This window comes from Acetitomaculum ruminis DSM 5522, assembly GCF_900112085.1.
GTDB classification, from domain to species: Bacteria; Bacillota; Clostridia; order Lachnospirales; family Lachnospiraceae; genus Acetitomaculum; species Acetitomaculum ruminis.
Window position 1 is genome coordinate 1 of record NZ_FOJY01000018.1, and the last position, 57,671, is coordinate 57,671.

Genomic DNA, 57,671 nt, shown 5'->3' on the forward strand with positions numbered 1-57,671 from the left:
AAGTATAAGTACGGGAACCGACATTTCTGGTGCAGAGGATATTATGTAGATACCGTAGGTAAAAATGCAAAAAAGATTGAACAGTATATTCGCAACCAACTAAAAGAAGATTTAGAATATGATCAAATGTCACTAAGTGAATTTATAGATCCGTTTACGGGTCAGCCGGTAAACAAGGGCAAATAAAAAGAGGCTCTTGAGAGCCCGCCAGTAATCGTAGTGCGGCTGGCGGATTTTTCAGAGCCCCTTTAGGGGTAGCTAGTAACAGCGGCTTATAGCCGCAGAGCAAACCACCGGCTGAGCCGGTGGTCATGATTTATGTTCTAAAGCAAAATATTTCATCCGGTAATTTTTTTGACCTGGATGGATATCTGATTTACTCCTGTAAAAAATAAAAAAATTAATTAAAAAAGCCGATAAGATTTTATGAGAGACTTTTATAAAAAATTTATAAGATGAAAAAATTCAGGAGGAAAAAATGAAAATAAGAAAGAGTTTAACCAAATTTTTTATCATGCTTTTTATAGTATTTTGTTTTGGTGGGTTTACAAATGCTAAAGAAAGCTTCGCTGCTAATTTAACATTAAAAACCACTGATATAAAAAACAAAATTTACAAGATTAATACAGTAACTATAAGGGAAAGGGGAAAATTCAAGGCTTCTATTGTTGGGGCAAGACAGTATAAATTTTACAGTGCTGATTCCTCTGTTTTAATAGTTGATGAACTGGGAAATTATAGAGCAAAAAAAGTGGGAAATGTAAAGATTATTGCAAGAGGCTATAATGAAAACGGCCACTTTGTTGACAGGCAGGTTTATTATGTAAATGTATATCCAAAGACAGAGTCGGCTATGTTAAATACAAATGAAGCGACACTTTACACAACAGATGTAGGCTCAGCTTATAACTCTAATCCTTCAAACCGAGTGAAATTTAAAATATCAGGTATCAATTACAATATGAACACAGTACAAAAAAAATTTGATGCTGCAAATTTTTCGGTGATATCAAGTAATCCTAATGTAAAAATTGAATCAAAAAAAGTTGAATCAAGCTGGGGAGAATTAACTTTTAGCGGAGTGGGAAATTCCACAATTAAAATAAATCTATTTGGGAAAAAAATATATTTTAAAATGCATTTATATTATGTGACAATACAAGATACCACAAAAACCGTGGCAACAGGTACTTCTGCATCAATAAGGCTTTATATCGGGAAAAATTCTCAAAAAGCCTTGGAAAACATAGGGTTAAGCCGTGTACGATTTGGCAGTTCAAGAGCATCAGTTGCTACTGTAAACAGAAGTGGAATTGTTAGCACAAAGAAGGCAGGAAATGCTATAATAGCAGTAAAAGTTGGAAATTTAAAATTTGGAGTTGCAGTCAGCGTTACTTCTCAAGTAATGTTACAATGTATTGCAAATGCAAAGGCCATATATTCCGTATCTACCTATTCCCAGGCTCATAGAATGGAAAATGGTTATTATGACTGTTCATCATTGGTTTGGAGAGCTTACCATTTATTAGGCTATAATTTCGGCTCACTATACTGGGCACCTACCGCAGCTGATATTGCAAGGTATCTGGTAAATCATGGAAAGCAGTTACCTGGTATGGTTTTCGGAGATAATATAAGTAATTACAAGCTTCAGGCAGGAGATCTTGCTTTTCCTATTAATTCCGGAAATGGTCGTTTTATGGGGATAAATCACGTGGAAATATTTGAAGGGTATTATTTCAACGGTTTTACAAATAATGGAAAAGGTTATTTGCTAAGTCCACGCTGGGTAACGGCAGCAGGAGTTGACTCGGATGCAATTGTGGCCAGACCATAAGAGTAAAAAAAGGAGAGAAAATGAAACTAAAAAAAAGTTTAACCAGCTTTTTTGTACTGTTTGTATTAACTTTATGTTTATCCACTGTTACAAAAAGCCAGGTTTATGCATCAGAAAAATCATTAATGGAGGATAATAATAACAATGTAGTAACCGTAAAAAGTAAAGGATGTTTTAAAGCTGATATAAAAAAAGCAAGAAAATACCGGTATTATTCCTATAATGAATCTGTGGTGAAGGTTACCGATGAAGGAGCATATGTAGCAAGAAATGTTGGTACGGCTAAGATTTATGTAAGAGGTTTTAATGCTAAAGGCAGTGTGGTGGGAAACCGTAGTTACAATGTGAATGTTGTTCCCGTGACTTCTAAAGCCAGTCTTTCCGTTAGTGAAAAGACCTTATATACAACGGATTTAACTTCTGCTTATGACTCAAACAGTCAAAAAAGGGTAACATTTACAATTAAAAATATGCCTTACAAAATAAATACCGATAATTCTTTTGACGCTTCTAATGTGAGTTTTAAAACGTCAAATTCAAGAATAAAAATAACATCACAAAGCATAGTAAATAACAAGGTAACCCTTACATTTGAGGGCTTGGGAACAGCAAAAGTTTATATAAATATTTTTGGTAAAAAATTAGCATACAAAATGAATATATATTATGCCACAGTAAAAAGCACTTCAGAACTTTTAGCAAGGGGCAGTAAAACAAAACTTAAAGTCTATATTGGAAAAAACAATAAAAAAAATCTTACTGTCGCATCCCCTAACCTGATTAAATGGGGAACCACAAGGGCATCTGTGGCAAAGGTAAGTAAAAATGGAACAGTTAGTGCCATAAAAAACGGAAACGCTATTCTGGTAGCCTACATAGGAAATTTGAAATTTGGAAATATTATAAGTATTACAAGTAAAAATAAAATATCCGCTGTAAAAAAAGCTATTAAAATATATAAATCCTCCAGCTATTCTCAAGCAAGAAGAATGGAAAAAGGATATTATGACTGTAGTTCACTAGTCTGGAGGGCTTATGTGCCTTATGGTTACAATTTTGGAGTAACAGGTAACTGGGCACCTACTGCAGCCGGACTTGCCCAATACCTTGCCAACAAGGGCAAAATGGTAAGTGGACAGGTTTACGGAAATAACATTAGCAATTACAAACTTCAGGCTGGAGATTTGGCTTTTGGAACAGGGGGAGGAAACGGAAGATATCTGGGTATTTATCATGTAGAAATGCTTGCAGGATACAATTTCAATGGATTTGGTAATAATGGAAAAAGTTATAATGTAAGTGTAAAATGGGCAACAAATTCCGGAATTTGGGGAAACTCAGTTGTAGGACGCCCATAAATTTAGGATTTGGCTTTTTTCTTTACAGATAATCAAATCCGTGGCAAAAAAGGGAAGAAGCAATGAAGATGACAGACCGGTATTTAAACAAAATGAAGTGGGATGAACTGATATTTTGGGTACTATTGGTAGCCAGCTTCCTTTGCATTGTCTTTTTTGGTTTCAAAAGTCTCAACAATAATGTCAGGGACAGGGAAATTTTTTTTATTAATGGTTGGGAGAATGAAGAAGGAAAAGAAGTCGATCTTGGTTGCCTGCTGGATCTAAAAAAGAATAAAAACGGTAAAATAGTCATTGAAAAAGCAGTTCCCAATGGAATAGACAATGATGATTCTCTCAATTTCAGGGCAAAAAATTTAATAGCAAATATTTATCTTGACAATGAGCTTGTTTATACTCTTGATTATGGTGAAAATCCTACCGGAAGAGGCTATGGAAGCGCCTTTGTATATATAGGATTAAAACTAAGTGATATTGGAAAGACAATCAGAATGGAGATAGAACCCATATATCAGGATGACAGTTCAATGTTAGATAGGATGGTAATCCAGAAAAAAGAAGCTTATGTAAACAGTTATATTGAAAGTCATTTTCTTTTGTTTTTTATTTCTGTAATCATAATAGTTTTTGGAATTGCGGTTTTGGTAGTAAACAGGGTTTCGAATAAGAAAAACAAGGAAGGTTTGGATTTTCTGGTTGTATTTGCTTTAATAGTGGGAACTTGGTCGGCTATAGATACCTTGATTCCTACAATAATTACCGGTGATGTGGTTTCAATAAAAATAATGGATTATTCCCTGTTATTTTTAATGTGCTATCCAATTATAAAATTTTTGAATCATCTAACGGTATTGAGAAAAAAGATATATCCAAGGTTTGTATCCGTAATGTCAATACTCGTGGCTGCAATCTGTACATTTTTAAGAGTTTTAAATATCATGGACATACATAACAGCATCTTTCTGGTGCATATAGAAATGTTTGTTTCAATAATCATAATATGGAAAATGTTTTATGATGAAATCAGAAATACTAAAAAAACCGGAATAACAAATGATAATTTTGAAGTATTTCCATCTATAGTTATTTTCAGTATATGTGTATTAATAGATGTATCAAAGTATTATATTCTCAATAAAAAAGGTAATAATACAAGTTTTTTTATAAGAATAGGGACAATGATAGTTGTTATTACGATAATGAGAATGATTTTCTACAAGATAGTAAAATATTTAAAACTGGCCGGTGCTACGGAGGACATGGAAAAAATAGCCTATAAGGACACATTGACTTCATTGGGAAATCGTGCTGCATGCAATGAATTTGAAAACCAAATTGAAAATAATTTAAAAAATTCCGCCTGCACTGATGCAATGGTTTGCCAGTTTGACCTAAACAATTTAAAACTTGTAAATGATAATTACGGTCATGATTTTGGAGACAGATATATTCAAAGCGCAGCCGAGGCCATTTCAGCCTCCTTTGGTAAAGACGGAAAGTGTTTTAGAATAGGTGGGGATGAATTTATTGCCTATATTGTAGGTGAAGACCTGGAAAGTCGATACGAAAAATGTTTAAAAGAGTTTTTGGAATTCATTGAAAATTATAATGCCAATTCCCTGAAATATAAAAGAAGAAAGGGAGATTTAATAGATTATCCACTTAGTATTGCCCATGGTGTGGCTTTAGTTTCCCAAACTGTTGATAAAACTCTTACAACTGCCAAAAAAATAGCAGATAAAAGAATGTACAAAAACAAAATAAAAATGAAAGAAAATAATAAAAAATTGCAAGGTGATTTTTAGTGATTATGAAGGATTAATGATAAACTTTTTCATTAATCCTCTTTTTCTTGAGGCTTATATAATACTGTATTATAATCAGATAGTCACGACTAACTGCGACAAATAAGCGAAAGAAAAGGAAGGATACTATGAAAAAAATCAGTTTAATTTCTAAGTCCATACTTTCTATTGCAGTATTGTGTTTGTGCTTTGTATTTGGATTTTCAATTAATTCAAATGCTGCCACAACATATCTTGATGGAGAGTATGAAGGAAGTGGAGTAGGCTATGATAATGGTACTATAACGCTTAAGGTAACTATTAAAGAAGGCAAAATCACTAAAATTGAAACGGTGGATGCCAGCTCCCAGACAAAGTCCTATTATACTGTGGCAGAAGATATTTTTGATTCTATTATTAAAGCCCAGTCTACAAATGTAGATGTTATTACCGGAGCAACAAAAAGCAGTAACGGAATCAAAGAAGCTGTTTTATCTGCCCTGGAAAAGGCTGTTGATAATAGATTTTTTGATTCAGGAAGCGGTACACAAAAAGCTCCTTATGTAATTAAAACAGCAGATCAGTTGGTGGGATTTTCCCAGGCTGTTGATTCAGGAGAAACATTTAAAGGACAGTATATTGTTCTTGGTAGTGATATAGATCTTTCAACTGTTGAAAACTTTAATCCTATTGGTGATGAAAATGCCAGTGTCAATGTTTTTGAAGGAAATTTTGACGGACAAAACAAAACAGTTTCCAATATGAAAATATCTGCATCTGTAGAAAGTGGTGCAGCAGCTTATGGTTTGTTTTCCTATCTTGGAAATGGTAGTGTTGTTAAAAATATAAATGTTAAAGATGCAGATGTAAAACTGGTAAGTACTTCAACCTCAAACTCTGATAGACCAAAGGCCGGTATTATTGCAGGAGCATCTCTTGGAACTACTGAAGCCATTACAATAGTGGATTGTGTAACAACAAGCGGAAAAGTAAGCGTAGAAGGGAAGGCATATACTTACGGTGCAGGTATTGTGGGTACAATTGGGAAAAATACCATAATATCAAATGTTGTAAATAATGCAGACATAGAGGTTTCTTGTGATGGAGCAAACTTTATGGTAGCCGGTATTGTAGGAAATTCCGGAAATAAATCCTTTGTTATTAATGCCATCAACAATGGAAATATCACAGGAAATTCAAAAAATGAAAATAAGGGTACTGCTAATGTCGGCGGTATCGAAGGAATGGCAGCAGGTAATGAATTTAATGTTGTTAATACCGGAAATATAACAGTAAATCAGGCAAACAATAATCAAAAATATGGTCCAGTAAATGCATCAGATTATTCATCTTCTGCCTGCAAATATTTCATTGACAGTCTTGTTATTACAGTTAATGGTAAGATAATGGAAACAGCATCAACAGATGATACTGATACTAAAGTTTTAGCTAAAGATTTTTATACAGAAAGCTTCCAAAAAACTTTAAATAACCTTTATCCTTCTTATAAGGCTTTTAAAGAGGCTGGATACAAGGAATATGCTGATTTAAAATTATGGAAGTTGGAAGATAAATCTCTTATCCCAACCGGTGAAAATTATGTTAATAAAATAATAGATGCTTCAATTTTTGCAGCTGGAGAGGGAACAAAAGAAAATCCGTATCAGATTGCAGATAAAACACAGCTGATTGCTTTTGCAAACTCCTTAGATGATGGAATTGATTATAATGATGCATTTATTAAACTTACAAAAGATATAGATATTTCAGGCATGGAGTGGACTCCGGTGGGAGGAAGCGATTATGTATTTAATGGAACCTTTGATGGGGACAATCATACCATAAGCGGTATGACTATTGGTTCAAAAGATGCAGTAAAAGAACTGGATTCTTCCAATATTTATGTGGGATTTTTTGGTGCCGTAACAGAAAATGCAAGAATAAAAAATCTTTCACTTACAGATGTGTATATGAATTTACACTACAAGGCCACAGCAAGAGTGGGTGGTATTGTTGGTGTTATGTCTAATGATGCACAAAATAGCGACAGAAGTGGCGCTGTTATAGATAATGTATATGTTCAGGGTCAAATGAACCTTACCCAGGACAAGGGAAATCTCTTTCTTGGTGGAATCGTAGGATATATGTATAAAGGTGCTGTTATTAACAGTCATACAGATGTTTCATTATCAGGTGTAGTAAATGATGAAGCTTTAGCAGAGGTAGGAGGTATCGTTGCTCTTACCAACAGAGGACTTATAGCTAACTGTTATTCAACCGGAGACGGATACGGAAGCGGAAATCGTGACGGTGGAAACGAAGGTATGGCAGAGGTAAGTAACATTGCTGCTACAAATGCAGGTTCAGTTGTAGGATGCCTTGGAACAGGAAATATTACAACAAAAGAATTATCCTATTATGCAGGAACAATTTCCGGATGGGTTACAGGCCTTGGAAAGGCATATCAGTCAGTTTACAACAGCTCATCTGTTATGACAATTAATGAAAGTACTGTTTCACCTTTAAATGATGTTGGAACTCTTACAACTTCCGGAACCAGTGATGAAACAGGAGAGTACTTTAACGGAGGGCTTAAAACAGACCTTACAGGAATAGCTTATAATAGGGAAAATTATGCCAAAATTGCTGAAGTGTTAAATGGATATTTTTCCTCCTATGGAATCGATTTGGCAGAATACGGACTTAAAAATACAGATTTAAGAAAATGGATTTCTGATGAAAATGGTGTAAGGCTGTCAAAAGAATATGCAACAATTACCTATAAGAGACCAGATTGTGAATATATTCCTGAAGAAAAAATGGAATATGTTGACGGAACCTACTACGGAAGGGATAAAGATAGAAGCGTAGTAGTTAAAATTACAGTAGAAAATAAAGAAATTAAAAATGAAGAAGTTATTGTAGGAAGCAAGAGCCTTCCAGGATATGAAGAAGCTTTAGAAGAGGCTAAGACAAAGTGTAAAAACGAGGATACCACAGATTATTTCCCAGTGGATCCAACTAAGTTTGCAGGTGGAAAGGGAACAAAAGAAGATTCTTATCTTATTTCAAATGCTGACCAACTTACTTATCTTTCAGCCTCAATTAATTCAGATAATACCTACGAAGGTGTTTACTTTAAACAAACAACAGATATTACCCTTAACAGTGAAAACTTTTTACCTATAGGCTGGTATCGTGAAATACAAAGAAGTACTGAAAAATATTCTGTATTATATCCATTTAGAGGAAACTATGATGGAGGAAACTTCAATATTTATGGTTTGAAACAGGATTCTTCAAAATATGAGTATCCTCTGGCTACAACAGGACTATTTGGATTTACAAGCGGAGATTATGCAAATAATGAAGAACCTGATGCAAACTGGTGTAAAGTATGCATCTCAAATGTAAACATTGTTGATGCGGACATAGATTTAAGCGTTAGATTACAATCTTTTGCAGGGGTATTAGTTGGTCAGGCTCAAAAAGGTATATTTATCAATAATTGCCATACCAGTGGAAATCTTGATGTAACAGTAGAAGAAAATATTGCAAGAGCAGGTGGTATAGCAGGAAATACACTTAGGGGATATGTGATTAATTCTTCATCAGAAGTAAATATAAATTCAAACTCTAAAAAAGGTACAGTTTATGCAGCAGGAATAGTTCCTAGTCTTAACAGAACAGCCATTGTAAATTCCTATGCAAGAGGAAATATAACAGGAGCCGGAGATGCGGCAAACAGAGTATTAATTGGTGGTATAACAGCTCAAAACGGTGGATTTATCTATAATTGCTATGCTGATTGTTCAGTAGTTTCAAAAAGCGTTGCACCGTCAACAGGTGCCGTAACAGGTTCCCTTGCAGGAATCGGTACCGCAAGAGCTACCTATTTCAATACCCAGTCACTTTTACAAAGTGCAGATACAGTAATTTCACCGGCTATTGCTACAGGAACAAATTTTGTAGAAAACGAAGAAACTGTAACAGGAAAAACAGGAGATGAGTTAAAAACCCAGGAATTTGCAGATTTATTAAACAATGGTGCAAAGGATGCTCTTAATCAGTTAAAAGAGATGGAAGCTTATGTAACAAAGAGCGGATTGGGACATAAATTATACTATAACGGTGAGAAGCTTGACACCTGGGTGGTAAGTGAAGGCATAGTAACACTTAAATCCCTGGCTGACAAAGAAGCTGCAAATCATGTATCAGAAATTAAGCTTGATAAAAATTCTGCAACCATTTATGCAGGAAAGACAACAAAAATCAAAGCTTATGCATTACCGGAAACAGCCATTAATAAGGATTTGGCATTTAGCAGCTCAAATAAAAAAATAGCTACCGTTGATGAAAAAGGAATTGTAACTGCCAAGAAAGCCGGAAAAGCTGTTATTACAGTTACATCTCTTGAAAATAATAATATAAAAGCTGAATTTGTTGTAAATGTAAAAGCCAACACCATAAAATTAACAGCAAAGAAAGCAACACTTTATACTGTTAACAAAAAGACTCTTAAACTGGATGCTTGTATCAACGGAAGAAATAATTCTAAACTGGCAAAATGGACAAGTTCAAATAAAAAAATAGCTACAGTTAATAATAATGGACTTGTTACTGCTAAAAAGGCCGGAAAAGTAACAATTACAGCCAAGGCAAACGGAGTAAGCGCAAAATGCGAAATAGTAGTTTTAAAACCAACCTTAAAAGTGGACAAAACCTCTGTTTTACTTAAAAAAGGAAAAACTCTTAAACTTAAGGTAAATGCTACTCCTGCCACAAAAATAACTTATAAATCATCAAATATAAAAATTGCTACCGTATCAGATAAAGGAGTAATTCGTGCTAAAAAAGCCGGAAAGGTAACAATTACAATTAAGGCAAACAATATACTTAAGAAGGTAACTGTAAAAGTTACAAAATAAAAACATACACTCATAAAACACCAGGGGCAGAATCGAAAGAAACTGCTCCTGGTGTTTTTGGTAATGATATTTACACTATTAGAAAAAGAAAGATATTAACAGTTTCCCTAAGCGATTCGATAAATAAGATATGAGTATAGGAAATGCATTTCTTAGAAAAGAGAAAACTTACAAAATATATGGAATTTTCAATATAATAAAAAATACGAAAAAAATAATTTTTGGTATTGACAAGTTGACAAAAAAATAATAGAATGAGCTCATAACATATGAACAGTTGCTCATATGATTAACTGAGAAATCGTTATTGATATTTTAATAATAATAAGAAAGGAAAGTTGAAATATAGTTTCAACAAGGTATTAAGGATGAAAAAGACATACAAAATTGAAGTTGACTGCGCTAACTGTGCTGCAAAAATGGAAGAAGCTGCTAAAAATACAGCAGGAGTTGCTGATGCAAATGTAAACTTTATGACATTAAAAATGAAAGTTGAATTTGAAGACGGAGCAGATGTAGATGCAGTAATGAAAGATGTACTTGCAAACTGCAAGAAAGTTGAAAACGACTGCGAAATCTTTATCTAAAAATTTTTGACTTCATGAGGCAGAACAATTTTTTGTTTTGCCTCTTTACAAGAAATGAAAATCATTGTTTTAACCTGTTGAAGAATTGGTTTTTTAAGGATTCATAAAATAATGATACTCATTCAATAATTAAGCTAAAGCATTTTGTGTCTGCTTAAGAATCCAATAAATAATTTTTGAACGCAGTGTAAGCAATCCCCCGCTTCAAAAGCGTAAGCTTTAAGCGGGGGTATAAGCTTACTAGTGTCAGAAGGGGTTAAAGCCCCTTCTGACAGGTGGCACAAAGTGCCACTGCGTTCATGAGGAAGTAGCGAAGCGGATTTAAGAATGTCCGCTTTACATAAAAGATTTAATTTTAACTATTGACCGAAATAATATGTGTGGGCTTTATATACATTGAAAATAATATTAATAGTGAAAGGATAATAGTATGACTAAAAAACAAAAAATCTTACTTACCAGAATCATTGTAGCAGCTATATTTGTGGTGATTTTAGAATTATTACCTTCAGAAAGTGTTTCATGGTATTTAAAACTGGCAATATACATGATTCCATACCTTACCTGTGGATATGATGTTCTTTACAAAGCAGGTCTGGGAATCAAAAACGGACAGATGTTTGATGAAAACCTTTTGATGTCCGTTGCCACCATCGGTGCCATAGGAGTTGGAATTTACGAAAAATCCGGAGATTTTACAGAGGCAGTTGCCGTTATGCTCCTTTATCAGTTAGGAGAACTTTTCCAGGCTATTGCAGTTGGAAAGAGTCGTAGAAATATCAGTGATCTTATGGATATTCGTCCGGATTATGCAAACCTTGAAGCTGAGGATAAAAGTACACAAAAAGTTGATCCTGATGAAGTTGAAATCGGTTCAATTATCGTAGTAAAACCTGGTGAGAAGGTACCTATAGACGGTGTCGTTGTTGAGGGAACTTCCACAATGAATACTGCAGCTCTTACAGGTGAGAGTATTCCAAGAGATGTTACAGTTGGAGATGATGTACTTAGTGGATTTATTAATCAAAGTGGTGTTTTAAGAGTTAAAACCACTACAGAATTTGATGAATCAACAGCATCTAAGATTTTAGACCTTGTGGAAAATGCTTCCTCAAGAAAATCAAAATCCGAAAACTTCATATATAAATTTGCTAAATATTATACACCAATAGTATTTTATGCAGCTATTGCCCTTATTGTTTTACCTTCTTTATTCCAGTATTTTGTATTACACATGACACCGGAATTATATATCTGGATTTACAGAGCATGTACATTTTTAGTAATTTCTTGTCCATGTGCGGTAGTAATCAGTATTCCTCTTACATTCTTTGCAGGAATCGGTGGAGCAAGTTCTCAGGGTATTTTGGTTAAAGGTTCTAATTACCTTGAAACTTTATCAGAAGTTAAAACAGTTGTATTTGATAAAACCGGTACTATTACAAAGGGTAATTTTGAAGTAAGCGGTGTTCATCATAATGAAAAGCAGGACAAGGAAATCCTTGAATATGCGGCATTGGCAGAGTGTCATTCATCACATCCTATTAGTCTTTCATTAAAGAAGGCTTTTGGAAAGCATATTGACTCTAATCTTGTAACAGATGTGGAAGAAATCGGTGGAAACGGAATTACAGCTACAGTAAAAGGTAAAAAAGTTGCCGTTGGTAATGATAAATTAATGGATAGACTTGGAATTAAATATATTCCATGTACTCATCCGGGAACAATAGTACATGTTGCTATTAATGATGTTTACGAAGGACATATTCTTATTACTGATGAAGTTAAACCAAATGCTAAAGAAGCAATAAGCTCACTTAAAAACTCAGGGGTTAAAAAGACTGTAATGCTTACAGGAGATGCTAAAAAGATAGCTGAAAAAGTTGCATCAGATGTTGGAGTTGATGAGGTTAAATCCGAATTACTTCCTGCAGATAAAGTAAGCAGGGTTGAGGAACTTTTAAAACAACAGTCAGATAAAGACAGACTTGCCTTTGTTGGTGATGGTATTAATGATGCTCCTGTTCTTACAAGAGCGGATATTGGTATAGCCATGGGAGCTTTAGGTTCAGATGCTGCTATCGAAGCTGCTGATATAGTATTAATGGATGATGATCCTGTTAAAATTTCAAAAGCAATCAGAATCTCAAGAAAATGTATGAGAATTGTTTATGAAAATATCTATTTTGCATTGGGAGTTAAGTTCTTATGTCTTATCTTAGGTGCTTTAGGTATTGCAAACATGTGGATTGCCATTATTTCAGACGTAGGAGTAATGATTCTTTGTGTATTAAATGCAATAAGAGTTTTATTTGCAAAACGCATTTAATATTATTAGAAATGTCAAAAATAAAAGAGATACTTTGGTAAATAATTATTTGAACGCAGTGTAAGCAATCCCCCGCTTCAAAAGCGTAAGCTTTAAGCGGGGATATAAGCTTACTAGTGTCAGAAGGGGTTAAAGCCCATTCTGACAGGTGGCACAAAGTGCCACTGCGTTCATGAGGAAGTAGCGAAGCGGATTTAAGAATGTCCGCTTTACAAGATTCAAATAGGCTTAGTCCCCCGGATTTTAATTCGGGGGTCTTATTATGTTTACAAGAAAAATCAACTTTGCTAAACTAAAATCAGTCAATAAAAAGAAGTGGGGGGATTTATAATGAATGTAGCAGAAACCTTGGAAAAATTGAAAAAAATCGCCTTAAAAGATGAGGAGTTAATGAAAAAGCTTATTTCCACAAGAAAGGCAAAAGATCCCTTACTGGAATTTTGTAAAATCAGTTGCCAAAAGGGTTGTGACTTAAGTGTAATAGACCTTGTTAATGCGGGAGAAGAAGCTTATGCCGCCATGAGAAGAAGTACCAACGGAGGAGGTGAAAACTCGCCACTTCTACACTACGAAGATGATTATTACGAACTTTTTTTAGGAGAGCTGGAGGCTTACTTGTCAAAGGATTAACAATTTGCTATAATGATGTATCATTGAATTAAAGTAATACAGTGAAAGGGACATGAACGCAGTGTAAGCAATCCCCTGCTTCAAAAGCGTAAGCTTTAAGCGGGGGTATAAGCTTACTAGTGTCAGAAGGGGTTAAAGCCCCTTCTGACAGGTGGCACAAAGTGCCACTGCGTTCATGAGGAAGTAGCGAAGCGGATTTAAGAATGTCCGCTTTACAATAAAATGAAAGGAAAAACTGTCAGGAAATGACAGCAGGAGAGAAAATGTACGTAACATGTTTGGATTTAGAGGGAGTTTTAGTTCCGGAAATTTGGATTGAATTTGCAAAAGAAACAGGAATAGAAGAACTTAAGAAAACTACAAGGGACGAGCCGGATTATAACAAACTTATGAATTATAGATTAGATATCTTAAAAGAGCATAAGCTGGGATTAAAGGAAATTCAGGAAACCATCGCAAAAATTGATCCTATGCCGGGGGCAAAGGAGTTTTTAGATGAGCTTAGAAGTTTTTCACAGGTTATTATTTTAAGTGATACTTTCAAAGAATTTGCAGCTCCACTTATGAAAAAACTCGGAATGCCTACTATTTTTTGTAACAGCCTTGAAGTAGCAGAGGACGGATTTATAACAGGATTTAAAATGCGTCAGGAAAATCCAAAATACAATGCAGTAAAGGCGTTACAGTCAATTGGATTTGATACCATTGCCAGCGGTGACAGTTACAATGACTTGGGAATGATTAAAGCAAGTAAAGCAGGATTTTTATTTAAAAGTACTGATAAGATTAAAAATGACAATCCTGATATTCCTGCATATGAGACCTATGATGAGCTTTTAGCAGCCATAAAGAAAAATATGGATTAAAATATTCAGAATATTTCAAAGAAACTTTTATCGGTTTTAGGACGGTAAAGGTTTCTTTTTTTGACAATAATTAATCGCATTATTATAAGTAAAAGCAGTTGACTTGACACCAAAAAAACTTTGTCGCATTATTATTTGGTGAGAAATTTAAATTCTTTAATTAAGCAATGTTTATTTTAATATTTAAAACTTTAAAGGAGTGACAGTTAGTTATGTCAAAAGAGTCCCAGGGAAAATTAAGAATTGATCCCTTAGGCCAGATGCCTATAGCATCTTTACTTGTAAAATTTGCAGTTCCAAGTATTATAGCTATGATTGTCGGGGCAATTTATAATATTGTTGATCAGATATTTATCGGTCAGGCAGTGGGGGAGTTGGGAAACGCAGCTACAAATATTGCCTTCCCTCTTTCTTTAATATGTACCTCCATAGGATTATTGTTTGGAATAGGAGGAGCCTCTTGTTTTAATCTCCACATGGGTAGAAAACAATATGAAAAAGCTCCCTATTTTTTTGGAAATTCTGCGATAATGCTTTTTTCATTGGGAACATTATTGTTTATAGTTACGGAAGTTTTTTTAAAGCCTATGTTAATAGGCTTTGGTTCACCTGATGCAGTACTTCCCTATGCAACCACCTATGTAAGAATAACGGCAATAGGTTTTCCTTTTTTAATTCTTACCACAGGGGGAGGACATTTATTAAGGGCAGACGGAAGCCCTAATATGACTATGTTTTGTTCCTTGTCCGGGGCAATTATAAATACAGTTTTAGATGCTGTTTTTATTTTCGGCTTTGGATGGGGCATGATGGGAGCTGCCCTTGCCACCATAATAGGACAGATTTTTTCAGGAGTACTGGTTATTCATTATATTCTTTTTAGGGTCAATACAGTAAAGCTTTTAAGAAAGCACTATATACCTAATTTTGAGATTTGCGAAGAAATAGCCTCTATTGGGATGGGCTCCTTTTTTAATCAGCTTGCTATGATGGTAGTTCAGATTACCTTGAATAATTCTTTGAAATATTATGGTTCACTTTCTATATATGGTGATTCAATTCCAATAGCCTGTTCGGGAATAGTTATTAAGGTAAATCAGTTATTATTTGCTGTTATTATAGGAATTGCTCAGGGCGCACAACCTTTGGAAAGCTATAATTACGGTGCCCAAAAATATGACAGAGTTAAAAAAACATTTTTTCTTGCCGTAGCTGCAGCAAGTGTAATTTCCATAATATCATTTATACTTTTCCAGTTTTACCCTAAGCAGATACTTATGCTATTCGGAGAGGGGAGTGAGAGATATTACGAATTTGGGACGAGATTTTTCAGAATATACATGTTTGCCGCTTTTATAAATGGTATTCAGCCAATAGTTACTAACCTTTTTACAGCTGTTGGAAAAGCTATAAAGGGGCTTTTTATGTCCCTTATCAGACAGATAATATTTTTACTGCCATTAATAGTAATACTGCCTAAAATATTGGGGATAGACGGCATTTTGTATGCAGGTCCCATAGCGGATACGCTGGCAGCAGTGGTATCTATCTCATTTGCGATATATGAAATAAAAATAATGAAATAAGTAAAGATGCGAGGAACCCTTATAATCACGGGTAAACCTCGCATTTTTTGTGCCTTTTTGAACGCAGTGTAAGCAATCCCCCGCTTCAAAAGCGTAAGCTTTAAGCGGGGGTATAAAGCTTACTAGTGTCAGAAGGGGTTAAAGCCCCTTCTGACAGGTGGCACAAAGTGCCACTGCGTTCATGAGGAAGTAGCGAAGCGGATTCCGAATGTCCGCTTTACCGCAGTGTAAGCAATCCCCCGCTTCAAAAGCGTAAGCTTTAAGCGGGGGTATAAAGCTTACTAGTGTCAGAAGGGGTTAAAGCCCCTTCTGACAGGTGGCACAAAGTGCCACTGCGTTCATGAGGAAGTAGCGAAGCGGATTTAAGAATGTCCGCTTTACAGAAGTTTCTAAGAGCATTGAATAAATTTATCATAGCCATTCCTACAAAAAGTCTAAATGATAAGCACAAAATTAAGACGGAATGTATAAAAGAGAATTTGCTTCGACATCTTGAATAAAAAAAACAGGCATAATTGATATAAAATATCGATATTTTCAATACTTTGAGGATTTTTTAAAAAAATTTGAAATAATCTGCTAAAAATTAACAAATATTGCATTGCTACATTTTGTACTAATATACGGATAATATCTCCGACAGTTTGATAAATTACATTTTTTGGAAAACTAAAATATAATTAACACATGCAAAAAATAAACTTGCATAGGGAGTTTGTAAACAGAAGAATTAACAAAAGGAGAGGCATATGTTAACAAGAAGACAGAATTTATTAGAAACTATTAAAGGTGGAAATCCAGACAGATTTGTAAATCAGTATGATTTTATGAAAATCATTACTGCTAACCCATTTTCAAAATCAAATCCAAATCCAAAATATGGAGAGCATAATGTTGTAAATGCATGGGGAGTAACAAAATCTTGGCCAATCGGTACACCAGGTGCTTTCCCTGTACATACAGATGATAAAATAGTTATTAAAGATATTGATGATTGGAAAACTTATGTAAAAGCTCCAAACGTAGTATTTTCAGATGCAGATTGGGAAGATACAATCAAAGAAGTTGAAGCTATCGACAGAAATGAATATTTCGTAGCTCCTTTCATCGCTCCTGGTATCTTTGAGCAGTGTCATTATCTTATGGAGATTCAGAACTGCCTTATCGCTTTCTATGAAAGCCCAGACGAAATGAAAGACCTCATCAAATACATCGCTGATTGGGAATTACAGTATGCTGAGCAACTTGTAAAATACATCAAACCAGATGCATTATTCCATCATGATGACTGGGGAAGCCAGATTTCTACTTTCCTTGCACCAGCTATGTTTGAAGAGTTCTATCTTGATGCTTATAAAGAAGTTTACGGATATTACAAGAAAAACGGTGTTGAAGTTATTGTTCACCACTCAGATTCATATGCTGCTACATTAGTTCCAGATATGATTGAAATGGGAATTGATATTTGGCAGGGTGTTATGAAGTCAAATGATATCGCTTCACTTATCGATCAGTACGGTGGAAAAATCTCATTCATGGGTGGTATTGATTCAGCTGAAGTTGATTTCGAAGGATGGACAGATGAAATCGTTGCTAAGAAAGTTAGAGAAGCATGTGAAACATTTGGTAAGAGTCATCATTACTTTATCCCATCAGCTTCACAGGGACTTCCAATGAGTACTTATGAAGGTGTTTACGAAGCTCTTACAAGAGAAATCGATAACATGAGTAAGGAAATGTTTTAATTAGTTACTGAGTAATTTTAATTCTTTTAAAATTATATTTACAGTTAGGTCTATTTATAGCATTTCGGGGAAAATTGCTAAAAAACATCAAGCCTCTTCAGGTTTAATTATCTGGAGAGGTGATTGATTGTAAATATAGAGATATTTTTAAAAGAATATCTTATAAATGGGGGAATTTCTTCTATATTTAGAGGAAATGTCACGAAAAAAAGAGAGGAGAATTTATAATGAGTGACAATCAGGAACCTAAGAAGGGAATAAGCGGTGCGCTTAAAATCTTCTACGGTGTTGGAGACTGCGGATTCAACCTCATGTCCAGCATCGAAAGCTACTTTTTCACAGTTTTCTTAACAAACCTTGCACAATTTTCATTGCCTATGGTTACATTTATTACAACCGTAGCAAGTACAATTGATGCATGTCTTTCATGGATTTACGGAGCTGTATTAAACAGTATTAAGCCTATGAAATGGGGACGTTATCGTTCTTGGCTTATTGTTATTCCATGGCTTGTACCATTCCTTTATGCATTCCAGTTCATTAAAGTTGGAGATGGAATGCTTAGCGCAATAATAATCATTATAGCAGCAGTATCCTCCCACGTAGCATGGAACTTTGCTTATGTTGCTAATGTGTCAATGATTTCTGTAGCTGGTAAAACACCTGAAGAAAGATCACAGCTTGCTTCAACAAGAGGTGCATGGTCTAACTTCTCAAAAGTTATTTTCTCATATGTAGGACCAGGTATTGCAGCTATTTGTGCCGGATTTATTGGTGAAGTTAACCAGTATGGTGCATGTGCATTTGTTTTAGGTTGTATTTTTGCTTTATTATATTTTGTACATTTTAAAATGTTTGCAGGATATGAAGAAGTAAATGTTCAGGATGTAGTTGCTGCAAAAGCACCTGCAAAAGATAAAACAGGTGGAATGGACCTTATTAGAGCGCTTCTTCAAAACCCACCACTTATCGCTCTTTTAATTGCTGACCTTGCTAAATTTATGTTTAACTTTGTTCTTATGGGATTTGCAACATATTATTTCACATATGTAGCAAATGATGCAAAAATGTTAACTACATACATTCTTGTAACAAACATTTTCTGCGTAGTTGGAGCATATTTAAGTAAAACATTAAGTAATAAATTTTCAACAAGAACTACTACTATCGGCGTTATGTTTGTACAGGCTGTACTTTTAGTTGTTTCATATTTATTCTATAACAATGCACTTGTTGTTATGGTTCTTATGAGCTTAGCTATGTTTGGATATGGTATTACATATGCTTGTACACCTGCTCTTTACGGAGATACAATTGTTTATGCTGAGTGGAAGACAGGAAAGAATGCAGCAGGATGGATTAGTGGACTTCAAAATGTTCCATTAAAAGTATCTATCATGACTCGTGGTATTATTATTTCATCTTGTCTTGCTATGGGTGCTTTCAGCAAAGATATTGATCCTGCTCAGGCTTCAGATGTATTAAAGAATGCAATCAGCTTAGGATTTATGATTATCCCTGCTGTAGCATTAGCAGTAGCTGTTGTAGCTTTAGTATTTGGATTTAAACTTACAAAGGATAAAGTTAACCAGTATGCAGCTGAAATTGCAGCTAGAAATAACTAAGATCCCCTATAATTAATTATACCTATAAATAATCAGAAAACCCTCGCTTTTTAAGTGGGGGTTTTTTGAACGCAGTGTAAGCAATCCCCCGCTTCAAAAGCGTAAGCTTTAAGCGGGGGTATAAGCTTACTAGTGTCAGAAGGGGTTAAAGCCCCTTCTGACAGGTGGCACAAAGTGCCACTGCGTTCATGAGGAAGTAGCGAAGCGGATTTAAGAATGTCCGCTTTACGTTTAAGATGAAGTAGCAAAGGATATTTAAGAGTGTCCGCTTTACTGAAAAAAGTTATTTAATAATGTAATATTTGATTTTGTAATAGAAAATAAGTGTTTTTGTAATGAACAAATGTCTTTTACACAAAAACACGTGGAAAAATATAGGAATTTTTGTGCAAATATTAAGAGAAAATTAAAACTTATTGAATTAATAATAAAATTATGCTATCCTAATTCACAACTTGGAAATAGAGGAAGAAATCTAATAAACATTATCTGTTATAAATGCAGATATCTCCACACTGTGATACAAGTAGATGTAGTATGATAATTAAACTTAAATAATAAAAAATATACCAATGGCGGCGTAAATACCCGCTATATTTTATATCTAAACACTTTAGCACATAAAAGTGATAATTAGGTAGTGGTTTAAAAGGATAGAGGAAATAAAATGGGAAAAACAGAAACAATTTTAAAGGTTAAGGATTTATGTGTTGAATTTAACACAGTGGAAGGAAAGGTTAATGCAATAAATAACCTGACTTATAGTCTTCACAAAGGGGAGAAGCTTGGAATAGTTGGAGAAAGTGGAAGTGGAAAAAGTGTATCGTCTTTGGGAGTTATGGGGCTGATTCCAAATCCGCCGGGAAAAATTGTTGGTGGAGAGATTATTTACAAGGGAGAAAATCTCATTGATAAAACAGAAAAAGAAATGGAAAAAATAAGAGGAAATGAAATCTCCATGATTTTTCAAGAGCCTATGACCTCTTTAAATCCTATTATAAAATGCGGACAGCAGATTGCAGAATCTTTGATTTTACACAGAGGTATGAAAAAGAAGGAAGCCATGGAAGAGGCTATCAGGATAATGCAGCTTGTAGGAATTGCAAATCCTAAGGCCAGAGCTCATGAATATCCTCATCAGATGTCCGGTGGTATGAGACAAAGAGTGATGATAGCTATTGCTCTGGCATGTCACCCAGATATATTAATAGCTGATGAGCCTACAACAGCTTTAGATGTTACCATTCAGGCTCAGATACTTGATTTGATAAGGAAGATGAATAAGGAGCTTGATACCAGCGTAATATTTATAACTCATGATTTAGGAGTTGTCAGTGAATTATGCGATACGGTAATAGTAATGTACACCGGAAGAATTGTTGAAAAGGCTCCTGCAAAGGAACTTTTTAAAGATCCAAAACATCCTTACACAAAAGGACTATTAAGTGCTATTCCAAGAATAACAAAGGAAAGGGCGGCTCTTTCAACTATAGAGGGTTCTGTACCAAATCCTACTGAGAAAATATCGGGATGTAGTTTTTCACCAAGATGTCCATATGCTACAGACAGGTGTAAAAATGAAGAACCCCCGGTTGTTAAACTGGATGAAAGCAGAAGAGTTAAATGTTTTCAATATGTGGATTAATGGATGTAAGGAGGAAATAAAATGTCTAATCTGCTTTTAAAAGCTGAGAATGTGAAAGTATATTTTAAGGGTAAAAATAAAAAATCCGGAGTGGTTAAAGCCGTTGATGATATAAGTTTTGAAATAATGAAGGGTGAAACTTTTGGAGTGGTAGGAGAAAGCGGTTGCGGAAAAAGTACACTTGGAAGAACGCTTATAAGACTTCAAGATCCCACAGAGGGACATATTTATATGGATGGAAGTGATATTGCCACACTAAACGGAAAAGATTTGAAAAATATGAGAAAAAAAGCCCAGATTATTTTTCAGGATCCGTCAGCTTGTTTAAATCCTAGAAGAACAATAAGACAGATACTTGAAGAGCCATTTGTTATCCATGGAGAGAAGGATAAGGCTTTTGTGAATCAAAGGATAGAAGAACTTATTAAGCTGGTGGGACTTGATACTTATCATCTAAGCAGATATCCCCATGAAATGTCAGGGGGACAAAAGCAAAGAGTGGGTATAGCAAGGGCATTGGCATTAAATCCTTCTCTTATTATCTGTGATGAGGCGGTATCGGCATTAGATGTATCTGTACAGGCTCAGGTATTGAATCTTTTACAGGAGCTTAAAGAAAAGCTTGGACTTACCTATTTTTTTATATCCCACAACTTAAATGTGGTATATCAGGTAAGCGACAGAGTTGGAGTTATGTATCTTGGAAAAATGGTTGAAATAGCGTCCTATGATACCTTATATGAAAAAAGAGCTCATCCTTATACAAAGGCCCTTCTTTCAGCCATACCACAGGTTACTAAAGAAGAAAGAGAAGAAAGGATACACCTTCAGGGAGAGGTTCCAAGTCCATCAAATCCCCCATCAGGCTGTCATTTTCATACAAGATGTACATCCTGTACTCAAAGATGTAAAGATGAGGAACCGAAATTAAGAGAAATTGAACCGGGACATTTTGTAGCGTGTCATTTGTATGACTGATGTCAAGGGTTTGATTATATATTTAAAGTAATTTAAGACAATTATTAGCTGTCATGTAAGGCAACTAAAAAAAGGAGGTACTAAAAAATGAAAAAAAAGATAATGGCGCTTGTTTTGGCAATGGCCATGGTTGTAGGTGCTACAGCCTGTGGTGGAGCCGATAAAGCCGGTAGCACAAAAGCAGGTTCAGATACGACAGCTGTTTCCGAGAGTGCAAACGGAAATACAGTTGTTGTTGCAATCGGAGGAGGATTTGATACATTAGATCCAGGACAGGTATATGAAAAATATCCTCAAATGATTATCAATGCATGTTATGAAAACTTATTTAAGTTTTATTCAAATGATGGTGAAGCAGAGCCTTGCCTTGCAGATACTTATGAATTATCAGAAGATGGTTTAACTCTTACAATAAAACTAAAAGAAGATGTTACTTTTGCCAGCGGAAATAAATTGACATCAAAAGATGTTGTATTTTCTCTTAACAGAACAAAGAATCTTAAAGGAAATCCATCATTTATTGCAGATACAATCGGTTCTGTAGAAGCAGTTGATGATTATACTGTAAAAATTAACCTTACACAGCCTGATTCAGCTATTACATCTAAGCTTTGTTATTCAGCAATGGCTATATTAGATAGCGAAGTTGTTAAAGAAAATGGTGGAACAGATGAAGAAGATGCAGCTAAAAAAGACTCTGCTCAGTCATACCTTGACTCAACATCAGCAGGTTCAGGTAAATATATACTTACAAGCTATACGCCTGATTCAGAAATTGTTCTTGAAAAAAATGAAAAATATTGGGGCGAGTCAACAAATGTAGATAAATATGTAATCAAGATTCAAGATGATGCCAATACTCAGATGATGACCTTATCATCAGGTGATATTGATATTGCTGCAAATATGACAGCTGATACCATGGATGAACTTAAAGGAACAGATGGTATCAAATTATTGAACAATACAACAAAAACTGTAAGTTTCCTTATGATGAACATGGACGAAAAAATCGGTGGTCCGGTTTCAGATACCAAAGTTCAGCAGGCTATCAGATATGCCCTTGATTATAAAGGAATTCAGAAAATCTGCGGCGAGGGAACAACAACTCCATATTCAATTATTCAGGCAGGCTTCTTTGGTTCATTAGGTGAAAGAACTACTGATTATCAGGATGTGGACAAAGCCAAAGAACTTCTTAAAGAAGCAGGATACGAAAAAGGATTTGATATTGATTTAACAGTTTGTGACCTTGCAATGGAAGGAATCGCCTTAACAGACCTTGCTCAGAAAGTAAAATCTGACCTTGCAGAAGTTGGAATCAATGTAAATATTGTTTCAAATGCATGGGCTGCCGGATATGGTGATGACTATCGTGATGGAAAACTTGGATTCACAGTAATGTATTGGGGAATTGACTACAACGATCCTAATGTACAGCTTGAGTTTTTACCTGGCGGAGTTGTAGGTTTAAGAGCAGGATGGACTGCTGAGTCTGATCCTGAAATCGCGGCTCTTTATTCAAAGGCAGTAAATGCTCTTACAACACAAGAAAGAGAAGCTGCTCTTAAAGAGGTTCAGGAAGCTACTTATGAATACGGTCCGTTTATTATGCTTGCTCAGGCTGCTTGCCCAATGGCATACAATGACAGACTTGACAATGTAGAATTCTCAGATCCATATACAGTTGACCTTACACAGGTAACAGTAAAATAAGAAATAATTCTCTAAATAAAAAGCCATAATTCATACTTAGTTTGTTTCAGAAACTTAAAATCCTTGCATAGGTTTCTGAATAGATAAAAATCAGACAGCCCCAGTTACTAATCCTCTTTCCAAGGGGCTGTCTGATAAATAATTAAATGAATACTCGATTGTAATGATTGAATATTCATTTAATTATTTATATGAGCATTAGTAAAGGAAAATTTTTAAAATCCCTGACAAAAGCTCAAGAATAAAAACCTAGGAGTAGAAGAAAGGTGAAAAAATGGAACGATTAAAATTTATCGGAAAAAGACTATTATACCTGGTAATAATGCTTTTTGGTGTAGCAACATTGGTATTTATACTGACAAAGCTGATTCCAGGGGATCCTGTTACAGCAAACTTAAGCCAGAGAGCCTTAAGTGATGAAAGTATAGTAGCAGCCTACAAGGCTAAATACGGACTGGATAAACCCCTGATAGTGCAGTATCTCTTATATATCAAGAGTCTTGTTACATTTGACCTTGGAACATCGATTCGTACTAATAATGCAGTGCTTGATGAATTACAAAGATGTTATCCGGCTACCATAGAGCTGGCTTTACTTTCTATAATAATTGCCACAGTACTTGGTATATTTTTTGGAGTTATATCAGCCATCAAAAGAAACAGTATAATTGACCAGATTGTCAGAGCAATTTCTGTAACGGGAGTTAGCCTTCCAAGTTTCTGGTTTGCGCTTTTGATGCTCTTTTTCTTCTATTATAAATTAAAAGTATTCCCGGGACCGGGACGACTTAGTACCTCATTTTCGGCACCTGCTACAGTTACGGGACTTTATGTATTAGACAGCCTTTTGGAAGGGGATTTTCCAAAGGCGTTAGACGCTTTTAGTCATTTAATACTGCCTTCACTGGTTTTGGCTGCTTTTACTATGGGACTTATTACAAGAACTACCCGTTCAAATCTTTTAGATGTAATGTCAACAGATTATATTCGTACAGCAAAAGCAAAAGGACTTAATCAGACAAAACTGATTATACATCATGCTTTAGGAAATGCCCTTATTCCGGTACTTACGGTAATCGGATTGGGACTTGGAAACTTACTGGGAGGAATGGTACTTGTGGAAACCATTTTCAACTGGCCGGGGGTTGGTCAGTTTGCATATCAGTCAGTTATGTCAAATGACTTTCCTTCCATAATAGGTGTGGCTTTGCTAATAGCCATAAATTATATGGTCATTAATACCATTGTGGATATTTTATACGGTATTATTGACCCGAGAGTGAGGTTAAGCTGATGTTACGTTCATTAAAAAAATTATTTAAATCAAATTATTTATTTACATTGGGAGTAATAATCTGTATTTTCTGGATATTAATGGCTATTTTAGCCCCGGTGGTTGCTCCTTATAATCCAATAGAGCAGGGGATAAGTTCAAGACTTGAAGCTCCAAGTGCTGCTCATATATTCGGAACAGATAACTTTGGAAGGGATATATTTTCAAGAGTAATTTACGGTGGAAGATATTCACTTCTTGCAGGATGTCTTACAGTAATAATTGCCGGAATAATAGGTACCTTTTACGGAGCAATAGCCGGATATGTAGGGGGAAAAACAGACAATATCATGATGCGTTTTTCAGAGATGATATTATCATTTCCATCTTTGATACTTGCCATGATAATAAATGCAGTATTAGGTTCAAACCTTTTTAATACAATGTTTGCCCTGGTAATAGTAGCCTGGCCAACATATGCACGATTAATGAGAAGTGTGGTATTAAGTGTAAAAGAAAATGAGTATGTATCCGCAGCCCAGGCTTTAGGTGCATCAAAGACAAGAATTCTTTTAAAAGAAATAATACCAAACAGTGTCCAGTCGGTTTTAATTATGGCTACAACAGATATTGGAAATCAGATTTTAATGTTTTCAACCTTAAGCTTTTTAGGACTTGGTTCTGCGCCTCCTACTCCTGAATGGGGTATGATGGTATCAGAAGGTGTAGAATACTTTAATAAGTTCTGGGTGGCAGGCTTCCCAGGATTAGCTATATTCACTATGGCTGTGGGAGCAAACTTTATCGGTGACGGTCTTAGAGACTTACTTGATCCAAAGCTTAGAAAACAGTTTTAACTATAAGTCGGAGCTTAGGCTCCGACTGCTTTAATATATAAAGCAACTGATAAATTTTTGTTAAATAGACTATAGAAATTTTTTAAAAAAAGTAGCATTATAATTAGAACACAGGTGGTACAAATTGCCACTGATAAATATTTTTCAAGATAAAAATACAAATATTTATAAAATTAGGAGATGAAGATAAATGTACGAAAAAAGAATTGAAAGAACAATGGAAAAGTTAGAGGATATGGGGCTTTCACAAATGCTTATAGTGGATCCTATGTCCATTTTTTATTTTACCGGAGTGTATATCAGCCCTTTTGAAAGATTTTTTGGATTATACATTTCAAAAGACAAAGAAAATGTTCTTTTCCTTAATAAACTCTTTACAATACCGGATAATATTGAAATTAAGAAGGTTTGGTATACAGACACAGATCCTGTTACAGACATAATTTCAGAATATATTGACAAAGACAAGGTATTAGGAGTTGATAAGGAGCTAAAAGCCAGATTTTTACTGCCTCTTATGGAAAAAAATCATGCGAAGGGATTTGTTAATTCTTCAATTGCAGTTGATATTACAAGGGGAATAAAAGACAGGGAAGAAATAGAAAAAATGAGACTTGCTTCAAAAATAAATGATGAAGCAATGGCACAGTTTAAGGGACTTATTCATGAAAATGTAACTGAAAAGGAAGTAGCAGATAAAATGCTTGATATTTACCTTAAACTTGGGGCTGATGGATATTCATTTACACCTATTGTATCCTTTGGAGCCAATGCTGCAGACCCTCATCATGAGCCGGATGATACAGTATTAAAAGAAGGAGATTGTGTTTTATTTGATGTTGGTTGCATAAAAGACGGATATTGTTCTGATATGACAAGAACCTTCTACTACAAAAAAGTCAATGACCATGCAAAAAAGATATATGAACTGGTTCAAAAAGCAAATGAAGAGGCAGAAAAAATAATTGCTCCGGGAAAAGAGATACATATTCTTGATGATACAGCAAGAAAAATTATAAGTGATGCAGGTTATGGCCCACAGTTTAATCATAGATTAGGACACTTTATTGGACTTGCAGAACATGAATATGGGGATGTTTCATCTACAAATGACTGGGAGTTAAAGGCTGGTATGATTTTTTCCATAGAACCAGGAATATATTTAGAAAAGGATACCGGAGTAAGAATTGAAGACCTTGTACTGGTAACTCCTGATGGAGTAGAAAGACTTAATAATTATCCTAAAGATTTAGAAATTATCGGCTAGAAATTTTTACATTAATAACCCAAAAGAAAGCAGGTTAAAAATATGAATCCAATAGCAACACTTCATATGAAAAATGGAAAAAAAATAATAATTGAACTATTAAAGGATGCGGCTCCTAATACCGTAAACAGCTTTATATATGTAGCAAAAAACGGATATATGGACAATCATGCCATACAAAGAATAGTTCCGGGAAACTGGGTGGATGTTACTTATACGGCTTTTCACCATGAAGAAGCAAAGTATCTTATTCCTAACGAATTTGAATTAAATAAAGATTTGATTCCTTTAGACTCACATCCGGGATGTGTGGCAATGGGAGGATACGGAGAAGCAGGAATAGCAGGAGCAGAGTTTTTCTTTCCTTTAAGGGATTGTCCTGAGCATAAGGGCATATATCCTGTTTTTGGGAAGGTTTTAGAGGGAATGGATGAGATATATCGTCTGGAAAAAGTAGAAACAAAACCTGCCACTGACTATCCTATTGAAGGAGTAGAAGTAAATGTACCGGTTAAGCAGGAGATAATAGAGAAAGTGACTCTTGAACTATTTGGAGTCGATTATCCAAAACCGGTTCTTATGAAAGAGCAAAATCTTCCGGAGTGTTGGAAAATGTAATCTTTTTTCTAATAAAAACAAAACTAAAATAAGTACAGCTACATGTTTTAAGGAAAACTGTAGCTGTACTTTGGTGTTTATAAGAATTTTTAAGAACTCTGTCGGATAACGATAGCTTCTTATCACAATACTATCATATATTTTTTATAAAAACAATATAAAAAATTGCTGACTTTTATGAAAAAAATCAGATAATTACTAGGTTTAAAGGTTATCGAGTTATATTTTTTATTTTTTAAGTAGAAATGAAAAAATATTCATAAATATTAAAAAAATACAGAAATAATCTTGAAAAAACATTAATATTGTGATAATATAGGTGTACTAACTAGTAGTTTTTGTAATTTTTATATTGTTAATACTACTGATTAAATTTAATGTTAAGAGAGAGTGGGAATTTGTTATCGTTCCTACTCTTTTTTTCAAGGGAGGTGTTTAATATTTCAGAATTATTTGAAAAAATAATGGATAAAAAACCGCTTGTACATGTAATTACAGATGCTTTAACATTAAGAGATACTGTAAATGCTATATTATCAACAGGAGCCAATGCAATTTCAGCAAATGATATAGAAGAGGTCAAAGAAGTGGTAAGACTTTCAGATGCATTGCTTTTAAACATAGGTACTCCGTCAAAAAATATGCTTGAAGCCATGTGTTTAGCCGGAAGTGAGGCCAACAGGAGAAAAATCCCTGTGGTTTTAGATCCTTCAGGAGCCGGAGTATCCAAATTCAGAACAGAAATTCTTTTAAAACTTGTAAAACATGTCTCTGTAAATATAATAAGAGGAAATTTTAGTGAAATCTATTATCTTGCCTGTGTTTTATTGGACAGAGAAAAAGAATTAGAGAATTTTGAGGCAAAGTATTTAAAAAATCCGGAGAATATTGTTATTCCAAAGGAAATGTTACAGGAATTATCTAAAAAAACAGCCTCAATCATTATTGCAACCGGAAAAGAAGATTTAATATCAAACGAAAGCACTACGGATATAATAACCGGTGGCAGTATATATCAGTCATTTATTAACGGTAATGGATGCATATTATCAGGTCTTATAGCAGTAGCCTTAGGAACTGTAAAAAGCAAATTAGAAATAGAAGAGAACAATTTTTTTGAAATAATATCTGATGAGGCAGAGGATTTTGAAATCGCAAAACAGGTTCTTACAGCTTATTCAGATGCTGCTCTTGAAGCAGAAGATGAAATGCTTAAATCAGATATAAATGGAACCAGAACCTTTTATCAATTCTTTATGGATAAAATATCCAAGGGTTTGTGATATATAAACTTCATATTATTAATTATATTTAGGCTTAATCTTATATAAAATCTAAAAAATTTCCAGATATTCCCAAAAACTTTATAGTACTGCCTTGTTTTATAGTACTTTTTTGCCATATAAAGTCACTTTTTGCCAAAAAACTATTTTAATTGCCCAATCCGTGTTAATATTCTAAAAGAATTTTTAAAAAAACAGGGTGGATTTATGTATAAAAATAATAAGAATAATAAAGTTATAACTTTTTTATGTTTATTGATATTAGTCTTTGTTGTAATAAGCATAGCTATGTTTATGAGAAGTGAAAATCTTTCACAAAAATATTCAGATGCGAAGGCCAAATTGTCTAATTATAAAGAACTAGAAAGAACAGGAGAATTTTTTGTAGATGGGGTAAAAACCCACGGCTCTTTGTCAGTTAAAAATACAGAACTTTTAGATCAAAAAGGGGAAAAAATCCAACTAAGAGGTGTAAGCAGTCACGGACTGTTATGGTATCCGGAATATACAAATTATGCTGCCATAAAGTCAACCAGGTCATATGGAGCCAATGCCTTTCGAATAGCAATGTATGCCAATGATGTAAATGGCAGTTATAAAACAGATAAAGAAAAATCAGTGAAATTGTTAAAAGGGGCAGTGGAAAATGTCCTGGCAGCAGATATGTATGCCATAGTTGATTTCCATGTTTTAAATGAAGAAAATCCTTTAATTGATATGGATATTGCAAAAGAATTTTTTAAAAATATTGCAAAAAGCTATGGAGATAATCCCGGGATAATATATGAAATCTGTAATGAGCCAAACGGTGCAACAAGCTGGGAGGATATAAAAGAATATTCAAAGGCTGTAATAGAAATAATCAGAAAATATGCTCCTCATTCCATAATAATCGTTGGAACACCGGATTACAGCTATTCTTTGTCAAAAGCTTACACTTTGAATTATGAAAATATCATGTACTCTTTTCACTATTATGCAGGAGTTCATGGAGGAAAAGAGGAATATCAAAATATTATAAATAATGCAATGGATAATAATCTGGCTGTTTTTGTAACAGAATGGGGCATAAAAACAGATAATGGTGATTATGAAAGAATTTTAAATACAGGCGAAGAATTTGTTTCATATCTTAATCAAGAAAAAATAAGCTGGTTTGCCTGGGATTTGTCAAATAAAGATGAATGTTTCTCAATATTAAATAAAAACACTAATACACTTTCAAACTTTAAAGAAGGCGATCTTACAGATGTTGGAAAGATTGTTTTTAAAGCTTTGGACAACTAAAAAAAGGAAAGGAGATAAAACGGGAAAAAAATGAATAAAAAGAAATACTCTTCTTTTTGGAACAGATTTTGGATTGTTACAACAATTCTTCTATCCATAGTCTATATTACCTGGCGTATTTTTTATACATTTCCCTATAAAAAGGGAATGGTATCCAATGTGTTCTGGGTGATACTTTTTATAGCCGAGGCTATAGGACTTTTGGAAATGGCTGTTCATTTTTATAACATGTATGATCATGAGGGAGCACCGGGGATTAAAAGACAATTAAAAAAATATGAATACCCGGAAGTGGATGTATTATTACCCACTATCAATGAGGATGAAAAACTATTAGAAAATACAATAGAGGCAATAAAAAATATGGATTATCCTGACAAAAAGAAAGTACATATTTATGTCTGTGATGATGGAAACAGACAAGAAATATTAAGGCTTTGTGAAAGAACAGGGGTAAATTATCTTGCAAGAAAGAATAATGAAAATGCAAAAGCGGGAAATCTCAATTATGCCATGAGTAAGTCCCATTCAGATTATGTAGCTGTATTTGATGCAGATATGATGCCAAGAAGAGAATTTTTATTAAAAACTGTTCCCTATTTTGTTACAGATAGGGATAATCTGGGATTTATTCAGACTCCACAAAATTTTTACGAGCCTGACATTTTCCAAAGAAACCTCTTTTTGGAAGAAGATATTCCCAATGAACAGGACTATTTTTACAGGGTAATTCAAATATCAAAAAACAAAAGTAACTCCGTAATATTTGGTGGTTCAAATGCCCTTTTTTCAAGAAAAGCTTTGGAAAGTATAGGAGGATTTGTAACAGGAGTATTAACAGAGGACTTTGCCACGGGAATCGAAATAGAAAAGGCAGGCTTTAGAGGCCTTGCTTTGGATGAAGTTTTAGCAGATGGAAAAACACCTCAGGATATGAAATCTCTTGTAAAGCAGCGTAAACGCTGGGCAGGAGGCTGTATTCAGTCCGGATGGAAAACCAATTTTCTTTTCACAAGAAAGCTTAGCTTAAAACAGAAATTAAATTATTTTGTAAGTATCAGCTACTGGTACTCTTCAATAAAAAGATTGATTTATTTTCTGGCACCTTTGATGTTTGCTCTTTTTGGAATAGTTGTTGTGGAATGTAGTCTGCCACAGGTATTGATGTTTTGGCTTCCTATGTATCTGTCAACCATAATCAGTATGAAAAGGTTTTCAAAGGGAATCAGGTCCACTAGATGGACAGACATTTATGAAACCACACTGTTTCCTTTTATGTTAATTAATGTCATTTTAGAAAGCCTTGGAATAAGACAAAGAAAGTTTAAGGTCACAGATAAAGAAAGGAAAGTAAAAAACACTTCAAATACTTACTATATGATTCCTTTTATATTAATGGCAGCAGTTGATATTGCCGGAATTATCAGACTTTTAAGCTTATCTGCAAGACAGGAAACCTTTACCTATGTGGTTATCTTATTCTGGATGTTTGTTAATCTTTATTATGTACTAATGGGACTTTTAGTAGCCTGGGGAAGAGATTTAAACTGTGCAAAAAACTACACCTTAGAAAGGTCAGACGGAGTACTAAAAGAGATAAAACTTGATACAAATGCTTATATGAATGAAGGCAAATTAATTAAAACCTATCATTTAAAAAGCAATAATTTTCCAGATATTTTACTTAGGTCATTTTTAAGAAAAATAGGAATAAGCTAAAAATTTTCCCTGTAAAAATACACCAGGGTTTATTTATAAAAAAAGGAAGGAGAACTAATGAAATGAAAAAAAATTTTAGAATGCTGTTACTGGCAATTTCGTTTTTACTTATGGCTTTATTTACAGCTATTGATGTAAAAGCCGCAGTAGGCGGACGCATTGTTACAGAATATAAAGATGAAGAAAATGGAATATTATACAGCTTTTACAAGAATGATGTTGATTCCAATAATAAATATTTTGTAACTGTTGAATTTTTGAAAGAAAAATATGAGGAAATCACTATTAAATCATCTGTAAAGATTGATGATACTACCTATGAGTTTAATAGAATAGATATAGAGCCAGATGGTGGTGTTTCTTCACAAAATTTAAAATTTGAGGAAGGCTATGAAGTTATTAACGTTGGCGACATCAATTTAGCTTTTGCCAACCTTGAAAATATTGAATTTCCTAAGACTTTACAAAAGGTTGAGGGAAATACAAGAAAAAACGGAGAAAAAGAACCTGGATGGCTTGAAAATCTTTACAATAAGGCAAAAACTTCAGATAACGAAGTGGTTTATAAAGACCAGTCAGGTGTGCTTTATGTAAATAAGATTGCCCTTTATATAAAGGCTTTGCCGGAGGTTAAATCCATAACCATTAAAGAAGGAACTAAGGTAATTGCACCTTACGCAGCCTGTGATGATATTTATCTTGAAAGTATTACAATTCCGGATTCCGTTGAGGAAATTGAAGGCTATGCCTTTAGTGGAGATAATTCTTTAAAAGAGGTTATTTTTACAAAAGATTCCAATCTTAAAAAACTTGGTTACGGAGTTTTTGGTTATCAGATAGTCAACGATTATGAAAGAAGTGGCTTTACAGAAGATTTTGCAGCAAGTGGTGAAGTTTATAGATATGATAAGGATGGCAACCCTATAAAATGTGGTGCACCTATTGAAAAAATCACATTACCTGCAAAAGCTCTTTCATATGACAGTGGTGTAGGATTGTTTAACGGATGTACTACCTTAAAAAATATTGAGTTTTACCCATGTAAGGATGATACAGCTCTTAGAATCGGTTATCAGTTTTTTGGATATTGTCACGAGCTTACATCAATTACAATTCCTGATAATGTAGATAAAATTGAAGGTTTTGCATTTTTAGGAACAACCTCACTTAAAACCATAGATATTTCAGAAAAATCCCATATTAAAAAAATAGGCTATGGTGCATTTGGATATGGATCAAGTGGAGAATGTACAATAGTTTCAAGCCAGAATAGGCTTGGATGTGGTGTTACAACTATTAATATCCCAGGGGAAGTATTTAGAAATACTCCTGTAGGAATGTTTAATGGTAGCAAATATCTGACAAATATAAATATTTTAGATGTAGAAGATAATTCAGATGAGCAAAAAGAGCAATATGGTTTTCTTGCCTTTAGAACCTTTAAAGATTGTAAGGCATTAAATAATGTTACAATTCCTGCTTTTATTGAAAAAATCGAAAATGAAGCTTTTTATGGAGCATCTGCTCTTACGGATTTAACAATTGCTGATGGTTCAAAGCTTAACTCATTTGGATATGGAACCTTTGGATACGGGGATTATGGTGAAATAGAAAACGGCTCAGGTGTTCCATTATCCTCTATTAAAATTCCTATTGCCGCACTTAGGACAAGTTACTATGACAATAATACAGGATTGTTTAATGGTTGCAAGACTTTAAATTCAGTTACTTTTGCAAATGAAGGATACAAATATCAAAGCGGTGATAATATTATAATATCCTATCAGATGTTTAAGGATTGTTCTTCATTAAAAAGTATAGATTTACCTAATGAGGTAAGGAAAATTTCCACAAGAGCATTTAGTGGATGTACATCTCTTTCTACCTTTACAATTCATGAAGATTCAATGCTTGAACGCATTGAGCATGAAGCTTTTGGATGGAAGAAAGCCGGAATTAAAACATTTCTTGGCATTGATAGTATTAGATTTGAATCAGGCTTAATAGATGATGCTTCAGGATTTGGTGTTTCAAATATCAGTAAAGAAGGGGCACCGATTACAGAAATATATATTCCAGCAGCCACTATTTTAGAAAACAGTGAAAGTTATACAAGTTATGGTTGCTTTGGACTGTTTTGCGGAAACTCAAGCCTTAAAAAAGTTACTTTTGGTGATTCAACTAAAGTAAAAGACCAAAATATTACAAAATATGTAAATATCTCAGGTCAGATGTTTGCAGGTTGTACGTCCCTTACCACAATAGAAGGATTAAATAATGTAGATGGTATTCTTGCAGGTGCATTTGCAGGAGATAAAGCTCTTAAAACTGTTGATTTGAATAATGTAAAAAGAATTGATTATCTTTCATTTGCAATGACAGGTTTAGAAGAGATTACTTTACCGGAATCAATAAATTATGTAGGATTTGCAGCTTTAGCAAGTTGTACAGATCTTAAGACAATTAATATTGATACAGTTAATGTCGGAAGAAATTCTTATTATGATCAGCCGGCTCTTAAAGATATATGTGCTTTATCAGCTACAAATATTTCTCCGTCATTTGACTTTGGAACTAATAAAGACTATGAAAGTACTGAAGCCTATGCAAAAGCCTTTCCTTTATTAACAAAAGTTGAAAATGTAAATATTTCAGCAAAAGAAAAAGAAGGCAGATATATAACAATACTTGAGACTTATTCTCAGGCTATAGGAGACTATTATGGATTCTTACAGCAGATTCCTAGTCTTAAAAGAGTTAATATAGGCCAGGGTGCAACAGTTATACCTGCACATTCATTTGCTTTTGACTATAATCTGGAAGAAGTAAATATTCCTGATTCAGTTACAGAAATCGGAAACCGCGCTTTTATAGCTGATACTAAACTGGATTTAAATCTTGCTAGATTAAAAAATCTTAAACGAGTAGGTTCAGGAGCTTTCTTATTAGTAGAAACAGATGGCTCAACACAAGCTAGAAATGATTATTCAGTAAATGACCTTAAGGGAGGATTTACAAATATAATTCTTCCGGAAGGAGTAAAATTAATCGGTGATGGTGCATTTTTCGGTCAGAGAAATGTTCAAAAAATTTACATTCCTTCATCTGTTGAAAATATCGGTCACGGAGCATTTATTTACAATAATGCCCTTAAAGAACTGGTTGTGGATGCAGATTTAGACTTTAGTGTGGAGAACTTTAACGGATATTTCTTTAATGAATTTTCCTCCAGCTTAGAAAATGTAAAGATAAGCGGAAAATGCAATGCAGGAATGGTTCCTTTACTTTATGGCCTGAAGGCTTCACAAGTAGATCTTAGTGGATTTGAAGGTGTAACACAGTTCCCTGAAAATTCATTTAATGATATGGTTAATTTAAAATCCATAATTCTTCCTTCAACACTTTCTATAATAAAGCAAGGAAGCTTTGATGGTACAACTTCATTAAAGAGTGTTGTTTTACCTCGTAGTGTTAATACCATTGAATTAAATACATTTAGAAATACTTATAACTATAAGGTTTGTGAAAAAGATGGTGAAACAGTTACTGAAAAAGAATTAAAGAATGAAAACGGACAGGAAATTGTTGTAATTAAAAATCCAAATGCAATTATTTATTATCCTGTTGCAAAACCTGTAATTACAGGAGATGAACTTTATGGTGAAGCATCAAATGAAGAAGTAAGATTAGAAGAACATATTAAGGCAGTAGAAATCGAGGTACCGGAAAAATATTATACTGATGAAGAAAAAACAAAAGAATATCTTGATGAGTATCTGCCTTTTGAATCAGATACAGTCCTTGTAGGATATAAGGGTTCAGCTGCCAGTGAATATGCTGATAAGTTTGGTCTTAAATTTGTGGATATTGAAAGCCTTAATGTAGAAAAAGAAGTTGAACCAACAGAAGAAAATTACGGTTATACTACATATTCTGCAAGTGTAGACGGTGCTAAATACAACTTTAATGAATATACATATCCTAAAAAACATAATTTAAAATATGTTGAGGAAGAAAAAGCTGCTGATTGTTTACATGAAGGAAAAACTGCATATTATGAGTGTCAGGATTGTCATAAAAAATATGCAGACCCAAGTGGAGTATTAGAATTAAGTGATGCTGAAATTACCACTGTGGGAAATCATGTTTTAGAAAAAGTTACCGAAGAGGAAGGAAAAGATTGTAAACATAAAGGTAGTTGCCAACACTATAAATGTAAACTTTGTAAAAAATTATTCTCTGATTCCCTTGGATTAAATGAAATCACTCAAGAATCCATAGAAAAAGACTTTGGTGCTCATACTACTACAAAAGTAGAAAGAAAAGAAGCAACCTGTAGTAAAGATGGAAACATTGAATATTATGTATGCAGTGTTTGTGGAAAATATTTTGAAGACAAAGCTGCAACAAAAGAAATTGCTGATAAAACTTCAGTAATAATTAAAAAATCAGGACATAAATACAATAAACCGGTATTTACCTGGGATAAGAAAAAATGGAAGGCAAAAGCAGTATTTACCTGTAGCAAATGTAAAAATAAGGTTACAAAAACTGCAACTGTCACAAAAACCATTCAAAAAGCTACTGCTAAAAAAGACGGTAAAATTATCTATGTAGCAAAAGTGAAATTTGATGGAAAAAATTATGAAAATAAAATAACAAAAGCTAAAATTGCAAAAATTTCAAGCGTTACATTATCAGATACGAAATTTGTTTATAATGGTAAAGCCAAGAAACCTTTGGTAATCGTTAAAGACAGCAATAAAAAAGTTATTAATAAAAAATATTACACAGTAAGTTATTCCAATAACAAAAAAGTTGGAAAGGCTAGTGTAACGGTTACTTTTAAGGGTAATTATAGCGGCAAAATAACAAAGAAATTCACTATTGTAAAGGCAAAGACCACAAAGAAAAAATCAGTCAGCAAAAAGACTAAAAAAACAAAATAGTTTGATACTTTTCTTTGGTAATGTACTAGTGTTTTAACAGGCAGACTTGCAAAACAAAAATTTTTGCATTATATTAATAAGCGTATTAGGCGAGTGCCTTGATCCACGGCTGTTAGGGAAAATTCTCTGACAGCCGTTTTTTTAAGGCAATAAACAATTTGTCTTTTGTAAAACACATGGAGGAAATCAGGATAATGAGTTCAAAAATTATTCAGGGAGCAAAAAAGACCTTATTAATTTTATTTGGTAACTTTTTATATGCTTTGGCTGTAAAGTTTTTTCTTGCCCCTACCAAAATTGCCACAGCCGGTGTAACGGGAATAGGTCTTGCTGTTTCATCGGTATATGATGTAAGCACTTCTGATGTGGTAATGATTCTTAATATCGCAACTTTGTTAATAGGCCTTGTATTTTTGGGAAAGGAATTCGCGGCCGCAACTCTTTTAAGTACCCTGTCGTATCCCGTTTTTTTAAAATTCCTTGAAATGATAGCAGATGATGTAATTATTACAGAGGATATATTTCTATGCACAATTTATGCCGGAGTGGTAACAGGTCTGGCTTTAGGCATAGTATTAAGACAGGGAGCAAGTACCGGAGGAATGGATATCCCCCCACTTGTTATAAATAAATATACAAAAATTCCAGTTTCCCTTCTTATAAATGTATTTGATACCCTGGTTTTAATAGCCCAGATTAATGTTTTTTCCATGAAAAACATTCTTTATGGAATTATTCAGGTAATGATATTTACCTTTGTTCTTGATAAGATGCTTTTACTTGGAAATAGTATGACTCAGGTTAAGATAGTCAGCAAAGAATATGACAAAATAAGAAGTCTTATTCTTACCAGAGTAGACAGAGGTGTTACCCTGTTAGAAGCCCAGGGAGGTTATACTGATGAGAAAACAAAGCTTGTTATGTCAGTAATTTCCAACAGACAGTTATCGGCTGTGGAAAAGCTGGTTCATGAAACAGACCCGGAAGCCCTTATGATAGTTACAAAGGTAAACGAAGTATCCGGAAGAGGCTTTACTTTAGACCGTTCTTATGAGGTGAGTCCAAGGAAGGGCTTTGATAAATTCAAACAAAGTAATTAAAGAGGTTTAAAAATATGAAAAAGGTATTACTTATAGCTACAGGAGGAACTATTGCTTCCAGAAAGGGCACAGGGGGACTGACACCCCAGATTTCTCCGGAAGATTTATTAAAATATATAGAACCTACTGCCAAAAGATTTAATATTGATACAATTACCCCCTTTAATTTAGATTCCACAAATGTAACTCCCAAACATTGGGAAGAGCTGGCTTTATGTATAAAAAATAATTATGAAAAATATGATGGCTTTGTAATTACCCATGGAACAGATACTCTGGCTTATACGGCAGCAGCTCTTTCATATATGATTCAAAATTCAAATAAGCCCATAATTATAACCGGAGCACAAAAGCCTATTGATTTTGATGATACAGATGCAAGAAACAATTTAAGCGACAGCATAATATATGCCGCAGATGACAAATCCAGAGGTGTGGTAATAGTATTTGATGGAAAAGTAATAGCTGCTACAAGAGCAAAAAAGGTGCGTACCAAAAGCTATAATGCTTTTTCCAGTATAAATTATCCTTTTTTAGCAGCTATATTTGATGGAAAAATAATAAGATACATACCCTGTGAAGAGTATAGTGAAAGTTTAAAAATATATACCAAAATAAACAAAAATGTTTGCCTTTTAAAGCTCATTCCGGGAATGGATGAAAAGCTTTTGAAACTGATGTTTGAAAGTTATGACGGAATAATTATTGAAAGCTTTGGAGTAGGAGGGGTGCCTGATTATATTAAAGACACTTTCATTGATTTATGTAAAAAATATTCTGAAAAAATGGTGGTAATGGCTACTCAGGTCACCCACGAAGGAAGTGATATGGCAGTCTATGAAGTTGGAGCTGACATAAAAGAAAAACTAACATTTTTTGAAACCCATGACATGACTTTGGAATCAGCTTTGGCGAAAACCATGTGGATTTTAGAAAATAAGGATGATTTAAAAAGAGAGGAAATTTTTTACAAGACAATCAATTACGATATCCTTATGAATTAGGGCAAAAGGGCTAATATATTCCAATTTATATTAATTAGTCATATGAAACTGAAAATTAAAAGTTTATTAACAATTCTCATAAACGGTTGACATGTGAAAGTATTTGGGTAAAATGTCTTTATACACAAATGCATACTCTTTGCACTGCATTAAATCTACAGTACAAACTGAGCAGGCCGACTAAGGAGCCGGGTCACTTTTGTGACAGTGGATATCGAATTTTCTCATCCACGGGACAGTAGTTGCTATTACTGATTTCGTGGATGTTTTTTTATACCCGTAATCTAAAATAGCAAATAAAAAGTAGTCGCTAGTGCCATAGAGCTATCTCATTAGATTTGGTAAATGAGATATCAGATACCAAGATACACATTTAGGAGGTAACTATTATGGAAAACAATTTCAATTTTGAAAAAACAGTAAACCGCGTATCAACTGTAAGTATTATGGGAAATCTGTTTCTTACATTATTTAAATTTGTAGCAGGAATCCTTGCCAGTTCAGGCGCTATGGTATCAGATGCCATACATTCTGCATCAGATGTTTTTAGTAGTATTATAGTTGTTATCGGAGTTAAGATTGCATCAAAGGGCTCAGATAAGGATCATCCTTACGGACATGAGCGTTTTGAATGTGTAGCAGCTATTATCCTTGCAGGAGTTCTTTTTTCCACCGGTCTTGGCATTGGAAGAGGTGCCGTAGAGGATATTATTTCGGGAAATTATAAAAATCTCGCAATTCCCGGCATATTGGCACTTGTTGCTGCCATAGTTTCCATTATTTCCAAGGAATTAATGTTTCAATACACAAAAGTTCATGCAAAAAGAATTAATTCTTCAGCCCTTATGGCTGATGCATGGCATCACAGATCAGATGCTTTATCATCCATTGGAGCTTTAATTGGTATTATAGGAGCAAGACTTGGTTATCCTATTTTTGATTCCATTGCAAGTCTTGTAATTTGTCTTTTCATCGTTAAAGCAGCCTATGACATATTTAAGGATTCCGTTGATAAGATGGTAGATAGCGCCTGTGAAAAAGATATGGAAGATGAAATAATGGAAGTTGCAAAAAAAGAAGAAGGCGTTCTTGGAATAGACAAGCTTACTACCAGAGTTTTTGGAAGCAAGATATATGTTGATATAGAAATTTCTGCTGATGGAGGCAAAACATTAACTGAAACCCATGCTATAGCAGAAAATGTCCATGATGTTATAGAAAACACATTTCCAAGTGTAAAACACATAATGGTACATGTTAATCCATGTTCGGCATTTGCCATCAGATAAAAAATAAGAAAATGCCATAAATGAAGTCTCAGACAGTAAAAAAGCTGTCTGGGATTTTTTTATTTCAAGGTGGAGATTTTTTCCTTGACTTGTACAAATATAATATTTAGAGAAGATTAATATATGATTAATAAGGAAAAAAGCTTTTTTATCGAATATATTATTAGGAAAGGTAATCATGAACTAAAAGTCAGGAGATGAGAAAAGTGATTTTAGATAGATTTGAAATGAGTGAAGCAGAAAAAGCAGGTTTAGAAGAATATATAAGAAATGTATACGCAACAGCCACAGAAGTAAAAGATTATGATGACTCTTATATTTCAGCCTGGGATGAGGTTGTAAGTTTTGCTGATATGCTAAGTGGTGGAGATATAGTCAATGAATATATTTTAAAAGATAAAAAGATTGATTTTGTAGAGCCTGAAAAAATCAGAGTAGAGGTTTATGATTCCTTTGCCGGAAAAATTCCTGTAATATATTTTGAAAATCCAAAGGATTTTGAAGACTTTGTTGCAGAAACTGTTTATGAAGGAAAAACTCCTCAAAATCTTAAGGAAATAGGCGCCTCAATTTATAGCAAGGATAATACCAGATTTGTAGTTTTATCATCAAAGGGATATTGTAACATCAGTGCTAAAGAAATGGGCTTACCTGAGGAAGTATGGCATTTGACCTCTATGATAATAAGACGAGAACATGAATGTACCCACTGTTATACAAATAGACATTTCGGGATTTCAAATTTTAACCTCCATGATGAATTAATGGCAGATTTTTTTGGAATGTATGAAGCAGTAGGATATTATAAGGCAGAGGATTTTTTGAAATTTATAGGTGTTCTTGAAAGTAGTGGAAAAAGGATAGACGAATTCACTGAAGAAATGACTCCTTCCCAGAAAGAAGCTATTTGTGAAATAGCAGCCATATGTGCCCAAAATCTTGAAAAATGGAGCAATACAGATGAATTTCGCGCCATGACAAGGCAGGATCGGGTAAAATATCTTTGCATGGCAGGGATAGAAGGAATGTTTCTTGGTATATAAAAAATCTGATTCTAACCTATTTGTTTTTTCCTTTGACATTTTTCTTTAAATATGACATTCTAATTATGAGAAAATATGATGAAGTCATTAATATATAGTAATATTTTACTATATATTTTGACTTCTTTAATGTGCTATTCTTTTCGGGAATTCAAGAAGAATATTTTGGAAAAGTTAAAATAGAAAAGAAGTTGGATATTGGAAAATACATTGAAAAAATCAGGAGGCTTACTGCATGTTTAAGAAAAAAAGGTTGTTTTTTATAGGGGGTATAATCTTTATATTCTTTATGTGTAGTTTTATTTCTTCCTTTGCAAAAGAGGATGAAAAAGCTAAAACAATCAAGGTTGGATATCCGAATTTGGGAAAATATGAATCTGTAAGGGATGATGATTATAAAACGGGATACGGTTATGAATATCTTCAAAAAATATCTTCTATAACAGGTTGGGAGTATGAATATGTTTATGGTTCTTTTGACGAGCTGGAAGAAAAACTGGAAAAGGAAGAGATTGATTTATTAGGATATCTTTTGCCCTCTGAGGGAAATAATAAGAATTATAATTATTCAGATTATCCTGAGGGGAAAGAAGTATTTTTTATTTATGTAAAAGCTGAAAGTTCAGAATATTTTACAAAATCAAATGAAAAGGCTTTAGAAGGAAAGAAAATAGGAGTGCTTAGTGACTCTTATCAGTCAAAGCTTTTAGAAGGATGGTTAGGTGCATACGATTTAGATGCGGAAGTCAAAAACTATAAGGATGATACGATTTTAAAAGAGGATTTTGAAAAGGGACTTCTAGATGGTATTGTGTCTTCTAATATTACAGCAGATAAGGGGATGGTGTCTGTTGCAAGTCTTGGAAATTCCGAATTTTATTATGGTGTTGCAAAAAACAAAACAGATGTCTTAGAAGAATTAAATCGGGCTCTTTATAAAATAAATGTTGAAGAGCCTTACTATAATGACACTATTTATGAAAGATATAGTATTGACGAAAATGCCAATAATAAGCTTAACTACGAGGAAGAAGCATGGCTGAAAAAAAATAATAATACTGTCAGGATAGGTTTTACTAATGAAAATATGCCCTATTCTGATACAGAGGATCAAGAAAAAAAGAGAATAGAAAAAAATAATAAAAATGCCCAGGAAAAAAGCTACAAAATAAATCCCGAAAAGTCAATGGGGGTTATTTCTGCTATAATTGATATTTTAGAAAACGATTTTGGCATCAATGTTGAGGTTTATGCCTATAATACAACCCTTGAAATGACCAACGATTTTGATAATGGAAAGATAGACATATTCGGCCCCCTGTTTGGAGATTATTGGCTGGGAGAAAAATATGGACATATAGATTCTAAAAATATTTCTGAAGGAACAATCAGCGTTCTATATGATAATAAGACTACATTTTCAAAGGATCTTTTAAAAAATATTGTTGTATCGGAAACCAGTATGATACAGCTGGGAATGTGTAAAGTCATCTACTCTGATGCAGAGGTGACATATGCACCAAGTATGAGGGAATGTATAAAAATGATTACGGATAATCCTGATAAGGGTTATTGTACCGTGGTTACAACCTCAAAACTTTCCGCTTTAAAAAAATACCCTGAAATGGATAATATTAATGTTACGGAAGTAAATGGAATAAATGATAATAAAGAAGGAATTTGTTTTGGAGTACAAAGAGGGGAAGTGCAACTTTTAAGTATATTTAACAAGGCGGTTTCTCTTTGCTCTAACAGTTTGATTATAAATACATCAACAGAGGTAAATGCTTATTCGCTTGGGGATATATTAAGACGAAATTTTTCAAAGGTATTTGGAATTTTAATGTTAATACTTATATTTTTAGCTCTTATGTTTTTGTTTTATATCAGATTTACCATTTTAAATAAAAGAGCTTTGGAAGAGGCCAATATAAAAATAGAAAAATCAAGAGCTTTAGCTGAGGAAGCCAATAATGCAAAAACCGTTTTTTTATTTAATATGTCTCATGATATAAGAACCCCTTTAAATGCCATCATCGGACTTACTAATCTTGCTCAAAAGCATATGGATGACAGCGAAAAAATCAAGCATTATCTTAAAGATATAAGATATTCGGGAAATCATCTTTTAGATGTAATAAACAGCGTATTAGAGCTTGCTAAAATAGAAAATGGAAAGGCAGTTTTAAAGGAAAGACCAACAGATATTTCCGAGTTTAAAGATGGAATTTATGCTATATTTTGCAATATGGCAGCTGAAAAAAATATAGATCTTTTTGTGGAAGAAAATATTACCAGACCTTTTTTGTACATTGATAAGCCTAAGATGGAAGAAATATTGCTTAATATCATTAATAATGCTATTAAATATACCAATGAGGATGGTAAAATCAAAGTAGAAATATTACAAAAGATACTTGATGAAGATTATTGCCTGACTACTCTTATAGTAAGCGACAATGGAATAGGAATGTCTGAAGAATATAAGGAGCATATGTTTGAAAGCTTCACTAGAGAAAGAACCTGGGAAAGCGATAATGTTCAGGGAACCGGGCTGGGTCTTAGTATAGTAAAATCCTATGTGGACTTAATGGGAGGAAGTATAGAAGTAGATAGCAAGGTAGGTTGCGGAACAACAATAAGAATAATTTTGAAAAACAAATTGGCCAAGGGTGAATTAAATGATGATCTTGAGCAAGAAAAAATAAGAAAGAAAGTCAATTTTGATAATATTAGGATACTTCTTGCTGAAGATAATGATTTAAATGCAGAAATTGCAGGAGAATTATTAAAAGATGCCGGAATAGAAGTTGAGAGAGTTAAAGATGGTATAGAATGCGTAGAAAAAATTAAGGATAGAAAAGCTCATTATTATGACATGGTTTTAATGGATGTTCAGATGCCACATCTTGACGGATATGGGGCAACTGCAAAAATAAGAAAATTAGATGATGAAAACAAATCTGAAATACCAATAATTGCCATGACAGCCAATGTTTTTGAGGAAGATAAGAAAAATGCATATGATGCAGGAATGAATGGACATATATCAAAACCTATAGATGTTCAGATACTATTTGAAATAATTAACAGATTTTGCTAAAAAAAAATAATATTTAATTTTTAATTAAGAAAGTCAGGAGAAAAGATATTTTATGATACTTTTTTCCTAGACTTTCTTATTGCTTTGTGGGTATAATAAGAAAAGATTTTTGTATCGTTCCCAAAAGCATAGGGGTAAGAAACGAGCTTATTGTTATAATCAAGGAGGATTTAATAATTATGACAAGAGATGAATTGGTTGAAAATCAGGAGGGGTTATTGAAAGCAATTCAAAATTCAATGTCAGAGGATGCTTCGGTAGCTCTTGGCATTATTAATGATGAAAGAGAAATGGTTGTTACAAGGCTTATACCTGCAAAAACATTCAGGTATTCTTTTAAAGAAGGAAATTTAGGCTCAGTGGACAACCCGGGATTTCAGGAGCAGTATAACAAAGTATTTTTAAACGGACAGGTTGATTATGCCTATTATCCGTCAGAAATATATGGACTTCCTTTAAAGGTAACTGTTTCACCGGTTAGAGATAAAATAGAAGGGGTTATCGGAGCTTTATATGTAGCAACCTGCTTAAACCAGAAAGAAACTCTTTATAATGCAGCAATCAACCTTGATAAGAGCATTAAAGAAACAGATTCTGCAATAGGAGAGGTATCTGAAGGAATACAGGGACTTGCCGGTGCTCTTTCAAAAATTCACGAGATTTCTACTGCCATCAGTGAAAATATTAATAAGACAGTATCCCTTATAAATCAGGTTGCTTCAACGGCTTCCCGTTCCAATATTCTTGCTTTAAACGCTTCCATAGAAGCAGCAAGAGCCGGTGAAGCAGGAAGAGGTTTTAACGTGGTTGCTCAGGAAATGGGAAAACTTGCAAAAGCCAGCGGGGATGTTTCAAAGGAAATAAAGGAAACATTATCAGAAATGTTTGATGCTTTGAATAAAGTAAATAAAGAAGTGTCAGATTCTGATGAAATTGCCACAAGTCAGGCAGGGTGTGTTGAAGAAATATCAGCCTCGGTTACATCATTATCCTCAGAGTCACAGACCTTAAGTGAAATCGCAGATGTGGAAGATGTTAAAAATCTTAGAAGCGTTCCAGAAGAATTTATTCAAATGATGAAAGAATTTGGAAAAAACAACAGATAAAAAAAATGGACTTTTTGATATTTCAAAAGGTCCTTTTTTGACTTATAAAAAATATAGAATATCTAATGTATTTTTGAGGGGAGTGTGATAAAATATCCTACGGGTTTGTTAAATTCAGTTGACAAATCTATTTATGGCAATAAGGGGGTTTTGAAAAATGCTATCTGTTTTTAATGCTTATTTTACCAATGAAAAGAAAAAAATAAATTACTTTTGTGTATATACTCTTTTGTTTTTGGTAATGGCTTTTTTTGTCTATATATCCTTTATATTTTCTAATCGTTCTCTGGTATGGGATGAAGATGGAATGATGCAGCACTTAAAGGCTCTTATATATTATTCCAAATATTTAAGGGGGATTATTAAAAATCTTATATTTAATCATAAACTTATAATACCTGACTGGGATTTTAATATAGGTGAAGGAAGTGACATTTTAACTACCTTTCATTATTATGTTATCGGAGATCCAATAGCATTATTTTCAGTTTTTATTCCTGTGAGATATATGCAGTATTTTTATTCCTTTTCCAGTATTTTACGCCTTTATTTAGCAGGGATATCCTTTTCATTTTTAGCTTTTGGCACCGGAAGAAAAAACAGATACGGGATAGTGGCAGGGGCACTTACCTACAGTTTTTGCTTTTGGGCAATGTATAATTCTGCCAGACACTTGTTTTTTATCAATCCCTTGATATATTTTCCTCTGGTAATACTGGGGATAGAAAAGATAATTAAAGACATGAAACCCTATTTGTTTATTATTTTTGTGGCGGTTTCAGCCCTGTCAAATTTTTATTTTTTTTATATGATAGTCCTTCTTGCCATTTTTTATACTCTTGTAAGACTGGCTTTTTTGTATAAAAAAGACTTAAAAAAGGCATTTTTAATGCTTATAAAAATCGGTATTAATTCTCTTATTGGGGTTTTTCTTGCAGGGATTATATTCTTACCGGTTTTAAATATTTTTTTACATGATTCTAGAATGACATCATCCACGCAAAAGTTTCATCTTTTTTATCCTCTTGGATATTATAGTAGTCTTCCTTCTGTATTGACTACTTCTAACATTTCATTCTGGCTTTGCATGGGATTTGGGATTCCAGCAATAATTGCCATATTTGTATTATTTGTTAAAAAGAAAGAAAATACTTTTTTAAAAACACTATTTATTATATGCGTGATTTTTACAATTTTCCCTATATTTGGAAGATTATTAAACGGAATGAGTTACAGTGCAAACAGATGGAGCTGGGGATTTGCGCTTTTATGTTCATATATTCTTACAAGTTTATGGGAAAATATATTTTCCCTTGAAAAGGAAGAATATAAAAAAATAGTTTTTATCAACATTATTTATTTTTTAATATGTCTTTTTGCTGATGAATCCCGGGAGTTAGCCACCTATGTCATGACATCCCTGATTTTTATCGCATTAATACTTATAAATATAAAGTTACAAAAGAAAAAAATCTCATATAAATACCTTGCAATGCTTTTAATACTGATTGTAAATGTTATTAATATTAGTTTTTGGTATTTTTCTTTTGATGGGGATAATTATGTAGGTCAATGTCTGGAGAACTCCAAAATTGAAGAGGAAAATACCTATAATGAAATTAATCTGGTTAAGGATGTAAATAAGGGGAAGAGTTATACAAGAATAACAGGCAGAGATTTAAGAAGAAATGCCAATGTATTAAAAAATGTATCCTCAACCCAGTATTTCTGGTCCATAAGTAATCCTTTTCTTAATAATTACCGCACTTTAATAGCTGCATTAGAGAATAGATTCTTTTTATATGAGGGATATGACGATAGAACTACTCCCATAGAATTATCTTCTATAGATTATTTTTTATGCAAAAGTAATGATGATAAGGGAATTCCTTACGGTTATACCTTGATGAAAAAAGAAAATGTAAAATCTGTCCTTATAAATCAGGCAAAAGAAGATTTAAAAGCTGAATTATCTGTAGATAAACTAAGTAAAGAACAAGAGGAGATTATAAATAAATCCTTTGAAGAAGAAAGTTATGCCCTTTATAAAAATGATTATGCCCTTCCTTTGGGATATTCTTATGATACCTGCATTTCTAAGAAAAATTATGAAAATCTTGACCCAATACAAAAACAGCAAATACAGCTAGAAGCAGTAGAAATAGAAAAAAATAACAGTGATATAAAAGAATTATCAAAAAAGAAAGAAAATTATTCTATTCCCTATGAAATAAGCTGTGAGTCAGAAAATATTGTTATAACCAAGGAGGGATTTATTACAACAGCAGATAATGAAAAAGTAACTTTAACCTTTAAGGGAAAGGCAAATTCAGAAATCTGTCTGGGATTTGAAAATTTTGATTTTGAAGCAATTTCAGAATATGATTTGTATTTTGGAGATGAGCTGGTAGATCCCAATAATTTATATAATAAAACCAATTGGGATTTATTATCAAAAGACCAGCAATTACAGATGAAAAAAGATAAAAAGTTCTATAAATATACCCAGGGAGTAGAGATAAGTATTATATCTTCAAAAAAGGTGAAAAAAACTCTTGAATATATAAAACCTGAAGCTATGTTTTCTTCCGGCAGACACGACTTTGTGGTTAATTTAGGCTACAATAAAAAGCCTGAAAAGAAAATAGTAATAAAGCTTCCAAAAGCCGGCAGATATACTTTTGATGATTTAAAAGTTTACTGTGTTTCAATGGATGATTATGAGAATAAGGTATCTAAACTTAAGGAAAATGTTTTAGAAAATGTTCAAATGGATGTAGATAAAATCACAGGTACAATTGATTTAAAAAAGAAAAAAATACTGGTTATGTCAATTCCTTATTCATCCGGTTGGAGTGCTTATATAGACGGAAAAAAGGTAGATACCTTTGTGGCAAATGAACGCCATATAGGAATAGAAGTTTATGAAGGATTTCACAATGTGGAATTTAGATACAGCCTGCCCTTTAAATTTGAAGGGGCTTTAATGACATTGCTTGGATTTGTGGGCTTTGGTTTAATGGTGATTGTGAGAAAAATTTGTAAAAATAAGAGCATAAATGCCCATAATTGCGATAATACTTTAACTGTGGTAGAATCGTAAGCGATTGTGCAGTGAAAAAATAACAGGAAGGCTTAGCTATTAGACTTTATAGCTAAAGAAAAAATGTGATGAAAAACAAAAAAGAACGTATTTATTCTTATGACACTTTTAGATTGATTGCAGCTTTTTGTGTAGTTGCACTTCATTTCCCTATGAGAAACAGATTTGGAGATGAATTGTCGGTATTGGCAAGAATAGGTGTGCCATTTTTCTTTTTGATTTCGGGTTATTTTCATTTTAATCATAAAGAATTAGATTATAAGAAGATTATTAAAGAATTATTGAAGATTATCAAGTATCTGATAATTTGTAACACAGTTTATTTTTTGTATACTCTTAATAAAACAGCGCATTTATATCATGGAAAAGAAGATGCATATTTTCTTGCAGCAAAAAGAATCATCTTGAAACTTTTAAATCTTAGATTTCTTTTTTTTAATTTTGGTCTTGCAGGTCATCTTTGGTATCTTCGAGCAATGCTTATTTTGGTCATTGTATTTGCTTTAGTAAAAAAATTTCATTTGGAAAAGCTTGTTCTTTTTACCATTCCTGTGATAATGATAATTGATTATTCCATGGGACAGTATGCACCGTTAATATGGGGACATCCTATTTCCTGGCGCCTTATAGAACCAATTGAAAAATTTCTGGGTGTTGGATATTGTTACTTCTTTATTGGTTATTTTTTACACAGGTTTTTTGAAGACAGTGATTTGTATAAGAAATTACGGGATAAAATCAGAGGAAAAGAGTATTTACTAATTGGTTTTATATTCTTATTTACTGCCTTTAATGTTTTTGAGGCCAAATATCTTTTATCCATGGGGATAAAGCTTAGACCGCTAAATTATATTGGAACATTTTTCCTTGTTTTAAGTATATTCATATTTTTATCCTTTTTTCCAAACTTAGGTGGAGGAAAATATCCTTTTAGTAAAATTGGAAAAGAATGTGCAGAGCATATTTATTTCTGGCATGTAATTTATGGTAAAATATTGGGAAAAATAATAAGACATACACCCTACTATTCTTTTTTTGCAAAATATAGAACAATACTGATTTATCTTAGTTTATTGATTATAATTCTTATTATTGTAAGTATTAAAAGCTTAATTGTTAATAAGATAAAGGCTAAAAAAGAGTCTGAAACATTAACGAATTAAAAGCGTTAATGTTTCAGACTTTAATGTTAATACTGTGCTAAAGTATTACATCTTTTGCCTTTTCTAAAAGTTCTGCATCCTTGTTGGAAACGCCATCAAGTTCTGCTTATATATCAGAATTTTAATCGTTATTTGATACATTGTTTTCAGGATTTAAAAGAAAACTTATAAATGCATATTCTCCGTCAGGATTATATAAAGCATAATAACCTAAAGTATCCCCTGTAAAATCACCATAAACCGGAGTTACCCAGTCTTTAAAACCTTGTGGAAGGACAGAAACCGGGGTATCAGGAAGGTATACCACAAATTCTTTAGCATTTGAAACTCCGCTGGCATCTGAATAAACTGTTCTCATTCCATCTGCATAATTTTCTGAACCCGGTTCTTCGTTATATGTAATACCATTAATTTCTACTTTGTAAGAATAATCATCAATTTTAGTAGGATTTACAAAACTTCCGGTAAAGTTTGATTCATACATAGTTCCCTCAGGATAACCATCCCCAGTTTCGCCATATTCTGAATCGAGATAGTAGCCGGCAAAATCACCATTAGCTGTAATAGAAAGGGAAGTTGACCAGCCTCCTGAATGACTTGTATATTCAAAAGCATAGTTTGACAAGTTTGCAAAAAGATCTATATGGTCTTCATTATCATTTTTGTTATCACTGGTGTTATTTGTATCTGCTTCTTCTTTTTTGTCTGTTTCGTTAGAAGAATTCTTATCTAAGTTTTTTTCCTGATTTGAATTATTGGTAGTCTCCCGATTTGAAATAACATTGTTAGTATCTGTTCCTTTTTTGGAACTGTCTGCCCCGCAGGAAGCAAGGGTAAAAGCAGTTACAGCTGCTAATAATAATAATACTATTCTTTTTTTCATAAAAATTTCCTCCAATTTAAATGTGATAGATGTAAAAACCGGTAAAAAATACCTTAGACTATAAAAAACACCGATTTTTTACAGGCTAAATCAAATATAATTTTACTATACATTAATTTGTTTGTATATCAAATATGTACTTTTAGCTGAAAGGTACGTTAATGGGATTTTAGAGTTAATAATTTAATAAATATTAATTATTAAGCTTTTATGATATAATTTTCGTGTTGTGGAGTAACTATGAAAGAAAGTAATGATAAAAAGGGTTAAGTTGAAAAAATGGAGATAAAAATAAAAAATAAGAAGGACAAAATGTCCATAGTAGTTCCGTGCTTTAATGAAGAAAAAAGCATCCCGTTATTTTATAAAGAATTTAATAAGGTAACTTCCGTTTTAAAAGACAAAGTTGAATTTGAGTTTATTTTTGTAGATGATGGTTCAAAAGATAAAACCATGGAAGAAATACATAAATTATGTAAAGTCAATAAGTCAGTTTACTATGTTTCTTTTTCAAGAAATTTTGGAAAAGAAGCTGCCATTTATGCCGGTTTAAAAAAATCCACAGGAGATTATATTGTTTTAATGGATGCGGATTTACAAGATCCACCGGCACTATTACCTGAGATGTATGACTATGTAAAAAATGAAGACTTTGATTCTGTAGCCACCAGGAGAGTAACAAGAAAGGGAGAGCCTCTGATAAGATCATTTTTTGCCAGACTTTTTTATAAAATAATGAAACATATTTCTCAGGCAGATATGGTGGATGGTGCCAGAGATTATCGTCTTATGACCAGAAAATTTGTAAATGCACTTTTAGATATGTCTGAATACAACAGATTTTCAAAGGGACTATTTGGCTGGGTTGGATTTAAAACTAAATGGATTGAGTTTGAAAATGTTGAAAGAGTAGCCGGTGAAACAAAGTGGTCATTTTGGGGATTGTTTAAATATAGTTTGGAAGGAATTATTGCCTTTTCCACATTTCCCTTAACTTTGTCTTCTATTTTTGGATTTATCAGCTGTTTGCTGGCATTTTGTTATATGATTTTTATTGTTATCAGTAAGTTGTTTTTTGGAAATCCGGTAGCCGGCTGGTCATCTTTAGTATGTATAGTTCTTTTTTTGGGGGGAATACAGTTAATGAGTATAGGTGTTTTAGGAATGTATTTGTCAAAGACTTACTTAGAAACCAAAAAGAGACCGGTTTTTATAATAGCTGATACAAATATGGAGGAAAAACCATGAAAGTCCTGTCTAAAATAAATGATTATTTCATTAATGAAAGTAAAAAAAGAAACTACTACTTTATATATACATTTAACTGTACCCGGGGAATTATCTTCAGTAGAATATTATGTTTCAGAAAGCAAAGAAGGTATGCCCTATGGTTATTCTTTGACTAATGCTTATAAAGTTTATAAAAACGACTATGCTTTACCTGTTGGATATTGCTATGATAAGTATATATCAAAGAAAAGTTATGACAGTCTTGATAGTGTGCAAAAACAGGAAATTCAAATGGAAGCTGTCTGTTTAGAGGATGAAAAAAAGAGTTAAAAAAAAGAATAATTAAAAACAACAATAGTCTGTAAATGTTAGTAAATAATGTTTACAGACTTTTAAAATTTTATTATATTTTTTGAAAATTCATTATTATCCCTTAAAAAAACCGAAATACATATTGCAAAACTAGTGCTAAAGTCCTAAGTTTTGAACAGGTGGCACAAAGTGCCACTGCGTTCATGAGGAAGTAGCGAAGCGGATTTAAGAATGTCCGCTTTACAAATGATTTCATAGAAATCTTTATAGGTTAATTTTAAGGAGGGCGTGATATGAGAGAAAGGCTAATAAAAGGCTTATTGTTAGCTACAATTACTTTTTCGCTTTCAGCTTTTGAAGTATTTGCAGCTACATCATATACAGCCGATGGGAAAAATATTTTAAAAAATACGGATAATGAGGTAAATATTGACAATAAAAGTTATAACGGGACTCTTATTGTTAAGCTAAAAGATGCAGCAATACTTGAAAATGCAGGTGATTCTGAGACTTATCTTAACAGTGATGAGACAAGGTCAAAAGAAGCAGCTATGCTTTCCATACAGGAAAAGGTTTTTAACATAATAAAAACTAAAATTCAGGCAGATGCTGTAGTTACAAATCACTATACCAAGGTTTACAACGGCTTTAGTATCAAAATAGATGAAAGTGCCATTAATAAAATAAAAGAGATACCAGAGGTAGAAGAAGTATATAAATCCATCTATAGAGAAAAAAATGAAGAAGACAAGGAAGAAAACAAGGTTTACAATTCCAAGGCAGCTATGGATTCTTCAGAAGACCTTTACGCCAATGAAAATGTTGAGTATTTAAGAAAGAAAAACTATGATGGCAGTGGAGAACTTATATGTATAATTGATAACGAATTTGATATAAATCATGAAAATTTCCGGATTCCTCAGGGCTTTAAAACAGCCATGACTAAGGATGAACTTAAGAATATAGTTGATTATGAATGTTTAAATGCCCAAATTGATGTGGATAAGGCTTATATTAATGAAAAAATAGTATATGTCTATAATTATGATAATAATAATTATGATGTCAGTGATAAAAATGATGAATCTCATGGAACTCATGTTGCAGGTATAGCAGCCGGAACAAATATGGACAATAGTGGAAAATATATAGGAACAGCCACTGGTTCCTCACTTATGCTAATGGCCTGCCCTGAATTATCTACAGAAGGTATTTTGGCTGCCTTAGAGGATGCCATTACCTTAGAAGCTGATGTGATAAATATGAGTTTTGGGGCATATGGGGAAGATGAGTTATTAATGGAGGCTTACGAAAATGTTGGAAAAGCCGGAATTTTTGCCTCCTGTGCCATGGGAAACGGTTCAAAGGGATTTTTAGAGGATGGAATAGTAGCAACTGATTATATTGATTATGGTACGGGAATCTATCCTGCTATGTGTGAAAATACTGTAGGAGTTGCCAGTGCCAATAATAAATATATGAATATGAAAGCTGCAAGTTTTAAATTTAACTCTAAAAGTTATGAAATTGTCTATGAAACCAGTGATTTTTATCAGACTGTAAAGGGAAAAAGTTTTAAATATATAAATTGTGGAAAAGCTACACAAGAGGATTTAATAAAAGCAGGAATAAATAATATAAAAGGAAAAATTGCCCTGGTAACTTTTAAGGAGGATTCGTATGATTTAGATATAATAAAACTGGCATCATTAGGAGCAAAGGCGGTTATTCTTTGTTCTACAAACGACAGCTATCCTTTTATGGATTTAGAGGATACAAATATACCTGTTGCCTGTATAAAAAACTTAACCTTTAGTGCCTTAAACAGTGCCATTTTAAACAATATCAAAACTATTTCAGGATTTACAGATGAAAGAACTAAATACTTAAAGGTAACTACGGATATTATGAGTGATTTTTCGTCCTTTGGAGTAAGTCAGGATCTTTCCTTAAATGTTGATCTTACAGGCATAGGAGGAAATGTTTATTCATCCGTAAATGGAAAAGACAAGTATGAATACTATGACGGAACAAGTATGGCGGCTCCTAATGTTGCCGGTGTAGCTGCTATTATGGATCAGTATATCAGAGAAAAATATCCTGATTTATCAAAAAAACAAAGATTAAATCTTTCAAAAAATTTATTAATGTCAACCGCAACAGTTATTGAAACTGATGATGACAATAATATCCCTGAATCTCCACGCCTTCAGGGAGCAGGTCTGGTAAACCTTAAAGATGCCATAAATACCAATGTTATTTTACAAGATTGTAATACAGGTCTTAGTAAGCTGTCTCTTAAGGAGTTAAAAGACACAGATAGTAAAGATGAAACCTTTACTTTCAATGTTTCTTTTAATATAAAAAATATTGGAAAGGACAGGGTAAATTATGATGATATAAGTGTTCTTATTACTACAGATGATTATGCTTATGAAGATGGAGAAAATATTGTAAAGAAAAGCAAATTAATAAATCCTGTTTTGGTAACAACTCCGGGAAATGTCAGAGTTGAAAAAGGTGAAACTTCTTTGGTGACTCTTAGCATAAGTTTAAATAAGGAAAACCTGGAAAATAATAAAAAAATATTCACCAATGGTTTTTATATAGATGGATTCGTATATTTAAAGGATAAAACCGGAAAAGAAGTAGATGTTAATATTCCTTTTATGGGATTTTTGGGTGAATGGAAAGAGCAAAAAGCATTGGATCCTCCTTTTTACAATGATGAGAATTATTATGGAATAAATGCTCTTTTAGGAGATTATTACGGTGATGGTTATTATCTGGGAATTAATCTTTATGATGATTATTTAACCAGATATGCAGATGAAAAATATGCAGGAATTTCTCCAAATGATGATGGATGTTATGACCAGCTTTATCTTTTGTTTACGCCCCTTAGAAGCGTAATAAACACAAGCATTGGAGTATATGATGCCAAAGGACAACCTGTAGGGGAAAAGTGTAACTATAATCAGGATTTATATAAGTTTGGACAATATATTTTAGAGTGCCAGGTACCTGAAAAAGAAGGGGATTACACTGTAAAATTAAGTACAAATTTTGATAATGAAGGTGCAGATACTGAAAATATGCAATTTAATTTTTATGTAGATAAAACTGCCCCGAAGGTTAAAGATATAACTATTGTATCAACAGAAGAGAGTACTAAATTAAATGCTAAATTAGAAGATAACAGATATCTTGAAAGATATGCTTTGGTAGCTAAAGATGGCTTTAATGAAGGAGATGATGAATCTGAAGTAATATGTCAGGTAATTGGTGCAAGAAAATCCATGGACATTTCCATAGATCTTACGAATTTTGACATTAAGGATTATTACCTGTTGGTGGAAGACTATGCTCAAAATAGAACGCTGGTTGATATAAATAAAAAAGCTAGTCATAAATTAAAGAAAATTTCTGCCAGGGCAGCTACCTGTACAAAAAGCGGTAACAAAGCCTACTACAAATGTCAGGTTACAGGAAAGTTATATACAGATTCAAAAGCTAAAAATGAGACTACCTACGCTAAAGTAACTATTCCATCTAAGGGGCATAGATTTGGACATGGCAAGGTAATAAAAGTCGAAACAAAAAAGAAAAAGGGAATTATAAGCTATACCTGTAAGACATGTAAAAAAACCTTCAAATACAATATTTCAAGAATTTCAATTGGAAAAACCGGCATTAAAAAGAAGGTTTCAACAGCTGGCAAAATAACCCTTAAGCTTAAAAAGACAAATGGAGTAAGTGGATATGAAATTATTTATTCCACAAAGAAAAATATGAAAAATGCTAAAAGAGTAAGAGTAAAAGAAACTGTTAAGACTTTGGATAAATTAGAAGCTTCAAAGAAATATTATATAAGGGTAAGAGCCTTTAAATATAATTCTTTAAATGAAAGAGTATATGGCAATTATTCAAAAATTTACAGCATTTCCACAAAGTAAAAATTCATGTCAGGTCCGGCTTTTAAGGACCTGACTTTTTTGGATTTTAGACAGGAAAAAACCCATCACATATATGACATTCCCCTTTGAATACATAAAATGCGGTGGGTTTTTTCTTTTGATTCTTTGCTCGACACCTTTTCACACTGGTAGATTTAATCCGTCCATGATACTACCAAATTACCTTCTTATTTCCCAATTTACGATACTATTTCTAGTATCACAAGTAATATCGGTTGTTTTTGTAATGGTACTTAGGTACTAGAAAAAAACATTTCATAAAAAGAAAATTTTTATTTAAGAACAATTCCTAAAATCTATTAATTAAAAAAGGGGGTGTAAAAGGTGTATGGAAAAATTATATTTTAAAAATTACTTAATATTTTCTTAAATTACAAGATTATCTTAGAAATTGATTAAAATATGGGGTAGAATAGTAGTTGGTACCTATCAAATTTCTTAAAATGAAGTAATTTTATATATAATGACAGTTTTTAGGAATTGTTTATAGGCAGTTAATTGCCCTGCTATTCTTTAGAGAATATAATAAAAAGAGATGTATGGGATAAGGTATGTTTAGAGATTTGGGAGGAAAATATGAGAAATGTAACAAAGATGTTTTTAGCAATAGTTTTAGCTTTGGGTTTGATTTTTTTTTGTGATATAGCCACGGAATCAGAGCTGACTTTCATGGAAGCAAGTGCTATTTCTTTAAAAACCATTAAATTAGATAAGGGGGCATCTAATAAGGATATTCAGGATGCTTTGGATGTAAACAGCAAGGGACAGTATAAATTGACTGTTGTTATTCCAAAGGGTACCTATAAGTTAGATTCGACTTTATATGTTTATCCAAATACCACCATCAGTGCAAAAGGAGCCACCTTAAAAAAGACTAAGCGTTATGGGGCAATGGTGGAAAATGTTTTAGATAATGACAAGGGTGGATATGATGGAAATCATGATATTACAATTGACGGTGGAAAATGGGATTCTTCACCTATTATGAAAAAAAAGGGTACTGAAACATTTAGATTTATTCATTGTAATAATATAACCATAAAAAATGCCAGTCTTTGTAATGTACCAGTAGGAAGTCATTTAATTGTTTTTGCAGGAACCAGACGATGCCTGGTAAGTAATTGCAAGTTTTATGGATATTATAATTATAAAAAATTAACTGCTGCAAAATGCCCAAAGGAAGCCATACAGTTGGATATTGTTCACTCTTTGGAACAGGTACCAACAAAACAATATGTTTGCTGGGATGATTTACCTTGCACAGGCATTACCATCAGTAATAATGAGTTTTACAAGTTTTCAAGGGGAATAGGCAGTCATACTGCTATAGCAGGGAGATTTCATTCATTTATTACAATTTCCAACAACAATTTTCATGATCTTTCAGACGAGGTAATGAAGTTATTTAATTATCTTCATTTAACCATAAATGATAATACTATAAAAAATGTAAGACAGGGAATTTTAGCTTATACTTATCTGGAGGCGGCT

At 33.2% G+C, this 57,671-nt stretch carries 36 protein-coding genes and 1 riboswitch (1 of these 37 running past the window's edge); of the genes, 35 read left to right on the forward strand and 1 reads right to left on the reverse strand.

The features are described 5' to 3' along the window. From BM153_RS10985 to BM153_RS11135, 31 genes are all read left to right on the forward strand, one after another. A partial coding sequence (locus BM153_RS10985) for a transposase (RefSeq protein ID WP_177205634.1) occupies nucleotides 1–186 on the forward strand: 186 nt, incomplete at its 5' end. Nucleotides 187–478: 292 nt separating this feature from the next. Continuing rightward, on the forward strand, nucleotides 479–1,837 hold the full coding sequence (locus BM153_RS10990; protein ID WP_092873748.1) for a hypothetical protein: 1,359 nt from the start codon (nucleotides 479–481) through the stop codon (nucleotides 1,835–1,837). Between the two features lie 20 nt (nucleotides 1,838–1,857). Next, nucleotides 1,858–3,195: a C40 family peptidase gene (locus BM153_RS10995; protein WP_092873751.1), complete on the forward strand. Its 1,338-nt coding sequence runs from the start codon at nucleotides 1,858–1,860 to the stop codon at nucleotides 3,193–3,195. Between the two features lie 62 nt (nucleotides 3,196–3,257). Beyond that, nucleotides 3,258–5,000 (forward strand): GGDEF domain-containing protein, encoded by a 1,743-nt coding sequence (locus BM153_RS11000; protein WP_092873754.1) that lies wholly within the window; start codon nucleotides 3,258–3,260, stop codon nucleotides 4,998–5,000. A gap of 128 nt (nucleotides 5,001–5,128) precedes the next feature. Next, a complete protein-coding gene (locus BM153_RS11005; RefSeq protein WP_092873757.1) occupies nucleotides 5,129–9,907 on the forward strand; it encodes an Ig-like domain-containing protein in 4,779 nt (1,592 codons plus the stop codon). 368 nt (nucleotides 9,908–10,275) lie between these two features. Then, nucleotides 10,276–10,494, forward strand: coding sequence for a cation transporter (locus tag BM153_RS11010; protein ID WP_092873760.1), 219 nt, complete (start codon nucleotides 10,276–10,278; stop codon nucleotides 10,492–10,494). A gap of 430 nt (nucleotides 10,495–10,924) precedes the next feature. After that, on the forward strand, nucleotides 10,925–12,823 hold the full coding sequence (locus BM153_RS11015; protein WP_092873762.1) for a heavy metal translocating P-type ATPase: 1,899 nt from the start codon (nucleotides 10,925–10,927) through the stop codon (nucleotides 12,821–12,823). Nucleotides 12,824–13,153: 330 nt separating this feature from the next. After that, nucleotides 13,154–13,453, forward strand: coding sequence for a hypothetical protein (locus BM153_RS11020; RefSeq protein ID WP_177205650.1), 300 nt, complete (start codon nucleotides 13,154–13,156; stop codon nucleotides 13,451–13,453). Between the two features lie 263 nt (nucleotides 13,454–13,716). Further along, nucleotides 13,717–14,319: a bifunctional phosphoserine phosphatase/homoserine phosphotransferase ThrH gene (gene thrH, locus BM153_RS11025; RefSeq protein WP_092873765.1), complete on the forward strand. Its 603-nt coding sequence runs from the start codon at nucleotides 13,717–13,719 to the stop codon at nucleotides 14,317–14,319. A gap of 212 nt (nucleotides 14,320–14,531) precedes the next feature. Next, the gene (locus BM153_RS11030) at nucleotides 14,532–15,905 is read left to right on the forward strand and encodes an MATE family efflux transporter (RefSeq protein ID WP_092873769.1); all 1,374 of its coding nucleotides are present in this window, start codon (nucleotides 14,532–14,534) and stop codon (nucleotides 15,903–15,905) included. A gap of 749 nt (nucleotides 15,906–16,654) precedes the next feature. Beyond that, nucleotides 16,655–17,650, forward strand: coding sequence for a uroporphyrinogen decarboxylase family protein (locus tag BM153_RS11035; protein ID WP_092873772.1), 996 nt, complete (start codon nucleotides 16,655–16,657; stop codon nucleotides 17,648–17,650). Between the two features lie 227 nt (nucleotides 17,651–17,877). Continuing rightward, nucleotides 17,878–19,275, forward strand: a complete 1,398-nt coding sequence (locus BM153_RS11040; protein WP_092873775.1) for an MFS transporter — start codon at nucleotides 17,878–17,880, stop codon at nucleotides 19,273–19,275. A 667-nt stretch (nucleotides 19,276–19,942) separates the two neighbouring features. Continuing rightward, nucleotides 19,943–20,920 carry an ABC transporter ATP-binding protein gene (locus BM153_RS11045; RefSeq protein WP_092873778.1) on the forward strand — a complete coding sequence of 326 codons (978 nt, stop codon included), beginning with the start codon at nucleotides 19,943–19,945 and terminating at the stop codon, nucleotides 20,918–20,920. Nucleotides 20,921–20,941: 21 nt separating this feature from the next. Next, nucleotides 20,942–21,898, forward strand: a complete 957-nt coding sequence (locus tag BM153_RS11050; RefSeq protein ID WP_092873781.1) for an ABC transporter ATP-binding protein — start codon at nucleotides 20,942–20,944, stop codon at nucleotides 21,896–21,898. Nucleotides 21,899–21,985: 87 nt separating this feature from the next. Further along, a complete protein-coding gene (locus tag BM153_RS11055; RefSeq protein ID WP_092873784.1) occupies nucleotides 21,986–23,614 on the forward strand; it encodes an ABC transporter substrate-binding protein in 1,629 nt (542 codons plus the stop codon). Nucleotides 23,615–23,888: 274 nt separating this feature from the next. Then, the gene (locus BM153_RS11060) at nucleotides 23,889–24,908 is read left to right on the forward strand and encodes an ABC transporter permease (RefSeq protein ID WP_092873787.1); all 1,020 of its coding nucleotides are present in this window, start codon (nucleotides 23,889–23,891) and stop codon (nucleotides 24,906–24,908) included. Next, complete coding sequence (locus BM153_RS11065) at nucleotides 24,908–25,744, forward strand: ABC transporter permease (RefSeq protein WP_092873790.1); 837 nt, start codon at nucleotides 24,908–24,910, stop codon at nucleotides 25,742–25,744. The genes BM153_RS11060 and BM153_RS11065 overlap by 1 nt, the downstream gene beginning before the upstream one ends. A gap of 190 nt (nucleotides 25,745–25,934) precedes the next feature. Continuing rightward, the gene (locus tag BM153_RS11070) at nucleotides 25,935–27,011 is read left to right on the forward strand and encodes a M24 family metallopeptidase (protein ID WP_092873794.1); all 1,077 of its coding nucleotides are present in this window, start codon (nucleotides 25,935–25,937) and stop codon (nucleotides 27,009–27,011) included. A 42-nt stretch (nucleotides 27,012–27,053) separates the two neighbouring features. Continuing rightward, nucleotides 27,054–27,629 carry a peptidylprolyl isomerase gene (locus tag BM153_RS11075; protein ID WP_092873797.1) on the forward strand — a complete coding sequence of 192 codons (576 nt, stop codon included), beginning with the start codon at nucleotides 27,054–27,056 and terminating at the stop codon, nucleotides 27,627–27,629. Nucleotides 27,630–28,093: 464 nt separating this feature from the next. Next, nucleotides 28,094–28,912, forward strand: a complete 819-nt coding sequence (locus tag BM153_RS11080) for a hydroxyethylthiazole kinase (RefSeq protein WP_177205651.1) — start codon at nucleotides 28,094–28,096, stop codon at nucleotides 28,910–28,912. 207 nt (nucleotides 28,913–29,119) lie between these two features. Further along, entirely contained in the window at nucleotides 29,120–30,199 is a 1,080-nt protein-coding gene (locus BM153_RS11085) for a glycoside hydrolase family 5 protein (RefSeq protein WP_092873803.1), read from the forward strand. A gap of 30 nt (nucleotides 30,200–30,229) precedes the next feature. Next, complete coding sequence (locus BM153_RS11090) at nucleotides 30,230–31,918, forward strand: glycosyltransferase (RefSeq protein WP_092873806.1); 1,689 nt, start codon at nucleotides 30,230–30,232, stop codon at nucleotides 31,916–31,918. Nucleotides 31,919–31,980: 62 nt separating this feature from the next. Further along, nucleotides 31,981–36,867, forward strand: coding sequence for a leucine-rich repeat domain-containing protein (locus BM153_RS11095; RefSeq protein ID WP_092873809.1), 4,887 nt, complete (start codon nucleotides 31,981–31,983; stop codon nucleotides 36,865–36,867). Nucleotides 36,868–37,061: 194 nt separating this feature from the next. Then, the gene (locus BM153_RS11100; RefSeq protein ID WP_092873812.1) at nucleotides 37,062–37,967 is read left to right on the forward strand and encodes a YitT family protein; all 906 of its coding nucleotides are present in this window, start codon (nucleotides 37,062–37,064) and stop codon (nucleotides 37,965–37,967) included. 14 nt (nucleotides 37,968–37,981) lie between these two features. Then, nucleotides 37,982–38,971 carry an asparaginase gene (locus BM153_RS11105; RefSeq protein WP_092873815.1) on the forward strand — a complete coding sequence of 330 codons (990 nt, stop codon included), beginning with the start codon at nucleotides 37,982–37,984 and terminating at the stop codon, nucleotides 38,969–38,971. 157 nt (nucleotides 38,972–39,128) lie between these two features. Continuing rightward, nucleotides 39,129–39,212: riboswitch (NiCo riboswitch) on the forward strand. A 148-nt stretch (nucleotides 39,213–39,360) separates the two neighbouring features. Next, complete coding sequence (locus BM153_RS11110) at nucleotides 39,361–40,260, forward strand: cation diffusion facilitator family transporter (RefSeq protein ID WP_092873818.1); 900 nt, start codon at nucleotides 39,361–39,363, stop codon at nucleotides 40,258–40,260. Nucleotides 40,261–40,466: 206 nt separating this feature from the next. Further along, a complete protein-coding gene (locus BM153_RS11115) occupies nucleotides 40,467–41,303 on the forward strand; it encodes a DUF7005 family protein (RefSeq protein WP_092873821.1) in 837 nt (278 codons plus the stop codon). A 235-nt stretch (nucleotides 41,304–41,538) separates the two neighbouring features. Continuing rightward, the gene (locus BM153_RS11120; protein ID WP_092873824.1) at nucleotides 41,539–44,406 is read left to right on the forward strand and encodes an ATP-binding protein; all 2,868 of its coding nucleotides are present in this window, start codon (nucleotides 41,539–41,541) and stop codon (nucleotides 44,404–44,406) included. A 179-nt stretch (nucleotides 44,407–44,585) separates the two neighbouring features. Further along, a complete protein-coding gene (locus tag BM153_RS11125) occupies nucleotides 44,586–45,512 on the forward strand; it encodes a methyl-accepting chemotaxis protein (protein ID WP_092873827.1) in 927 nt (308 codons plus the stop codon). Nucleotides 45,513–45,669: 157 nt separating this feature from the next. After that, nucleotides 45,670–48,615 (forward strand): YfhO family protein, encoded by a 2,946-nt coding sequence (locus BM153_RS11130; protein WP_092873830.1) that lies wholly within the window; start codon nucleotides 45,670–45,672, stop codon nucleotides 48,613–48,615. A gap of 68 nt (nucleotides 48,616–48,683) precedes the next feature. Beyond that, nucleotides 48,684–49,778 (forward strand): acyltransferase family protein, encoded by a 1,095-nt coding sequence (locus tag BM153_RS11135; protein ID WP_092873833.1) that lies wholly within the window; start codon nucleotides 48,684–48,686, stop codon nucleotides 49,776–49,778. A gap of 121 nt (nucleotides 49,779–49,899) precedes the next feature. On the opposite strand, the gene BM153_RS11140 is transcribed toward BM153_RS11135, so the two are convergent. Next, nucleotides 49,900–50,661, reverse strand: a complete 762-nt coding sequence (locus BM153_RS11140) for a hypothetical protein (RefSeq protein ID WP_092873835.1) — start codon at nucleotides 50,659–50,661, stop codon at nucleotides 49,900–49,902. Nucleotides 50,662–50,973: 312 nt separating this feature from the next. Here BM153_RS11140 and BM153_RS11145 point away from each other — a divergent pair, with 312 nt between their 5' ends. From BM153_RS11145 to BM153_RS11160, 4 genes are all read left to right on the forward strand, one after another. After that, nucleotides 50,974–51,909, forward strand: a complete 936-nt coding sequence (locus BM153_RS11145; protein ID WP_242949134.1) for a glycosyltransferase family 2 protein — start codon at nucleotides 50,974–50,976, stop codon at nucleotides 51,907–51,909. Nucleotides 51,910–51,942: 33 nt separating this feature from the next. Continuing rightward, the gene (locus BM153_RS11150) at nucleotides 51,943–52,221 is read left to right on the forward strand and encodes a YfhO family protein (protein ID WP_143088307.1); all 279 of its coding nucleotides are present in this window, start codon (nucleotides 51,943–51,945) and stop codon (nucleotides 52,219–52,221) included. A gap of 275 nt (nucleotides 52,222–52,496) precedes the next feature. Then, nucleotides 52,497–56,159 (forward strand): S8 family serine peptidase, encoded by a 3,663-nt coding sequence (locus BM153_RS14155; RefSeq protein WP_092873844.1) that lies wholly within the window; start codon nucleotides 52,497–52,499, stop codon nucleotides 56,157–56,159. A 597-nt stretch (nucleotides 56,160–56,756) separates the two neighbouring features. Then, on the forward strand, nucleotides 56,757–57,671 hold the beginning of the coding sequence (locus tag BM153_RS11160) for a right-handed parallel beta-helix repeat-containing protein (RefSeq protein ID WP_092873847.1). 951 nt of this gene lie beyond the right edge of the window; only the first 915 of its 1,866 coding nucleotides appear in the window; it begins with the start codon at nucleotides 56,757–56,759; its stop codon lies off the right edge, out of view.

Coding starts and splice junctions, on each gene's coding strand:
- BM153_RS10990 (WP_092873748.1), top strand. CDS start 479: ATGAAAATAAGAAAGAGTTTAACCAAATTTTTTATCATGCTTTTTATA.
- BM153_RS10995 (WP_092873751.1), top strand. CDS start 1,858: ATGAAACTAAAAAAAAGTTTAACCAGCTTTTTTGTACTGTTTGTATTA.
- BM153_RS11000 (WP_092873754.1), top strand. CDS start 3,258: ATGAAGATGACAGACCGGTATTTAAACAAAATGAAGTGGGATGAACTG.
- BM153_RS11005 (WP_092873757.1), top strand. CDS start 5,129: ATGAAAAAAATCAGTTTAATTTCTAAGTCCATACTTTCTATTGCAGTA.
- BM153_RS11010 (WP_092873760.1), top strand. CDS start 10,276: ATGAAAAAGACATACAAAATTGAAGTTGACTGCGCTAACTGTGCTGCA.
- BM153_RS11015 (WP_092873762.1), top strand. CDS start 10,925: ATGACTAAAAAACAAAAAATCTTACTTACCAGAATCATTGTAGCAGCT.
- BM153_RS11020 (WP_177205650.1), top strand. CDS start 13,154: ATGAATGTAGCAGAAACCTTGGAAAAATTGAAAAAAATCGCCTTAAAA.
- thrH (WP_092873765.1), top strand. CDS start 13,717: ATGTACGTAACATGTTTGGATTTAGAGGGAGTTTTAGTTCCGGAAATT.
- BM153_RS11030 (WP_092873769.1), top strand. CDS start 14,532: ATGTCAAAAGAGTCCCAGGGAAAATTAAGAATTGATCCCTTAGGCCAG.
- BM153_RS11035 (WP_092873772.1), top strand. CDS start 16,655: ATGTTAACAAGAAGACAGAATTTATTAGAAACTATTAAAGGTGGAAAT.
- BM153_RS11040 (WP_092873775.1), top strand. CDS start 17,878: ATGAGTGACAATCAGGAACCTAAGAAGGGAATAAGCGGTGCGCTTAAA.
- BM153_RS11045 (WP_092873778.1), top strand. CDS start 19,943: ATGGGAAAAACAGAAACAATTTTAAAGGTTAAGGATTTATGTGTTGAA.
- BM153_RS11050 (WP_092873781.1), top strand. CDS start 20,942: ATGTCTAATCTGCTTTTAAAAGCTGAGAATGTGAAAGTATATTTTAAG.
- BM153_RS11055 (WP_092873784.1), top strand. CDS start 21,986: ATGAAAAAAAAGATAATGGCGCTTGTTTTGGCAATGGCCATGGTTGTA.
- BM153_RS11060 (WP_092873787.1), top strand. CDS start 23,889: ATGGAACGATTAAAATTTATCGGAAAAAGACTATTATACCTGGTAATA.
- BM153_RS11065 (WP_092873790.1), top strand. CDS start 24,908: ATGTTACGTTCATTAAAAAAATTATTTAAATCAAATTATTTATTTACA.
- BM153_RS11070 (WP_092873794.1), top strand. CDS start 25,935: ATGTACGAAAAAAGAATTGAAAGAACAATGGAAAAGTTAGAGGATATG.
- BM153_RS11075 (WP_092873797.1), top strand. CDS start 27,054: ATGAATCCAATAGCAACACTTCATATGAAAAATGGAAAAAAAATAATA.
- BM153_RS11080 (WP_177205651.1), top strand. CDS start 28,094: ATGGATAAAAAACCGCTTGTACATGTAATTACAGATGCTTTAACATTA.
- BM153_RS11085 (WP_092873803.1), top strand. CDS start 29,120: ATGTATAAAAATAATAAGAATAATAAAGTTATAACTTTTTTATGTTTA.
- BM153_RS11090 (WP_092873806.1), top strand. CDS start 30,230: ATGAATAAAAAGAAATACTCTTCTTTTTGGAACAGATTTTGGATTGTT.
- BM153_RS11095 (WP_092873809.1), top strand. CDS start 31,981: ATGAAAAAAAATTTTAGAATGCTGTTACTGGCAATTTCGTTTTTACTT.
- BM153_RS11100 (WP_092873812.1), top strand. CDS start 37,062: ATGAGTTCAAAAATTATTCAGGGAGCAAAAAAGACCTTATTAATTTTA.
- BM153_RS11105 (WP_092873815.1), top strand. CDS start 37,982: ATGAAAAAGGTATTACTTATAGCTACAGGAGGAACTATTGCTTCCAGA.
- BM153_RS11110 (WP_092873818.1), top strand. CDS start 39,361: ATGGAAAACAATTTCAATTTTGAAAAAACAGTAAACCGCGTATCAACT.
- BM153_RS11120 (WP_092873824.1), top strand. CDS start 41,539: ATGTTTAAGAAAAAAAGGTTGTTTTTTATAGGGGGTATAATCTTTATA.
- BM153_RS11125 (WP_092873827.1), top strand. CDS start 44,586: ATGACAAGAGATGAATTGGTTGAAAATCAGGAGGGGTTATTGAAAGCA.
- BM153_RS11130 (WP_092873830.1), top strand. CDS start 45,670: ATGCTATCTGTTTTTAATGCTTATTTTACCAATGAAAAGAAAAAAATA.
- BM153_RS11135 (WP_092873833.1), top strand. CDS start 48,684: ATGAAAAACAAAAAAGAACGTATTTATTCTTATGACACTTTTAGATTG.
- BM153_RS11140 (WP_092873835.1), bottom strand. CDS start 50,661: ATGAAAAAAAGAATAGTATTATTATTATTAGCAGCTGTAACTGCTTTT.
- BM153_RS11145 (WP_242949134.1), top strand. CDS start 50,974: ATGTCCATAGTAGTTCCGTGCTTTAATGAAGAAAAAAGCATCCCGTTA.
- BM153_RS11150 (WP_143088307.1), top strand. CDS start 51,943: ATGAAAGTAAAAAAAGAAACTACTACTTTATATATACATTTAACTGTA.
- BM153_RS14155 (WP_092873844.1), top strand. CDS start 52,497: ATGAGAGAAAGGCTAATAAAAGGCTTATTGTTAGCTACAATTACTTTT.